Consider the following 56919-nt stretch of genomic DNA (forward strand, 5'->3'; position numbering starts at 1 on the left):
CACCGCCTTGGATGGCATCAGATGATTCCATCCAAGGCGGATTTGCTCTAGCGGGAGTCACGACCGTACCGGCCTGCCCTCGACCGGATAGGCCGGGTCCATGAACTGGTGCACGGCGGTCGTGCCCGCCGGCACGAGCCGCTCGACGACGGCCTCGTCCTCCGACGACCAGTCTATATCGATGGCAGCCAGATAGCTCAGCCACTGTTCCATCGTTCGCGGCCCGGCGATGGCGCCGGTAACGAGCGGATTGGCGAGCACCCAGGCGGTTGCGAAAGCGGCGGGCTCCAGCCCGCGAGCGCGAGCATGGGCTGCGATCTCCGCCGCGGCCGCCACCGCAGCCGGCCGATATTCCGTCTCCATCATGCGCTTGTTGGCGAAGGCGGCGCGGCTGCCCTCCGGCGGCGGCGCATCCGGCTGGTACTTGCCGGTGAGCACGCCGCGTGCCGTCGGGCTGTAGACGACCACGCCGATGCCGAGCTCGGCACAAGCCGGCAGCACCTCGACCTCCACGGAGCGATTGAGCGCGTGATAGAGTGGCTGATCGACCACCGGCCGGTCGATGCCCTCGGCGTCGCAGATCGCGGCAATGCGAGCGATCCGCCAGGCCTTGAAATTGGAGATCCCGAAATAGCGGATGGCGCCGGCGCGCTGCAGGTCGGCAAGCGCCCTCACCGTCTCTTCGAGCGGGGTGAGCCGATCTTCCTTGTGCAGGTAGAGGATGTCGATGAAGTCCGTGCCAAGCCGTTTAAGGCTCGCCTGGACCTCCTGGTGAATCCACTTGCGCGACAGGCCGCGCTCGTTCGGGCCAGGGCCATTGGGGTTGGCGAGCTTGGTCGCCAGCACCCAGCGATGCCGGTCAGCAGCGATGGCGCGGCCGGTTATTTCTTCCGAGGCGCCGTCCGTGTAGGTATCGGCGGTATCGATGAAATTGACGCCGGCATCGGCGGCGGCCGCAACGATGGAGCGTGCCTCCGCTTCCTCCGTTCGTCCGCCGAAGGTCATCGTCCCCAGCACGAGCCGGGATACGGTGAGACCGCTGCGGCCGAGCCGCTTCATGGGCATTGCCGACTTGGTCATGGGAAGCCTCTCATGCTCGCGTCTCGTCGGCAGCAACCATGCTACGCCAGCCCGGCAATCTCAAGAATACTCACCGCACAGCGGGAATGCGCGTATGGAGCGGCTCAATCACTCAGCCGACCCGATAGCTGTAGGGAATAGCGGATCGGTCCCACACGACCGCCTCTTCCTCGCCCGCCTGACCGATGCAGATCACCGGGTCTTGCGAGGGACCGAGGCGGGATTCGACGATCGCAACCGAATAATCCCCGATGAAGGCTTCGCTGAGAATTCCCGCGGTCGGCGCCGCCTCCCTCTGAACTTCCCTGCGCAACGCGGCCGGCGTGAACGCGTCCAGGAGCCTGGAACGATCGGCCGGCGGCAGCCTCGAGAGGTCGACCAGCAGGAGGTCCGTCGCCGGTATCAAGTCGGAGGAACCGAGCTCAACACCGCCCGAAACGCGGAACGCATTGTCTTTCGAGAGCAGCCGCATCGGCTCAGACCACCTGATAGCCGTAATAGGCGCCTGTATGCCCGAAGACGACCTCTTCGTCCTCGCCTTGATCGGCTTGGCCGATGCAGATGATCGGCCCGACCGCATGGTCGCCGCGCAGCACGACGGCGGCGCTGGCATCGGTGTATTGATAGATGAAGACGTCGTTGATCCGGCCGGCGGTCGGCGATGCTTCCCTGGCGAGCTGGTCGCGTATGGATTCGGAGCTGAACTCGTCGAGGAAGAAGGCCTGAAGCCCAGGTGACATCCCCTGGTCCGCCAGCCAGTTCTTCATGATCAAGCTGTCTTCGTGCGCTTCTTCCGCGCTTACGCCTCCCACGACGCGCCTCAAGCTGCTGGATGGTAGCGTGATCATTCGGCAGTCCTCATCGGTGCGGGCGAACTCGATCGGAGTTCTCATCGGGAACGCTATCGACCATAAGGATCTCTATCCGCCAAGCGCAGCCGACGCTTTCAAAACCGCAATGACTGCACGCTATGCGAGTGGCTCGCCGGCCCGATCGAAGAGGCCTGCGGCGACGTCCTGCAGGCGCGGCTCCTCGGCGGCAACGAAAGGCATCGGCCGGCAGACCGCGATGGCCGCGAGCCCGACGCGGGCCGTGAGCAGGCCGTTCAGGACCCCCTCCCCGAGCCTCGCCGAAACGCGGGCGGCAAGCCCGAGGCCCATGACCTGCTGGATCAGCCCGTCGCCCACCGCCATTCCGCCGGTGACGGCGAGATGCGACAGCACGTTGCCGGAAAGGCGCAGGAACCCGAAGAAGCCCGGCCGCCCGCCGTAGATGAAGGCGATGCGCCGCACGAGCCGCATACAGGCATAGAGCACGAAGCCGACATCGACGATGGCCCGCGGGCTGACCGCGGTGACGAGCGACACCTGCTTGGCGGCATTGGCCACGATCCGCCGGGCTTGGCGATCGAGCGGCACGAGAAGTTCACGTTCGGCGACCGCCAGCCGGTCGCTGGCGTCGACAATCTCCTCGGTCATGCCGGCGAGCAGCGTGCGGGCGCGCGCCGTCTCCGGCCGCCCCGCATAGAGCGCGCTCAAGGCGGCGACCACATCCAGCGCGGCGCGATCGTCCTTGGCGAGCATCGCCTTCTCGCTGCGCGCCCGCAGCGCCTCGATGCGCCGCTCGCGCAGGATGCCGGCCGTTTCCCGCAGGATAATGGCGAGGAAGGCGAGCACGGCGAGCAGCGCAAGCGCCGCCGCGAACCAGCCGAGCGCCGGATAGGCAGCGAAAAGATCGCGGATCAGCCGGTCGAGGCCGAGGCCGAGACCGAGCAGGGCGAGCCCGCCGAGCGCCGAGACGAGCCATGCGCCCCACGGCGTGCGGCGGCGCAGCCGTGATCCGGCCGCGACCTCCGGCTCGTCGAAGGGCGCGTCCTCCTCCTCGACGACGATGCGGGCGTCGCGTACCGCGCTGCTCTCCTCGCCGGGCTTTAGGGCGGCGACGGCGGGATCGTCGAGGCGGAAAGCGCGTGGGGATCGGCGTCGCATCTCTGAATTGTCGCCCTGCATGGTCATGTCCTCACGTCAGCCGGTCGCCGAGCAGGAATTCGAGCGCCCGATCGAGACGGATATGCGGCAGCGGTGAAAGCCGGCCGCCGTGGTCCATGGCACGGCGCGGCGGGCGGAAGCGCGGGAAGCGCAGGGCACCGGGAGCGACGCCGCCGGAGAAGACCAGCTCCGGCGCGTCAGGCAATTCGCCGGGAAAGATGGCCGCTTCCGTCTCGCCGTCGAAGATCTGGCCGTCGACCTCTTCGCCCGCGGCCGGCATGCCGACGATCGCGGCGAGCTGCTCGCCGCTCTCGCGAATAGTCGCCTCGCGCGTCGCGCGGATCGCGGCCATGGCAACGGTGCCGACCATGGCGCCCGCCCCTTGGGTGCGCCGGATGGCCCGCTCGACAAGGAGCTTCAGGATCGCTTCGAGCCGTTGGTGGTCGGCACGGTGCAGATGGTCCGCCTTGGTCGCGGCGAAGAGCACCTTGTCGATCCGCGGTGAAAAGAGGCTCGACAGGATGGTGTTGCGGCCGGCGCGGAAAGCGATCAGCACCTGATCGAGCGCCTTTTCCAGTTCCGCCAGCGCCGCAGGCCCCGCATCGAGCGAGGCGAGCACGTCGACGAGCACGATCTGCCGGTCGAGCCGGGCGAAATGCTCGCGGAAGAAGGGGCGGACCACCTGCGCCTTATAGGCCTCGTAGCGGCGCTCCATCTGCCCGGCGAGGCTGCGCGGCGGGCTCGTGAAGCCGGGGGGCAGATCGAGCGGCGCAAAGGTCAGTGCCGGCGATCCCGCGAGATCGCCCGGCATCAGAAAACGCCCCGGGGGCGTGGTCGCAACCGCCTCCGGACCCGCCCGCAATGCGGAGAGATAGCCGGTAAAGGCGGTGGCCAGTTCGGCAATGGCGCTTTCCGGGGCAACGGCTGCCGGATCGAGCGCCTTGAGCGCCGCGTGCCAGGGCGCTGCGATCTCCGCCCGCTCCGGGCGGCGGCTGGCAGTGACCGTCTCGCGCGACCACTCGGCGAAGCTCTTGTCGAGCAGCGCGAGATCGAGCAGCCATTCACCGGGATAGTCGACGATGTCGAGGGCGAGCGTCGCCGGCCCCTTGATCCAGCCGGATGCTCGCTCGTAATCGATGCTGACGCGCAGTTCCGCGATGCGCCTGGTCGATTCCGGCCAGCGCCGCTCCGGCTCGGCCAAGGCCGCCATATGCTCCTCGAAGGGGAAGCGCGGCACCGTATCGTCGGGCTGGTCGTCGAGCCGCGCCTTGCGAATGCGCCCTTCCGCGGAGGCCCGGAACACCGGCATGGCAACGGCTGACAGGAGATGGTGCACAAGGGCCGTCGTAAAGACGGTCTTGCCCGAGCGCGAGAGCCCGGTGACGCCGAGCCTGAGCCGCGGCGACACGGTCGCCGCTGCGAAATGGCCCAGATTCTTGAAGGCGTCGACGGTATCGCCGAAGAGGGATGTTGCGCTCACGTCTCAGAGATAGGGGATGACACAGCTTCAGTCATCCTCTCCGCCAAGGCTTTTCGGCGTGACGAAACGCTCGAGCCGCCCCTTGAAGGGCGCGATATCGGCCCAATCGCTGTCGATCCGGATGACCGACAGGGCGGCTGTCGGGAATTTGCGCTGTACCGCCGCAAGGGACCGGCGATCGCCCGCGCCGGCGAGCAGGAGCGTGAGCTCCGCCATTCCGGGATTGTGCCCGACGACGAGCACCGTATCCACCGCCGCCTCGATCTCCGTCAGCATGGCCATCAGGCCCTCTACGCGCCCCTGATAAATCCGAGGCTCGCTCGTTACCGCGACCTCATGCCCAAGGGCGTCGGCCACGAGTTCCCAGGTCTCGCGCGTCCGCCTGGCGGGCGACACGAGCGCGAGATCGGGAAGGAGTCCTTCGGCCGCCATGTAGCGCGCCATCAGCGGCGCGGCGGCGCGGCCGCGCGGCGCGAGTGGGCGTTCATGGTCGGCCAGGCCTTCCGGCCAGTCGGATTTGGCATGGCGAAGGAGCATCAGACGGCGCATTGAGCAAAGGTAGGACGGAACACCGACGGGCGCAAAGGGGCGCGACCGAATGTTGGTCATCCGGCCACGGCATTTTACCGATGGTGTGTCCCCAATGCCGGCCTTGCGATGCGGGTGCCTGCGAGGCGCCCTACATCAGAGGAGCGGCCACCCTGAAGGGCGGGCTCGGCAGGAACAGCGGAAAGGAGCAGGCCATGAGCGCCTCCGACTATCACAAGGACCGTCTCGGCAATCAGAAGCTTCATCCGGAAACGCTGATGCTCGGCTACGGCTATGACCCGACCCTGTCGGAAGGCGCCGTGAAGCCGCCGGTTTTCCTCACCTCGACCTTCGTCTTCCGCTCGGCCGAGGACGGCCGTGACTTCTTCGACTACACCGCCGGGCGCCGCTCGCCGCCGGAAGGGACCGAGGCCGGCCTCGTCTACTCCCGCTTCAATCATCCCAACAGCGAGATCGTCGAGGATCGCCTGGCGGTCTTCGAGGGCGCCGAGATCGGTGCCATATTTTCCAGCGGCATGGCGGCAATCGCCACCACATTCCTCGCCACCATGCGGCCGGGCGACGTGCTCCTGCACTCCCAGCCGCTCTACGGCGGAACCGAAACACTGATTGCGCGCACGCTGGCCGCCTTCGGCGTCAATGCCGTCGGCTTCATCGACGGCGTCGACGAGGCGGCGGTGATGGCTGCCGCCGAGACTGCAGTGGACAAGGCAGCCGCGAAGGGTGGGCGCGTCAGCGTGATCTTTCTGGAGACGCCGTCGAACCCGCTCATCACCCTCGTCGACTTCGCCCTCATCACCCGTGCGGCGGACGAGATTGCGGCCCGTCAGGGCACGCGGCCGCTCATCGTCTGCGACAACACCCTGCTCGGCCCGCTGTTTCAGAAGCCGCTGCAGCACGGCGCCGATCTCGTGGTCTACTCGCTGACCAAATATATCGGCGGCCATTCCGATCTTGTGGCCGGCGCGGTGCTCGGCAGCCGCGAAAAAGCCGGACCGATCAAGCTTCTGCGCGGCGCGATCGGCAATCAGCTCGATCCCCATTCGGCCTGGATGATCGGCCGCTCGCTGGAAACGGTGTCGTTGCGCATGAAGGCCGCCTGCCACAACGCCGAGGCCGTGACCGCCTTTCTCGTCGCCCATCCCTTCATCGAGCATGTCTACTATCCGGCCTTCCTGCCCGAAGGCAGCCCGGCGCGGGCGGTCTATGATCGCCAGTGCACGGCGGCCGGCACGACCTTCGCGTTCGATATCGCCGGCGGAGAGGCCGAGGCCTTCCGCTTCCTCAATGCACTGCGCATCATCAAGCTCGCGGTCAGTCTCGGCGGCACGGAGTCCCTCGTCTGCCACCCGGCGACCACCGTCCATTCCGGCGTGCCGAAGGAAACGCGCGAGCGCATCGGCATCAGCGATGCCACGATTCGCATGTCGATCGGCATCGAGCACCCGGATGATCTCATCGCCGACTTGACCCAGGCACTCGCTACACTCGGCTGATTTATGGTTAATCGCCTATCGTGCGCTATGTCGAAGTAAACTTGGCTTTTCTGCTGCGCGGATCGGAAAACTGCGTAAGATGCCGCCCCGTCGGCCGAGATTACGGTCGATGGGCAGGCCACGTCGACCTCTCGTCGCCGCGTGCATCGCCCCCGAGGCAACGAACGAGAGAGGTATGTCGTGAAACGAGGATCGATCGCGGCTATGGTCGGAGTGTTGGCCACCACGAGCTTGGCTCTCGGGGGCTGTATGACCGTCGGGCAGAAGGAAGACATGCTCGCGGCGGCAGGCTTCAAGGTAAAACTGGCGGATACGCCGCAGAAGATCGCGTCGCTGAAGGCCTTCCCGCCACACAAGTTCTTCGCGCAGAACCAGAACAACCAGGTCGTCTATTTCTATGCCGACCCGACGGTGTGCCGCTGCCTCTATTACGGCCCCCAGTCGGCCTACCAGAGTTACCGGCAGATGGCCTTCCAGCAGAATCTGGTGAACGAGCAGCAGATGACGGCGGAAATCAATCAGCAGACCGCCTTCGACTTCGGCCCTTGGGGCGGCCCCTTCTGGTATTGAGCCCCACCCGCTCTTTGCGACACCGCATTCCTGTGATGGCCGGGCTCGTCCCGGCCATTGCGTTGATGGCCTGCCGTTCTCGATCAGCCAAGGAGCGCTAGAGCAAGTCCGTCTGTTGCGGACTTGCTCCGCTTAAAATTAGACGAGCAAATTCACCGGCTTGGATGGAAGCAGGTGATTCCATCCAAGCCGGATTTGCTCTAGCCCGCCTCCATGGCGACGCGCCCGGTGCGGCCGCTCGGCAGGCTCGTCTTGCGCAGCCGCAAGGCGGCAACGGCGGCGAGCCCCAAGCCGGCTGCGCAGACCCACCATGCCGGACGGATGGCGACATCGAAGTCGAGGTTGGCGGCGAGCACGAGGCGCCAGGGCGCGCCGGTCGTTGTCGCATACCAGCCGGTCTCGATCAGTGCCGTGGCGAGCCCGCCCACCAAAGCCATCCCGACCATCGGCAAAGGCTTCAACGGAATGCCGAGGCGGTGCATGAGCCGATAGCCGAAGGCGAGCACGAACATCCCCGCCATCAGCACCGCCTCGGTAACGTCGATCTTCGACTGCAGAAAGAAATGCACCAGCATCAGCGGTGTGATGGCGTAGATCAGCCTGTGCAGCGGCTGCCAGCGGCGGCCGAGGCGCTTGACCATCGCATCCGTCGAGGTCGCCGCGAGCACCGCAAGCCCCAGGAGCGCGACGAAGCCGATGGTGAGATAGATGCGCAGCGCGATCTCGCTTGCGACCCGGCCGAGGTCGAACTGCTGGTCGAGGCAATAGAGGGAGAAGTGCAGCGCGATATAGGTGAAGGCTGCAACGCCCAGCATGCGCCGGATCAAGATCAGTTGCGGCCAATTGCCGATGCGCCTCAGCGGCGTGACGGCGAGCGAAGCGAGAATGAGGCGCACGGTCCAGAGGCCCGTCTGGTGGATGGCCTCCGTCACCGGCTTTGGCTGATACCACCCCATCCACCACGAGAAGGCAATCCAGAGGCCGGGGACGAGCACCAGGAGGAAGGTGAGGAGCTTCAGCCAGGACAGGCGTCCCGCCCGGTCGAGCCACGGCAGCTTGAGGCGAGGCGGCCGCGTGCGCGACGGTCGAGGTGAGCGGGTGCGTTGATCCACAGTGCGATCCATCGAATTCATGCGGCAGGAGATTGGGGATAGACATGTGCCAAAAGCAAGGCCGAGATTGCGATGATCGTGCACATCCGCGTGAGCACTGATGGCGCGCCGATCGCAAAGGGAAAGTCGAAATTCTTTTCGAGGCCCTGGACATCCACGAGCATGCTAATAATGGGCGGAAATCACCCCAAACGGATCAACAATATTCTTATCGGTTAACCGATATACTTATTCCTTTAGTGTGTGCGGCATTTTCAAGGCGGCGCCTTACTGAAATTTAATTTGAACGAGACGGCGGCGGATTGCATCCTGCGCTTCCCTTGATGGAGGAATGTCATGAGAAGAACTTTGATTGCAGCGCTCGCCACGATGGCCGCCGCTGGCCCCGCGGTGATCACGACGGCCTATGCGCAGCAGGCTCAGTCGACGCCGCCCGCCACCACTGAACAGGCCGCCCCCGCGCCCGGCAAGCAGGAGCATCGCCAGCGCCCCCGGATGAGCATGGAAGACCGTGCCGCGCTGGTTGACGCCCGGATCGCCGGACTGAAGGCCGGCCTGAAACTCACGGCCGACCAGGAGAAGCAGTGGCCGGCGCTCGAGACCGCGCTGCGCGACCTCGCCAAAGAGCGCGCCGACCGCATGGCCAAGATGCGTGAAACGCGCCGCAGCGGCGATCGTCCCGGCGCGATCGAGCGGCTGCGGATGCGCGCCAATATGATGGACCGGCGCGCCGCCGACCTCAAAAAGATCGCCGATGCGGCCGAGCCCCTCTACAACAGCCTCGACGCATCCCAGAAGCGCCGCTTCACCATGCTCTCGCGCAACGCCTTCGGCGGTGGGGCGATGATGCGGCGCATGGCACGCGAGCACGGCCCCAACCGCGGCTGACGCGCGGCCTCTTCGATCGACGACCTTCGCCCGGATCCCCAAGGTCCGGGCGATCGCTTTTTTGAGGCGGCCCCCACGCCCCCGTCGCCTGCAGGCGATGCCCGCTAGCTGCGCAACACGAGCACCGAGCAGGTGGCATGCCGCACGATGGTGGCGGCATTCGAGCCGAGAAGATAGGTGGACATCGCCGGCTGATGCGATCCGACGATGATCAGGTCGGCCTTCATCTCTGCGGCCTCCTGCAGCACCTCGTTATAGATGGAGCCGAGTCGCACCACGTGGCTCACCTTGATTTCCGGCGCCACCACGTTGCGGGCGAGTTCTGCGAGCCTGGTCTCGGCGCTTTCCTGCTGCTCGGTCTCGAAATCCGGCGGCACGAACTCCATGAATGTCACCGGCAGGATGGCGCGCACATAGACGAGCCGCACGGCACCCGCGGTCGCGCTCGCGAAGGCGACCGCCTTGTCGATCGACTGACGCGAGAACTCCGCATCGGCAAGATCGATGGGAACGAGGATATTCTTGAACATCGCTGATCTTTCCATTGCTGCCGACCGACGCCGCGCGCCGAGCCCCATGCACCATCGGAATCGATCTCTATCAGAAGATTCGCGTGAACTCCCCCACGCTCGATTCTGGCCGGGCAAAGCCGCCGGTCAGAAGAGGCCGTCGCAAAGCGACCGCAGGAAAGGATATAGCGGCCGAGAGCCCCCGCCTATCCCTGCCGCGCGGGGGTATGCACCACCAACCCATCGAGCTCTGGACGCACCTCGATCTGGCAGGACAGTCGCGAATTGGCCCGCACGTCGGAGGCGAAATCGAGCATGTCCTCCTCCATCGGCTGGGTCGGGCCGACGATCTCCCGCCACTCCTCCTCCACATAGACGTGGCAGGTCGCGCAGGCGCATCCCCCCCCGCATTCCGCGTCGATGCCCGGCACGCCGTTTTGCATCGCCGCCTCCATGACGGTGGAACCGGCCTTGGCCTCGACCGTCCGCTCGGTACCGCTGAAATCCACAAAGGTGATGCGTGGCATGGCTTCCTCACGCCACCGGGCGGCTCAGGATCTGCTGCATGATCTCGTCCGCGGCGGCAAGTGCCGCGTCGAGTTCCTCGAAACGGAGGTTCATCGCTACCGCATCCGCATCGAAGGCGACCTCGATCGCCTGGACAATGGCCGCCACCCGCCAGGCACCGATCGCCCGGGCCGAACCTTTGAGCGTGTGAGCGGCGTCCCGCCGCGTTCTGGCGTCGCCCTCGCCGACGATGACCTCATATTGTCGGCGTGCCTGATCCCGAAACAGCACGAGGACCTCATGCGCGAGCGCTCGGTCTCCGCCGGTCTGGCGATCGAGATAGGCTTCATCGAGATCCACCGTCGCACGCGCATAACTCTCGTCCTCGAATCGTGCATCCGTCATCAGCCGCTCCAAGGCCAAGCCATCCATTCCCGGGCTGCACCATGCAATCCCCGGCGATGATCATCAACACCGTTCACGGTCGCACCGCTGGACGACAGCGGCGCAGATAGCCGCTCTGGAATATGGTGAAAAAGCCGTTAACGAAACTCGCAATTGGCTCTTGCCTCGGGTTTCATTTGCGGCTCCGGGAGTTTAAGCTCGTTTGGTAAATAGCGGTATGAGCTGAAGGTCTGCCGATAGCGGCGGCAACGATCAGCTGGATTGGGGGAGAGGCACCCCGGTCGACCGCGCCGAATGGGGCAATGCGAGGCGGCGACATGGCCAAAGAAAACAAACGCGTTGATCCGACCGAAGAGGCGCTGTCGGCGCTCGAGCAGGCATTGACGCTCAACGTGAACGATATGGCCGCAGCCAGCGGCAAGACGACGGAAGAGGATCGACGGCTGCCGGACGTGAAGGACAAGCCACTCTTTACCGAAACGCCCGGACCAGCCGCGTCCGAGCGGCCCCCGGAACCCGCGCGTCCGGAGCCGGCCCGCATCGACCCGCCACGCGCCGCCGCGGTGATTGCCCCCGATCCCTCGCGTGTCGCCAATGACGACCGCCAGGCCGTCGGTACCCTCTTGCAGACCTTGCAGCAGAGGCCCTCGCGCGAGCCGCTGTGGTTTGCGCTGCTCGCATCGGTCTGCTGGGTCATCGCCATGGGGGCCTTCCTCTATGCGCGTTTCCGCATCGGCGCGGAAGGCTTGGACGGTCTTATGGCCGCGCTTTCGCCCACTGACTGGGCGTTGACCGGCGTGACGCTCGCCGGGCCCGTCCTTTTGTTCTTCGTGCTGGCCGTCCTCAGCATGCGCACGCAGGAGATGCGTCAGGTCGCCCGCGCCATGACCAGCGTCGCCGTGCGTCTGGCACAACCGGAAACGCTCGCCTCGGAATCCGTCGTCAGTCTGTCGCAAGCGGTGCGCCGTGAGGTGGCGGCCATCGGCGACGGCGTCGAGCGCACGCTGGCGCGCGCCGGCGAGCTCGAAACCCTCGTGCGCAGCGAGATCGCCACCCTCGAGCGCGCCTACCAGGGCAACGAGATCCGTATCCGCACGCTGATCGACGAGCTCGTTGCGCAGCGTGAGGCGATCATCTCGAACGCCGACCGGGTCCGCGGCTCGATAACCGGCGCCCACGAGAACCTCACCCAGGAACTCGAGATCGCCGGGCGAAACATCGTCGAGGCCGTCACGACGGCTGGCACGCGTGCAGCGGAGTCGCTCGGCACGAAAGGCGACCAGATCGCCCAGACCCTCGATCAGATCAGCGATCGGATGCTCGGCGAAATCCAGAACCGCGGCACCGATCTCATCGAGCGTCTGACGACGACGACGGAGAGCGTCAACGTTCGGCTCGCCACGGCGAGCAACGAGGTCACAGCCCTGCTCGACAACAAGGCGCGTGAGATCTCGACCGCGATCGAGCGCACCGGCCAAGCCCTCAACCAGGGTCTGCAGGACGGGTCCGGGGAAGTAACGCGCAAGATCGCCGCCACCGGGGCCGAGATCGCCGAGGCGATCGCCCAGCGAGCCCTCGAGGTCAACGACACCCTGAAAACGACCGGCGAAGCGCTCGGCCATGCCATCGGCGACCGCGGCGCCGAGGTAAGCCGACGGATCGAGGAGGTCGGCGCCGGCGTTGCCGCGACCATCGCCGCCCGCGGCAACGAGGTCCGCGACACCATCTCCGTGGCCGGCCAGGACGTCGCCAGCACCATTGTGCTGCGCGGGACGGAGGTGACCGACCGCATCGAAGAAGTTGGACGCGGCGTCACCGGCGCTATTGTCGACCGCGGGGGCGAGCTGGCGGATCGGCTCTCCGCAACCGGCGATCGCATTCACCAGACCATCACCGTCAATGGGCTGAACCTCGAGACCTCTCTCTCCGAGACGGGCAACCGCGTCGCCAATCTGATCACCGAGCGGGCGAGCGACGTTCGGTCTGAATTCGAGACGAGCGCCAAGGGCCTCGCCGAGGATTTCACGACCCGCACGACGGAACTGCGCAACGCGATCACCAGCCAGACGGCCGAGGCGCAGTCGCTGCTCGCCAATACCGGTAAGGAGATCGTTGTCGCGGTGGCAACCCAGGGCTCGCGCGTCAACGACACCTTGGCGCGCAATGCCGAAGCCCTCGCCAAGACCATTCACGAGCGCGGCCACGAACTCGACCAGACGCTCTCGGAGCGCCTGACCGTATTCGAAGCGAGCATCGTCAACGGCGGTGGGCAGCTTGCGTCGGCTTTGGACGGCCGGCTGGCCGCCTTCCAGACGAGCCTCCACGGCGGCAGCACCCAGCTCGCAACTCTCCTGGAAGAGCATCTGGCCGCCTTCTCGGACAATATCCAGTCACGCAGCACCGAGCTGACGACGACACTGGAAGGTCGCCTCGCTGCCTTCAATACCGACATCGAAGCCGGCAGCAGCCATCTGGCGACGGCTCTGGACGAGCGGCTCGCGGCCATCAGCCAGACCGTCAATACCGCGACCGGTGAGCTCACCACGACGCTCGAGGGGCATCTCGCCGCCTTCAACGGCAGTGTCGCCGAGGGCGGCGCCCTGCTCGCCACCACGCTGGACGAGCGGCTCTCCCGCTTCACGAGCGGAGTCCAGGCCGGCGCCAATCAGCTCGCAACGACCCTCGAAGGGCGCCTTGCAGCCTTCGACGACACCATCCGCAACGGCGGCGGACATCTGGTCGGCGCGCTCGAAGAGCGCCTGTCGGCCTTCGAAACGACGGTCGACAGCGGCACGGAACGCCTGGCCGGCGCTCTCGACAGTCGTCTGTCGGGCTTCGAGAGCACCGTCGAGAACGGCACGGAACGCCTGACCAGCGCTCTCGACAGCCGCCTTTCAACCTTCGAGACGACCGTGGAGAGCGGCACGGGACGCTTGGCCAACGCGCTCGATAGCCGTCTGTCGGTCTTCGAAACGACCGTCGAGAACGGGACGGGGCGCCTGGCCAACGCGCTCGATAGCCGTCTATCGGTCTTCGAAACGACGGTCGACAGCGGCACGGAACGCCTGGCCAACGCGCTCGATAGCCGTCTGTCGGTCTTCGAAACGACCGTGGAGAATGGCACGGGACGCCTGGCCGACGCGCTCGATGGCCGCCTGTCGGTCTTCGAAACCACCGTGGAGAACGGGACGGGACGCCTGGCGACGACCCTCGAGGACCGCTTGTCAGCTTTCGAGGCGAGCGTCGAAAACGGCGGCGGCCAGCTCGTGTCGACCCTGGACAGCCGCCTGGCCGCCTTCAAGGAAGGCGTCGAAACGGGCGGCAAGCTGATCGAGACGACGCTGGGCGAACGCATCGCCGGCTTCCAAGACTTGGTCGAAACCAGGACCCGGTCGCTCGATTTCGCCCTCGCCTCACGTCTTGCCAGCTTCGAGGGGCTCGTCAACACGGGCGGGCAGGAACTGGTCGCCAATCTCGGCATGCGCATCGAGAACCTGCAGGAGGTCATGGAGCGGCACGGGCAGAAGCTCGACACCACGCTCACCAACCATCTCGGCACGCTGCAGGAAACGGTTGTCGTTCACGGCAATACCCTGGTCGATCGCATTGCGATCGACACCGGGCGGTTCACCGAACTGGTGCAGAGCCAGCTCTCGGCCGTTCAGGAGCTCTTTGACACGCATGGCCACGAGCTCGGCGATTCGCTGGTCGAACGCAGCCGCGCCGCCGCCGAACTGATGGCCCAGCAGATCGCTGCGATCGAGGAGCGTTCAGCCGCCAAGAGCGCGCAGATTGCACATAATCTCGACAATCTCATCACCGGCATCGACGACGGCCTCAGCGCCCGCGCCAATGCCCTGAACGAGGCCTTGATCCGGCACACCAGCGGCATCGCCCGTGTGCTCGCCGATGGCGGACGCGAGGTCACCAACGCTCTTGAAACAAAGGCCGACGAGATCAGCAACCTGGTCTCCGGCAAGAGCGAAGCCATCACCGAGATGCTCTCGAAAAAGGCCGAGGAGATCAACCAGACGCTCGGCGGCAAGGCCTTGGAAATCGCCTCGACCCTGGACCGGCGCGTCGCGCGCTTCGAAGAGCGCGTGGTCGACCGCCTCGACTCCGTCAGCACCACGCTGGACGAGCGCGGCCGACGCCTCAGCGAGGAACTCACCATGCGGGCCGAAGCGATCGACTCGACGCTGGGCAACCGCATCGGCGAACTCTCGACCCTCTTCGGCGATCGCGGCACAGGTCTCGTCACCACCCTCGGCGAACAGGGCGAAGCGATCGCACGCGAACTCGCTTCGGTGGGCGAGGCGGTGGTGCGAACGCTCGAAGCGCGCGGCATGGCGGTCGCGGATGCCGTCCGCGAGCGCAGCGACGAGGCGAGCCAGGTTTTCTCGGCATCGAGCGAGCACCTGCGCCGCGTCATCGACAACAGCACGTCCCAGTCCGTCGACGCGCTCGTTTCGACCAACGAGCGGTTGCAGAACGAGTTCTCCGGCGTCCTTTCGCGCCTGTCCGATGCCAATCAGCTTCTGCAGCAGCTCACGGCCGGCGCGGGCACCAACCTTACGGGCATCGAAGAGGGCCTTTCGAGTCGGATCCGCGAGCTCGAGTCCGTTCTCAACACGGTCACGCACGAGACCCAGCGCGCGACGAGCGAAGTGGCCAGCCAGGTGAACGCCCTGCGTCAGGTGTCCTCGGGCTCGGTGCAGGAGGCGAGCAAACTCGCCGAGCAGCTCGCTGTCCAAGGCCAGACCGTCTCCCGCTCCACCGACGAGCATGTGAAGGGCCTTGCGGAGGCCGCAGGCTTGCTGGAGCGCGTCGAGGCGCGCATCGGCGGCGCGCTCGCCGACCGCCGCGAGACCCTCGATGCCCTTCTCCAGGCCATTGCGTCGCGGACCGAGGACATCGAGCAGATCACGCGCTCCTTCAACGCTCTGCTCACCGATTCCCTCGATGGGGCGGAGAGGAAGGCACGCCAGGTGGGCACGGTGCTGTCCGAGAACGCCGCCGCTGCGACGAGCGCGATCGCGGAACAGTTCGACAAGATCCGCGAAACGACCGGCAGAGAGCGCGAACGCACCGCGGCTGCCTTGCGCCAGGCCTATGAACAAGTTGTCGGCGAAATGGGCCAGGGGCTCACGCAGGCCATCGAGCGCTTCCACGGCATCGCCAATGAGATGCGCTCGGTCACGAGCGAGGTCCAGCACGAGCTTGAGGCCACTCGCCACGAGCTGAAGCGCGGCATAGTGGAGCTGCCGCGCGAAACGCAGGAAAGCGCATCGGCCATGCGCCGGGTCGTCGCTGACCAGATCAAGGCGCTCAACGAGCTCACCGAAATTGTAGCGCGCTCCGGCCGGGCGCTGGATGTGGCCGAGGCCACCCCCGCGCCCGCGCCGACGCGGCCGGAGCCTGCTCCGACGCGCCGCAGTGCTCCCCCGAGCGAACCGCCGCCGCCGCCTCGTGCCGCCGAGCCACCGGCGCCTGCGCCGCGTGGCGGCAGTGCGGCAGCAGCCCCGCAGCCTGCCCCGACGCGCCCGGCGCCAGCCGCCACTTTCCCCGACGCACCGCCTCGGCCGCAGGGCCGCCGGGAAGAGCCGCCGGCGCCGCCACCACCCGCCCGGGAACGCGATACCGGCGGCGCACGTGGCTGGCTCTCGGATCTCCTGGTGCGCGCCTCGCGCGATGAGACCTCCACCACGGAACCGGAGGTCAAGGTTGCCGCTCCCGTGGCGGCAGCTCCTTCGGAGCGTGGCGAACGTTCACCGCGGCAGACCATCGAATTGCTCGATTCCATCTCGGTGGACATCGCGCGGATGATCGACCACGACGCGGCCCTGGAACTCTGGGATCGCTATAAGCGCGGCGAGCGTAACGTCTTCACGCGCCGGCTCTACACGCTGCAAGGGCAACAGACCTTCGAGGAAATCCGGCGCAAATACCGCCGCGATCCGGAATTCCGCGACACGGTCAGCCGTTATATCGAGGAGTTCGAGCGGCTGCTGGCCGAGGTCTCGCGCAAGGACCGCGATTCCGTGATGACCAAGACCTATCTCACCTCGGAGACCGGCAAGGTCTACACAATGCTGGCGCATGCCACCGGGCGCTTCGACTGAAGCACCGGCGACGACGCCGATCTATGAAAGAAGAAAGGGCCCGATCGTTGATCGGGCCCTCTTTCGTTGACGAAACCGCTGAGCCGTCGAAGCTCAGGCCCAACGCACGATCTGTGCGAGCACGTCGCCGAGCGCCTGGTCGAGGGCAACGGCCGCGGCTGGCCCGCTGATCTTCCCGATGGGAACCTGCGCCGAGAAAATGCGCGACGCGACCACCTGGCCCGTCGCCGCATTGATCAAGCGCGCAGCGATCTCCACGACCGCATCGTTGGTGGCACTTCTGACCTGGAAGTGCCGCAACTCCGTCGCGAGCTGAAAAGCGGCGATCGTCCCGTCTCCGGGGCGGCCGACCTGGCCGAGCCGTCCGGCATTCTCGAAGGCCTGGATGAGGCGCGTCTGCACCAGCGCCGGCAACCTGTCGCTCCATTGAGCGCCGGGCAGAGCCGACACGGCGCCTGCGGCATCGCGCACGACGATCTGCTGGCTGTTCAGCGTCTGCACCGCCACGGGTTCGGAAACCGCGAGCTGGCCCCGGCTTTTGGCGACGCGCCCGATGGTCGGCGCGGAGAGGTCGAAGGTGGGCGGCGCGGGCGACGAACAAGCGCCGAGGCCGACGAGCATGGCGGCGAGCGTAAACCCGCCGAAGGGACGTGCGAAGGACACGGAGCGCCGTTCAGACACGCAGTTTCTCCCGACCGGGCTGGGACAACCGAAATGAGATCGAATCATCACCGACCATTGTAGGCTGGCAGGTTTGGTTTTGCGCCGAAGATGAACTGCTGTGGATTACGTTGCACACTTTGCAGCGTGCGGTTGAGGTCGTTGAGCGTCTTGCGGGCATCCCCCGCAAGCGCTTCGTAATTGTTCAGGCCGGGTCCCGTGAACCGCTTGATCCCGGCGGTGATCTCGGCCGTCCGCGTGTCGAGGTTCTGCGCGAGAATGCGAATTGAACGCGCCGCCTCGCTGATTTCGGTGAAGGCGCCCTTGCCCTCTGGCGAGGATAGGAAGCCCTGGGCTGCCTTCAAAACGCCCTCGACCTGATCGGCCGCACGGTCGAGCTTCGCCGTGAGCGAAGCGGCCTCCTTTAGGATGGTCTCGACGTCGCCGCTGGAATTGCCGAGCGCGCCGGTGAAGCGATCGACATTCGCGACGATGCGCGACACCTTGTCCGGGTCGACCGCCTTCACGGCCGTATCGAGGTTCTTCGACAGGCTCGACAGGCTTTCCGCCGCCTGCCCTGCGCTCGATAGGAAGTGGTTGACGTTTTCGGAATTGTCGCCGAGCGCCTGTGAGAATTTTTCGATATTGCGCACGGTATTGGCGACCGGCTGCTGGGCATCGCCGACCACAGCATCGATCTTGTTCAGGATGTCGTCCGTACGGCGGGCGAGGCGCTGCGCGGTTTCCAGAAGGTCCTGGAAATCCGAGCGGTCGGCATAGATGGTCGGGAGCGGCTGGCCTCCGGTCGCCGTCAGCGGTGCGGCATTGGGATCGCCACCGGTGAGCTGGATCGAGGCAACGCCCGTCAGTCCCTGATATTCGAGCCGCGCCTTGGTGTCGACGTTGATGGGCACGGATTTGTCGACGTCGACGACGGCCACGACATGGCGCGGGTCTTCGGGCAAGAGGCTGATATTGCGCACCTCGCCGACCCGCAGGCCGTTGAACAGCACCAGCGAACCGTTGGAGAGCCCGGAGACCGATCCTGTGAACACGATGCGGTAGCCTTGCCGCCCACCGCCGCTGCCGGCAGCTGCAAACCAATAGATGAACAGAAAGGCCCCCGCGACAACAGCCAGCGTGAAGAGACCAATCAGGGCATAGTTTGCGCGGGTTTCCATGGTACTTCGTCGATCATCCCGTCACTGCGCGTGCTCTCTTACCGTGGAAGTAAGCCTTCAGCCACGGATGATCAGATGCCAGCATGGCATCGATGGGCCCCGCGGCGATGATGCGTCCCTCACCCAGCGCCGCAATCCTGTCGCATACGGAATGAAGGCTGTCGAGGTCATGCGTCACCATGAAGACGGTCAAGCCGAGCGTTTTCTGGAGTGTTGCGATCAGGTCGTCGAATTCTCCGGCACCGATCGGATCGAGCCCCGACGTCGGCTCGTCGAGAAAGACGATCTCGGGATCGAGCGCGAGCGCGCGTGCGAGCGCCGCCCGCTTGATCATGCCGCCGGAAAGATCCGAGGGGTATTTGTCTGCCGCGTCTGGGCTCAGCCCCACCATCTCGATCTTGAGCATGGCCAGTTCATCCCGCAGCCGATCGGACATCGTCAGATATTCGCGCATCGGCACCTGGATGTTCTGCTTCACGGTGAGCGATGAAAATAGCGCGCCGTGCTGAAACAGCACGCCCCAGCGCCGCTCGACGGCGCGCCGTGATTCCGGGCTGAGATCATCGAGATCCTCCCCGAAGACCTCGATCATTCCCTGGCGCTTTTGCACGAGGCCGAGAATAGTTCGCGTCAAAACAGACTTTCCGGTCCCGGAAGCGCCGACGAAGCCGAGAATCTCGCCTCGATAAACGTCGAGATCGAGATGTTTCATGATCGTCTTTTCGCCGAATCCTACCTCCAGATCGCGTACGCGGATCAGCACTTCGCGATTGGCCGGCGTTTCGACTTCGGAATTTTCGTCGTGCATGCCCCGTCCTCAGAAGCGGATCGCGGCAAAGAACATCGCGAACAGTCCGTCCACGACGATCACCATGAAGATCGACTTGACCACCGCGGCGGTGACTTGGCGTCCAAGCGACTCGGCCGAGCCCTCGACCGCAAGCCCCTCGAGCGAGGCGATTAGCCCGATGACCGCCGCCATGAAGGGCGCCTTGATCATGCCGACCAGGAAGGTATTGAGGTCGATAGCCGCCTGCAGCCGCGCAAGGAAGATCTCGGGTCCAACGCCACCATAGAGCCAGGCGACGATGCCGCCGCCGAGCAGCGCCGAGAGCGCCGAAATAAAGGTGAGAAGCGGCAGCCCGATGATCAGCGCCAGTACGCGTGGAATGATCAGCACTTCGATGGGATCGAGCCCCATCACGCGCAGGGCATCCACCTCCTCCCGCATCTTCATGGATCCGATCTCGGCCGTGAAGGCACTGCCCGAGCGGCCCGCGACCATGATCGAGGTCAAAAGCACCGCCAGCTCGCGCAAGATGAGGATACCCACGAGATCGACGACGAAGGTGACGGCACCGAAGCGTTGCAGCTGGAAGATGCCCTGTTGGGCGATGATGCAGCCGACGAGAAAGGAAATCAGCACGATGATGGGGACGCCGCGGAAGGCGACCTGCTCGAGCTGATGAATGACGGCCGGGATGCGAAAGCGCCGAGGACTACCGAGAACGCGGATGAAGCCGGCGACCGTCTCGCCGAGAAAGCTCACGCCGCGCACCATGTCCTTGCCCGCGCTGACGACGCCATGGCCGACTTCGACCAGCAGATCGATGCTGCGGGACGGCCGGCGGTGCTCCGGATCGACGCCGCGGCGATAGGCAATCTCGTTGAGAAGGATGCTCTGCTCCGGTCTGGCGCCGACGAAATCGGCCTTCAGCCCCTTCTCGCCAAGTTCCTGGCGCGTCCGGTCGAGCACCCAGGCGCCTAACGTATCGAGCCGCTCCACGCGTGAGATGTCGATGATGACGCGCCCTGCCCCATCGGCCGCTTCGAGCAGGCTTTTGGCCTCATCCTCGACGAGGGCCGCAAATGGCGCGGTCCAGGGCCCGGCGAGCGTCGCCCTGATCTCGTTGCCCACCTCCTCGGTGGCGGCATTCGGTCCAGCGTTCATGCGTCCAGCTTGCAATCGGCCATCCGCCCCGGCGGATGCCCTGCCTCAACCGATAGCGGTCACACCGGTCGATGTCGAGCCAAGCTTGCCGGAACTCAAGAACTGCCCCGTAAGCGGTGTTGCCACAACAATAAATTGAGATCTCGCCGGAAAGTTCGGATTATAATGAAGGCTCCGTCACCGCCCCGGGCTTGCCATGCAGCGCCGCCTCGCCATTGCCGTCGAAACTTACCCCATTGCCGGGCGATTCGTCATTGCACGGGGGGCACGCACCGAAGCCGTCGTCGTGACGGTCACGATCACCACCAGCAGGGCGAGCGGCCGTGGCGAATGCGTGCCTTACGCCCGCTATGGGGAAACGGTCGATAGTGTCGTCGCCGCGATCGAGGCGCTGCGGAACGCCATCGAGGCTGGCGCCGACCGGGAGCGGCTCACCCATCTGATGCCCGCCGGTGCTGCGCGCAACGCGCTCGACTGCGCTCTTTGGGATCTGGATGCCAAGGAAAACGGCGTCCCGGCCCATATCCTTGCCGGCGTCGACCGGCTGCCCGCGGTCACAACGGCCTATACCATCAGTCTCGATGCGCCCGATGCCATGGCAGCCGCGGCGGCGGCGAGCGGGCGTCCCATTCTGAAGATCAAGCTCGGCGGAGCGGACGACCAGGCGCGGATCGCCGCCGTGCGCGCCGCTGTGCCTGACGCAACCCTCATCGTCGACGCCAATGAGGGCTGGAGCGCCGGCAATCTCGCCGAAAATCTCGCCGCCTGCGAAGAAGCGGGCGTGGCGCTGATCGAGCAACCACTCCCTGCCGGGGACGATCATCTCCTGGCCGCGCGCTGGCGGGACGTGCCGATCTGCGCGGACGAGAGCATCCACACGCGCGCCGATCTCGACGGGCTCGCCGAGCTCTACGACGTTATCAACATCAAGCTCGACAAAACGGGCGGATTGACCGAAGCGCTCGCCCTCGCCGATCAGGCGGAAGAGCTCGGGCTCGGCATCATGGTGGGCTGCATGGTCGGCACCTCGCTCGCCATGGCCCCCGCCCTCATGCTCGCGCCGCGCGCCCGCTTCGTCGATCTCGACGGCCCGCTCCTTCTCGCGCGCGATCGCGACGGCGGCCTGATCTACGAAGGCAGCATCGTCCAGCCGCCGGTGCCCGCGCTCTGGGGGTAAACGGGCTTTCTCTGGCGCCGTCCGCGCAGCGTAAAAGAATCCTTTACACCCGCCCGCTAGGATTGCACGCGATCGAAGCCCACGCGCCAGGAAGACGGAGATCCATGCCGACGTCGAACGCTAATCTCCTGCAGGCGTCCGAGACCTTCGAGGCCATTGCGGCGGCGATCTCCGAGACAGCCCGCGGGCGCTGGTTTCTCGCCGAATATGTCCGCCGCCAGCGCAATTCCGAACTCCAGGCCCTGATCGATGCGCTCGGCCGGCTGCAAGGCACGAACGGCAGCGGCCAGGCACCCGCCGCCGATCTCGACCGTCTGCGCTTTCGCCTCGTCCAGATGCAGCGTCTGATCGAGCGCGCCAAGATCGAGATCGCGCTTGCCCCGGGCAGCCGCCCGCTATTCGACCAGCCAGCCAATGAAAATGCGCTCGATTCGCTGATCCACGAACAGGAGAAGACCACGGCCGCGGTGATCGACGCGGCGGAATTCATCCAGGAGATGGTCTGGAGCGAGCGTGGCGAGGCGGCCGGAAAGGCTGTGAGCGAGCGGCTCGCCAGCCTCTATGCCTCAGCTGCGAGCAGCATGGCCTTGACCGAACGCTTCCGCCTCGTGGCTCGTCTCATCGACCAATTGCAGCAGCGCCTCGCCAAGACGGTCGAGGCCTGCGACGCGCCGGGCCACGCCACAGTGCCGCCGGAGGCATCCGAGGCCGAGGCCAATCTGCCGCTCGCGGTTCGCCTCGTAGTGAACAACGGCGGCCTTTCCGCCCAAACCCAAGCTCAAGCCCCCATTGAAGTCCAAGCTCAGGCTCCGTCGGTCGAGGCCACACGCCCTCCCGAGAGCCGAGCGGAAATGCCAGCCGGCACGCGCACGGCATCGAGCCCCGTCACTGCGGAGCCGGACAAGCCGAAACTGTCGGCCAACGATGTTCTGGCGAGGCTCAGCGCCTTGACCACCGCCGAGAAGCTGCGCCGTTTCACCTGACCGCGAAGGCTCTCAGGAGGCGATCGCGAACTCGGCGCCGGCGCGGTGCGCGCGCCGGACATTGTCCAGGAACTGCCGGGCACTCGCCTCCCAGGTGAAGGAGAGGCCGAAGGCGCGGCATTGTTCCCTCGGGATATCGAGCGCCGCAAGCGCCGCGCGGCCCAGATCCTCGTCGAGCACGCCGCAGCCGGATGTGCCGATCACGTCCATCGGGCCGGCGACCGGCAAGGCCGCGATCGGCAGGCCGCTCGCGAGCGCCTCCAGAAGCACGATGCCGAATGTGTCGGTGGCGCTCGGGAAGACGAAGACATCCGCCGCCGCATAGACCTCCGCGAGCGCCTCGCCCGTCAGGCTGCCGAGAAAGCGCGCGGCCGGAAAGGCGGCCTCGAGCCCCGCCCGGGCGGGACCATCGCCGACCACCACCTTGGTGCCTGGCAGGTGGAGCGCCAGAAAGCGGTCGATGCTCTTGTCGACCGCCACACGGCCGACATAGAGAAAGACGGGCCCCGGGAAGGCGGCCGCCCCTCGCGGACGCGGCCGGAAGAGGCTGGGGTCCACACCTCTCGACCAGCGCATCAAGCCGCGAAAGCCCTTCTCGGCGAGTTCCCGTTCGAGCGTCGCCGTGCTCACCATGATGCCGGCTCCAGCATTGTGAAACCGCCGCAGCGCGGCATAGCTCCAGCCGATCGGCACCGGAAGGCGGGCGGCCAGATATTCAGGAAAACGGGTGTGATAGCTCGTCGTGAAGGAGATGCCGTCGGCCAGGCACACCCGGCGCACGGCGAACCCGACTGGGCCCTCCGTGGCGATATGCACGAAATCGGGCGCTACGGCTGCAATCTTGCGTCTGACGGCTGCGCTCGAGGCAAGCGCCAGGCGGATTTCCGGATAGCTCGGCATCGGCAGCGTGCGGAACATGTCCGGCGTGACGAAGACGATCTCGGCTCCGAGCGCCGGCGCCTCCCGCGCCACATTTTCCAACGAGCGCACGACGCCGTTGATCTGCGGATGCCAGGCGTCGGTCGCGACGAGAACACGCATCAAGCGGCTGCCTCTCTGGGGACGGGAAGAGGAACAACCGCATCCGGCGCGAGCGAGCGCCCCCAGCGCACGATCTCGAAACGTCCGTCGTAGTGTTCGACGAGTGCGGTGCAGGATTCGACCCAGTCGCCCGTATTGATGTAGCGCACGCCGTAGTCGTCGTGCATCACGGCGTGGTGGATATGGCCGCAGATGACGCCTTTCACGTCGTGACGCTTGGCTTCCGCCGAAAGCAGCTCCTCGAACCGACCGATATAATTGACGGCGTTCTTGACTTTTAGCTTGGCCCAGGATGACAGCGACCAATAGGTCAGGCCGAGACGGCGGCGGATGACATTGAGATAGGTGTTCACGAAGAGCGCCACGCCATAGGCGCGATCTCCGAGGAAGGCGAGCCAGCGGGCGTGGCGGACGACCAGATCGAACTGATCGCCATGGGTGACGAGATAGCGGCGCCCGTCCACTCCCTCGTGCACCGCAAAATCCATGATGTTGATGCCGCCGAAATTCGACCCCACGTAATCGCGCAGGAACTCGTCATGATTTCCGGGGATGTAAATAAGGTGAGAGCCTTTGCGCACCTTGCGCAATAACTTCTGCACGACGTCATTGTGGGTCTGCGGCCAGTACCACTTCGACTTCAGCCGCCACCCGTCGATCATGTCGCCGACCAGATAGATGGTATCCGCATCATGATAGCGCAGGAAATCCAGCAGGAGATCCGCCTGGCATCCCTTGGTGCCGAGATGCACATCCGAAATGAAGATAGATCTCGTCCGCGTCATATCGTTCTGCAAGGCCGTCGCCTTCCGTCTGCCGGTTGGCCGGTGCGACGATCCGAAACCGCCGCCATCACGCACCAGAAACCGGATTCGGATTGCAGTTTCATGACGAGAGCAGGCGCGTGCCTTCGGGCAGCCGAGCTCGCAAGGCAGCCGTGCCGAGGGCGTGATCTGGGCGGAAGCACGGCAGAACTTTGGCTTTTTACGCCGCGTAAACCACAAGTATTCTTTGCGAGCCGATTCAGAGATCTGAAATTTGCTTAAAAGTAACTACAGATCAGCATGACCTTCGCGCGTAATGCATGGCTGGCCTGCTCCATTCGAGCTTGGCCTCCTCGCGCTTCCGTGATTATTGACTGGGCAACTGCTCAGAACTGGTCCTCCTCCCGTGAACCCCCTCCGCGGCATCGTGCTCAAGGTCATATCGGCGTTGTCATTCACGCTGATGTCGGCCGGAATCAAATTCGTCGGTCAGAACTTTCCAACCGGCGAGATCGTCTTCTTCCGCTCGCTCTTCGCCCTTCTGCCGCTGCTTTTGTGGCTGGGGCTGCGCGGCGAGGTCGGCGAGGCGGTGCGCACGACCAATGTCATGGGCCACGTCAAGCGCAGCCTCATCGGCGGCTGCAGCATGTTCTTCGGCTTTGCGGCGCTGGCCAAGCTGCCGCTGTCGGATGCCATCGCCATCGGCTACGTCTCGCCGCTGCTCGCCGTCCTGCTTGCTGCCGTCCTCCTGAAGGAGACGGTGCAGATCTACCGCTGGCTCGCCATCTGCATGGGCTTCACCGGCGTGCTGGTCATGCTCACGCCGCATCTCGCATCGAGCGTGCTGATGACCGGCGTCAGCTCGGCCTCCGTGACGATCGGTATCCTCTTCGCGCTGGGCGGCGCCCTGTGCGGCGCAACTTCCACGATCGAGGTGCGCAAGCTTATCAATACCGAAAAGACTGGCTCGATCTGCTTCTATTTCGCGGTGCTGATGGCGGTGCTCGGGCTTGCCTCCATCGTGCTCGGTAACTGGGTGATGCCGTCGGTGGGCGAAATGGCCATCCTCGTCGGCATCGGCGTGGCGGGCGGCATCGGCCAGATCCTCTTGACCATGAGCTACCGCCACGCGGACACATCGATTATCGCGCCCTTCGAATATACGACCATGATCTGGGCCTGCCTCATCGGCTGGTTCCTCTTTGCCGAATTGCCCGTGCCGGCGGTGCTCTTCGGCTCGGCGATCATCATCGCATCGGGCGTGTTCCTGATGTGGCGCCAGCACCACCACAGCGACGCGGCGCGCGCCGCGCGCAAGGCCGGACCAACGCCCACGCTCTGATCGCCTCCCATACCTTGCCGAAATGGGCGCGGGCCCATGCCCGTCGCCCATGCCCGTCGCCCTTGCCAGCCGCCCTCCTGCCCATTACGTCCGGGCAAGCCCGACGTGAGCGCGAAGCGCCACCAGCGGGAGGCCGACAGGGGCAGGTGATGCCGAGCGTTGATCTCAGACTTTACGCGATCCTCGACCCGACGCGTGCCAAAGGCCGCGCCCTGCCCGAGCTTGCGCTGGCCGCCATCACCGGCGGCGCGACCCTTGTGCAGTATCGCGACAAGGAGGGCGACACCCGCCAGCTTGTCGAGACGGCGCGCGCCATCCGCGCCAAGATTGCCGGCCGCGGTGTGCCACTCCTCATCAATGATCGTATCGACGTCGCGCTCGCCGCCGAAGCGGAGGGCGTTCATGTCGGCCAGTCCGACATGCCGGCAGCCGATGCGCGCCGCCTTCTGGGGCCGCAGGCCATCATCGGCCTCACCCTGAAGACTGAGGACGACGCCCGTCAGATGGCCCAGGCGCCGGTCGACTACGGCTGCATCGGGGGTGTCTTCGCCACGCTCAGCAAGCTCAATCCCGAGCCGCCGCTCGGACCGGATGGCTTCGCGCGGGTTGCGGCCGCGGCGCGACAGGTGGCGCCCGGCAAGCCGATCGGCGCCATTGCCGGCATCGACGCGACGAATGCCGCCTCGGTCATCCGCGCCGGGGCGGACGGCATCGCAGTGATCTCCGCGCTTTTCATGGAGGAGGACGTCACCGCTGCAACCGCCCGTTTGCGCGCCATCGTCGACGAGGCACGTGCAGCACGACGCGGAGAACTGGCATGACGGCTATCGCGGTGACGATCGCGGGCTCGGACTCCGGCGGCGGCGCCGGCATCCAGGCCGACCTCAAGACCTTCTCGGCCCTCGGCGTTTATGGCGCGAGCGTCATCACCGCGCTCACCGCACAGAATACGCTGGGCGTGCAGGCGATCCACGACGTGCCGCCGGACTTCGTCGCGGCGCAGATGGATTCCGTCTTTACCGATCTCGCGGTCGGCGCGGTCAAGATCGGCATGCTCTCCCAAGCCGCCGTCATCGCGACCGTCGCCGAGGGGCTCGATCGCCACGGTCTCAAGGAGGTGGTGCTCGACCCGGTGATGGTGGCAACCAGCGGCGATCGCCTGCTCGCCCCCGACGCTGTCGAGGCGCTGCGCCGCGACCTCATTCCGCGCGCCCGCATCGTCACGCCCAACCTGCCGGAGGCAGCCGCGCTGACAGAGACGCCGGTCGCCACGAGCGAGGCGGAGGTAAAGGCCCAGGCGGAGGCGATCCGGGCGCTCGGCGCCGAGGCCGTGCTCGTGAAAGGCGGCCATGGCGAGGGGCCGGAGAGCGTCGATCTGCTCCTCACCGCCGAAGGCTTTCATGCCCTGCGTGCGCTGCGGCTGCCGGGGCGCAACACCCACGGCACGGGCTGCACCCTATCGTCGGCCATCGCTGCCGGCCTCGCCAAGGGCCATCAGCTCTTGCAAGCCGTGCAGGACGCCAAGATCTATGTGACGGAGGCGATCGCAGCCGCGGACGCGCTGTCGATCGGCAGCGGACACGGCCCGGTGCATCATTTTCACCGATGGTGGCGGGATTGAACGGCCTGTTGCGCTCTTGATCGACAGGCCGCGCCCGGTCACAGTGGCGTCCGTCATAGCAAACGATCGTCCGCTTTCCGAAACGAGGGAACCCGTCTTCATGGCCGTTGAGGGCAAGGACCGCACGCGAGAAATGGAGACTGGCGCGCAGCTCCTGTCCGGCCAGCTGGGCAAGACCGTCCAGCGGCTGCGCAAGGCCTATAACCTCTCGCTGTCGGAGCTCGCCGAGCAATCCGGCGTCGCCAAATCGATCATCAGCCAGATCGAGCGCAACGAGACCAACCCCACCCTCGCCACCATTTGGCGGCTGAGCCAGGCGCTCGACGTGTCGATCGAACGTGTGCTGGCCTCGGGCGACGACGAGCCTTTCATCGAGAAGTCGTCGCGCGCCGACACTCCGATCCTCGTCTCCGACGACGGGCGCATGCGGCTTGCCATCATCGGCTGGATCAAGACCGTCGAATGGCTGCAGTGGTACGACGTTCAAGCCGAGCCGGGTGCCGTGCTCGAATCCGACCCGCATCAGCGCGGCTCGATCGAATGCCTGTCGGTGCTCGAAGGCGAATTCGCGGTCGAGGTGGCCGGCGTCGTGCAACAGGCGCGCGCCGGCGAGAGCCTGCGCTACCGCTGCGACCGGGCACATACGGTGCGCTGCACAGGCGACGGGCCCGCCCGTGCCGTGATGGTCTGCATCCTCAAAGCCGCCGTGATGGACTGAGGGCGGCGGCCGTATCTATCCGCCCGACTGCCCGGCCGGCGCAGACTGCGCGGGCGGCCGTGTCGCCGGTTTCGGTGCGAGCGACAGAATATAGTCGGCGATCGCCTCGCGGTCGGCCTGCGAGAGCTTGGAGGTGTTCTCGACCACCGAGGCCATATTGCTGCCGACCGAATCGAACTCCGGCGTGAAGCCGGTGGTGAGCAGTTCCACCAGATCGGCCTTCGTCCATTTGCCGATGCCGGTTTCCGGATCGGGCGTGATGTTTGGCACGAAGCCGCGGCCATCGGGATTGGGCCCGCCGGTGAAGCGCCTGTCGGGGATGATGCCGCCGAAGGCATCGCGCGGGCTATGGCATTCGGCGCAATGGGCGGGGCCCTCGACCAAATAGGCGCCGCGGTTCCAGGCCGCGCTCTTGCTCGGATCGGGTTGAAAGACCGCCCCGTCGAGATAGCGCAGCTTCCACAAGCCGAGGCCGCGCCGGATGTTATAGGGGAAGCTCAGCGCGTGCTCGCGCACCCGGCCCTGCACGGCCGGCAATGTCTTCATGAAGGCGAAGAGATCGCGCAGATCCGTCGCCGTCATGCGCTGGAAGGACGTATAGGGAAAGGACGGATAAAGGTGCTGTCCGTCCGGAGCGACGCCCGCATGCATCGCCCGCGCGAATTGCTCGACCGTCCAGCCGCCGATGCCGTCGCGGACATCCGGCGACACGTTCGGAACATAGAAGGTGCCGAAGGCAGAGGTCAGCGCGAGACCGCCGCCGAGCCGCGTCTTGTCCGGCTGGCCGGGCGTCGCATGACAGGAGGTGCAGTCGCCGGCGAAGAACATCGCACGGCCGTTGTCGAGATTGGGCGCCCCCGCCGGAATGGGACCGATATCGCTCTGCCAGCGAGGGCTCGTCAGAATCCAGAACGCAGCTGCGCCGACGACCACGAGAAGCACGAGGCCGCCCAGGAGACGCTTCATGGGTCTACTCCGGCACGTCTCTCCAGTCGGGACGCCGTCAGTTCTTCTTGATGCGGAAGGTCTCGTGGCAGGAGCTGCAGTTGCGACCGACTGCGGCAAAGGCGACCTTGAAAGTCTCCAGGTCCTTGGTGTCGGCAAGGCCCTTGCGGGCGTCGGCGCCGAACTTGGCGACAGCCGCCTCGAAACCGGCCTTGTCTTCCCAGATCTTAGGCGCTGCCGTCGTCTCGTGGCCCGTCTTCGACGTCTCCGGGAACAGCGCGCCGAACTTGTCCGCCGTATTGACGTAGGTCTGCAGGACCTCCTGCGCCTGGGCGAGCTCGAAGGGCGCCTGGCCGCGCACCATGGCCGTAGCCGTCTTGGCTGCCCGGCCATTCGCCTTCATCAGATCCTGGCGCATGGTAATGGGATCCTCGCTCTGGGCGAGAACGACACTGGCGCCGAGGCACAGGCCGGCTGCAACAAGGACGAAGCGAATCATGAGGTTTCCTCGCAGAATGGCGTCAGCTCATGCTTAGCATTGAACTAGAGCCGTTCTAATGACGAGCATGTGAACGGCTCCTTACCAAATGCGACGCTGTCAGGCCGCTTTCGCCTCTTCGGCCGCCGTGAGGGCGGCGAAGATCTTGTCGGGCGTAGCCGGCATGTCGATATGGCGAATGCCGCGCGCGCGATAGAGCGCATCCACGACGGCGTTCATCACCGCCGGGCAGGCGCCGATCGCGCCAGCCTCACCCGCACCCTTCATGCCGAGCGCATTGGTCGTCGAGGCCACGTTGCGTGTCTCGAAGACGAAGGCGGGGATGAGGTCGGCGCGCGGCAGGCCGTAGTCCATCAGCGAGGCTGTGACGAGCTGGCCCTCGGCATCGAAGAAGGTGCGCTCCAGAAGCGCCTGGCCAATGCCCTGGGCCGCCCCGCCATGCACCTGGCCGGCGAGCAGCAGTGGATTCATCGCGCGTCCGAAATCGTCCACCACCGTATAACGCTCGATGATCACGCCGCCGGTGTCCGGATCGATCTCGAGCTCGCAGATATGGCTGCCGTTCGGATAGGTCGCCTCTGGAGGCGTCCAGTCATCGGCAATGGTGACCGCCTCCCGGGTCGCTGCCGGCAAAGCCGCCACATCGGCAAGCGACAGCGATCGATCGGTACCGGCGATCCGGATCGTTCCGCCGTCGATCTCCATGTCGGCTGTCGAGGCTTCGAGCGCATCCGCGGCGAGATCTTTCAGCCTGTCGGCAAGCTGCCGGCTCGCCCCGGCAAGGGCTGCACCACCCACCGGGATGGAGCGTGAGCCGCCAGTGCCTTCGCCGGTCGCGACCAGGGCCGTGTCGCCCTGAATGACCGTCACCTTGTCGAGCGGCACGTCGAAATGCTCGGAGACGATCTGCGCATAGGCCGTCGCATGGCCTTGGCCGTTCGACTGCGTGCCGATCAGCACCTTCAGCGAACCGTCCTTCTCGAGGCTCACGGTCGCAGCCTCCGGGCCGCCACCGGAACAGGCCTCGATATAGGTGGCCAATCCGATGCCGCGCAGCTTGCCGGCACGGCGCGAGACCTTCAGCCGCTCCTTGAAGCCGGCCCAGTCCGCGACTTCCATCGCGCGGCGCATATGCCCCTCGAATTCGCCGGTGTCGTAGAGCCGCCCCGTCTGCGTGCGGTGCGGCATGTCAGAGGGCTTGATGAAGTTGATCGCGCGCAGCTTGTCCGGCTCCATGCCGATCTCGCGCGCGATATGGTCGACGAGCCGCTCGATCATATAGGCGGCTTCGGGGCGACCTGCGCCGCGATAGGCATCGACCGGCACGGTATTGGTATAGACGCCGCGCACCCGCGCAGAGACGGCGGGGATGTCGTAGCAGCCCGGCCCCATGCGCACACCCTCGGTCGGGATATAGGGTGCGAATTGCGAGAGATAGGCGCCCATGTCGGCGCGCAGGTCGATGCGCAGGCCGAGGAAGCGGCCGCGTCGGTCGAGCGCCATCTCCGCACGGGTCGCATTGGCCCGGCCGTGGGTGTCGGCCATGAAATGCTCGCCGCGCTCCGCCACCCAGCGCACCGGCCGCCCGAGGCGCTCAGCCGCAACCGCGCATAACGGATATTCGCGATACATGAAGATCTTGGTGCCGAATCCGCCGCCTACATCCGGCGTGATGACGCGGATGCGCGACGGATCGACCTTGAGAAGATTCTCCGCGAGATTGTCGCGGATGCCATGGGCACCCTGGCTGCCGAGTGTGATCGTCCAGCGGCCGCTCGCCGTATCATATTCGGCGAGGCAGGCGCGGGTCTCGAGATAATTGGCAATGAGCCGATTGTTGATGAGATCGATGCCGACGATTCGATGCGCCTTGGCGAAGGCTTTCGCCGTCTTGTCCTCGTCGCCGACCGCAACGTCGAAGGCGATATTGGTGCCGAGCTCCGGCCGCACGAGCGGCGCGCCCTCGGCGAGCGAGGCGTCGATATCAACGGCCGCCGGCAAGGGCTCCCAGTCGATCATGACCGCCTCGGCCGCCTCGCGCGCTTGCTCGACGGTCTCCGCGACGACAAAGGCGACGGCATCGCCGACGTGGCGCGCCACATCCTTGGCAAGGATCGGATAGGAGGTGCGGTGGAGCGGCGAGCCGTCGCGGTTCTTCACTCCCGACATGCATTTGAGCTCGCCGAGCTCAGCGATGTCGGCATGGGTCAGGATCGCCAGCACGCCCGGCATGGCGCGTGCCGTATCGACATCGGTGATTCGGAACCGGGCATGGGCATGCGGACTGCGAACGACGACGGCATGAGCGGTGCCGGCTGGCAGAACATCGGAGGTGTAAGTGCCCGCGCCGGTGAGGAAACGCAGATCTTCGACCCGCCGCGCGGGCTGCCCAATGCCGAACTTTCGTGCCGTCATCGCCCGAAAACTCCTGGTTTATGAAAATCCATCAAGGTGTCGGCTGGTCGGCCACCGCCCTCCGCTCCGGGCGCATCCAGAGCGTAAGCATACGCAACACCACATAAAAGACCGGTGTGAGGAAGAGGCCGAAGAACGTCACGCCGATCATACCGAAAAACACGGCCGTGCCGAGAGCCTGGCGCATCTCCGCGCCGGGCCCCTGGGCGATGACGAGCGGCAGAACGCCGAGGATGAAGGCGAAGGCCGTCATCAGAATGGGCCGCAGCCTGAGGCGGCAGGCCTCGACCACCGCGGCGACCGGGCCGTTGCCATGTTCTTCCGCCTGCCGGGCGAACTCCACGATAAGGATGGCGTTCTTCGCGGCAAGGCCCACGAGCACGACAAGACCGATCTGCGTCAGGATGTTGTTGTCCATGCCGCGGATCATCACGCCGATCATGGCCGACAGCACGCTCATCGGCACGATGAGCACGATGGCGAGCGGCAGCGCCCAGCTTTCGTATTGGGCCGCGAGCACCAGGAAGACGAAGAGCACGGCGAGCGCGAAGATGAAGGCCGCCGTATTGCCGGCCTGCTGTTCCTGGAAGGCGATATCGGTCCACTCGAAGCTGATGCCCTGCGGCAGAAGTTCGTGGGCGATACGCTCCATGGAAGAGAGTCCCACACCCGAGGAGACGTTGGGCGCCGTATCGCCCTGGATCGGCACGCTCGTATACATATTGTAGCGCTGGATCAGATTCGGCCCAGCAACGTCGCGAATCTCGATGAGCGAGCCGAGTGGCACGAGGTCACCGGTCGTATTGCGCACCTTGAAACGTTCGATCTGCTCGCGATCCATGCGGAAGCGCGCATCGGCCTGCGCCCGCACCTGATAGACGCGGCCGAAGGCGTTGAAATCATTAACATAGGCCGAGCCCAAATTGACCTGCAGCGCCTCGAAGATATTGCCGATCGGCACATTGAGCATACGCGCCTTGGTGCGATCGATGTCGAGATAGATCTGCGGCGTATTGGCGCCGAAAGTGGTGAACACGCGCACCAGGTTCGGGTCCTGATTGGCGCGGGCAATGATGTCGCCTGCCGCCGCGAGCACCTGCCTGACGCCGACGCCATTGCGGTCCTCGAGCTGCATCTTGAAGCCGCCGGCATTGCCGAGGCCCTGGACCGGTGGCGGCGGAACGGCGATGGTGAAAGCCTCCTGGATCGCCTGGAGACTGCCGATCAACTGGCCGGCGATGCCATTGGCGGTCTGGCCCTTCGGCAGTCGTTCCTCGAAGGGATCGAGCGTCGTGAAGATCACGGCCGCATTGGGCGCGATGGTGAAGGTCGAGCCATCGAGGCCGGGCAGCGCCACCACATGCGAAATGCCGGGTGTGTCCAGCGCGATCTTGGTCGCCTTCTGCACAGCAGCGTCCGTGCGTTCGAGCGAGGCACCGTCGGGCAGCTGGACGACGACGATCAGATAGCCCTGGTCCTGCGCCGGGATGAAGCCGGTCGGCACGATGCGCGTCGTATAGACGGTCGCGCCCACAAGCCCGGCATAAACCGCAAGGCCGATGAGCAGGACGAGCTTATGGGCGACGAGCCCCCGCACCGCTCGGGAGTAGCCGTGCGCCGTCTTGTCGAAGCCACGGTTGAATCCGCCGCCGAGGAACCGCCCGAAGCGCACGAGCGGATTGCGCGACCGGTGCCCGGGATCATGGGCCTTCAGGAGCAAGGCGCAGAGCGCCGGCGACAGCGTGAGTGAATTGAAGGCGGAGATGATCGTCGAAGCAGCGATCGTGACCGCGAACTGCTGATAGAACCGGCCCGAAATGCCGGGAATGAAGGCGGTTGGAATGAACACCGCCGATAGCACGAGCGCGATGGCGACGACCGCGCTGCCGACCTCGTCCATGGTGCGGTGGGCTGCATCCCGCGGTGAGAGCCCGAGCGATATGTTGCGTTCGACATTCTCCACCACGACGATCGCGTCGTCGACCACGATGCCGATGGCGAGCACCAGGCCGAAAAGAGTCAATGTATTGAGGGAGAATCCGAAGGCTGCCAGCACCGCAAAGGTGCCGATCAGCGACACGGGGATGGCGATGATCGGGATAAGCGCCGTGCGCCACGACTGCAGGAAGACGATCACCACGATCACGACGAGGATGACAGCCTCGAACAGGGTCTTGTAGACCTCGTCAACGCTCGCCTGGATGTAGCTCGTCGGGTTGTAGACGATGGTGTAGTCGATGCCCTGGGGGAAGTCGCGCTTCAACTCCTCCATCTTGGCGATCACGTCGCGCGCGGCCTGCAGCGCGTTCGTGCCCGGCCGCTGGAAGACACCGATGGCGATCGCTTCCTTGCCGTCCAGATAAGAATTCGTGCTGTAGTCCTGTGCTGCGAGTTCGACCCGAGCGACGTCTGAGAGTCGGACCAGCTGGCCGGCATCGCCGGTCTTCACGATGATATTGCGGAACTGCCCGACCTCGCTGAACCGCCCCTGCGTCTGCACGGTCAGCTGGAACGCCGGATCGGTACCGCCGAACGGCGGGGCGCCGAGGGAGCCGCCGGAGACCTGGATGTTCTGCTCCTGCAGAGCGCTGACAACGTCGCCCGCAGTAAGGCCATAGGAGGAAAGCCTGTTCGGATTGAGCCAGGCACGCAACGAATATTGCCGTGCCCCGAACACCTGGATGTCACCGACGCCCTCGAGGCGCAGCAGCGCATCGCGAACGCGGATGAGGGCATAATTGGAGAGATAAAGCAGGTCGTAGCTGTCATCTGGCGACAGGATATGCACGACCATGAGGAAGTCGGACGAGGCCTTGCGGGTCACGATGCCGAGCTGGCGCACCTCCTGCGGCAGGCGCGGCTCCGCCACCGCAACGCGGTTCTGCACAAGCACGTTGGCCTGATCGAGGTCGGTGCCGATCTTGAAGGTGATCGTCAGCGTCATCGTGCCGTCGGAGGCCGAGTAGGAGGACATGTAGAGCATGTCCTCCACACCGTTGATCTCCTGTTCGATCGGGGTTGCGACCGTGGCCGCCACCGTCTCGGCATTGGCACCCGGATAGGTCGCGCGCACGGTGATCGTCGGCGGCGCGATTTCCGGATATTGCGCCACCGGCAAGGCGATATAGGAGATGTAGCCGACGAGGACGAGGACGATCGACAGGACCGAAGCGAAGATGGGCCGGTCGACGAAGAAATGGGTGAACTTCATCGGATGTCGTCCTTCGCTCCACAAGCCGTCTGCCGACCGGACATTTCGTCGATCGTGATTGCCTCACCCCAGTCCGGGATCGAGGTCTCTTCTGTCGCCGCCACTATCTCTGCGGCGGCAGCGTCGTCATTTGCGGGGTGACTTTGGCGCCCGGGCGCACGCGCTGCAGGCCGACGACGACGACCGTCTCGTCGCCCTTCAACCCGTCGCGGATGACCCGGTAGCCGCTCGATTTCGGGCCGAGCCGCACGACCCGCGGCGACACCGTGCCGTCTTCGGCGACCACCCAGACGATGCGCCGGTCCTGGTCGGTCCCGATCGCCTCATCCGGCAGGAGAACCGCCTTGTAGAGCGGCGAGCCCGGGAACAGCACGCGTCCGAACAGGCCGGGCGTGATCTTGAATTCGGGATTCTTGACGACGACCCGCACACGCATGGTGCCGGTGGCCTGGTCCATGCGGTTGTCGACGAAGTCGAGCGTGCCGGTGAAACTCGGTTCGCGCTCGTCGCTGAGTGCGATCTTCACCTCGACCGGCTTCACCTTGCTCATGCTGTCGGCAACGAGGTTGAACACCTTGTTGTAGGCGAGGAACGACCGCTCATCGAGATCGAAATAGAAATAGATCGGATCGCGCGAGACGATCGTCGTGAGCAGCGTGTCGTTGGCATTCACCAGATTGCCGACGCTCACCAGCTTGCGGCTGATGCGGCCGGAAATCGGCGCCTTGATTTCCGTGAACTCGTAATTCAGCTGTGCCTCGCGCACGGCTGCCTGCGCCCCATCGATATCGGCCTGAGCCGTCAGGAACGTCTGCTGCCGCTGATCGAGCAACTGTTCGGAGATATTGCCGGTGCGCGACAGTGACTGCGCGCGCTCGAGATCCGTCTGCGCAAATTTCAGCTTCGCCTGGGCAGAGACGAGCGTCGCCTGTGCCTGATCGAGCGTCGCCTTATAGGGCCGCCGGTCGATGACGAAGAGTAGGTCGCCCTTGTTCACATAGGCGCCGTCCACGAAAGCCACCGTATCGAGATAGCCGCTGACGCGCGATCGCACCTCGACTGCGTCGATTGCCGCGAAACGACCGGTGAACTCGTCATAATCGACGATGTCCTTGACGACGGGCTTGGCCACCGTGACCGGCGGCGGAGGCCCTCCCGGCATTTGGGCCGAGGCAAGCGTGGGCGCTGCCACAAGGGCCGCGAGCACGGCAAGACAGCGGGCGAATGTCCTGGTTTGCATAACCTTACTCACGTCGGCTTCGGTGGCGCGGCGTCTCGTGACGAGCACCTTACCGCAATTGCGCCTTATAGGTGCCCAGCCAAAGTCCGATTACAAGTGCGCTAACGCACATAGACCGGCTTTGGCATTGCAGTGCACAATGCCATTCCCGGTCCCCCGACCATCTGTCAAGTGCGCGCTCTGTTGCAACGCGCAATAACTGAACCTTGGCCGGACGTTGTGGCCATGGTGTGACTCTCGCCGAGGCACACGCTTGCGTTGCAGGCCTGCACCGATTCAGCAGATACTGGCATTCTGGCGCTCTTCAGAGGTCGAGAGAGACATCTCGCCAGTCATTCCGAGGCCAAAATTAACTATACCGGACGGCAAAGATGGACGATTTCACAATAATCTCTAGTCGAATCCGCTGCCAAGGCCGTTACAATAGGCTACGCTTGGCTGCATTCGGCGACGGGAGGCACGCGTGATGCATGATCCACGGCAGGCAGGCCTGCGAACGTTTCTCGGCACGACCCTTTTGGCACTGTTGGTGTCGATCGGATTGTGCGCCGCAGCGACGGCCGAGGTGGTCTATCGCCGTGGCAATGCAGGCGAGCCCAAGACGCTCGATCAGCAACTCACGACCTTCGACGTCGAGGCCAACATTCTGCGCGACCTCTACGACGGCCTCGTCGCCTATGACGCCAAAGGCAAGGTGGCGCCGGCTGCCGCCGAAAGCTGGTCGCTCTCCAAGGACGGCACGGTCTACACCTTTACGCTGCGTGAAAATGGCAAATGGTCCAACGGCGAACCGGTCAAGGCGTCGGACTTCGTCTTTTCCTTCCGCCGCATGCTCGATCCACAGACCGCCGCCCGATATGCGAGCCTCTATTACCCGCTGAAGAATGCCGAGAAGGTCAACAAGGGCAGCTTGAAGCCTGACGAGCTCGGCGTGCGTGCCGTCGACGACCGCAGGCTGGAGATCACGCTCGAGCGCCAGACTCCGTATTTTCTGGAGCTTCTGACGCATCAGACGGCCTTGCCGCTCTACCCGCCGAATGTCGAGAAATTCGGCAAGGACTTCATGCGTCCCGGCAATCTCGTGTCGAACGGCGCCTTCATGCTCGCCGAATATGTGCCGGGCGACCGCATCAAGCTCGTCAAGAATCCCTATTATTATGACGCCAAGGACGTGAAGCTCGACAGCGTCATCTTTTACCCGACGGAAGACAGCGCCGCCGCGGTGCGCCGCTTCATGGCCGGTGAGCTCGACACCAACTACCAGTTCCCCGTCGACCAGCTCGCCTTCCTGCGTGAGAAGCTCGATGGCCAGGTGCGTACGGCGCCTTATCTCGCCATCGAATACTACGCACTCAATTCGCAGAAGCCGCCCTTCAACGACCCGCGCGTGCGGCACGCCCTGTCGCTCGCCATCGACCGCGATTTCCTCGCGAACCAGATCTGGGGCGGTGCCGCCGTACCGGCCTATCGCCTGACGCCGCCGGGGCTCTCGAATTATACCCCGCCGAAGATCGCCGATGCCGAGCTTTCCCAACTCGATCGCGAGGACAAGGCCAAGGAGCTTCTCAGGCAAGCCGGTTACGGCCCGGGCCTGAAGCCGCTCAAGATCGAGATCCGCTACAATACGAGCGACACCAACCAGAAGACTGCGACCGCCGTCGCCGACATGTGGAAATCCGTGCTCGGCGCCGACGTCACGCTCCTGAACAGCGACATCAAGAGCCATTACGCCTATCTACAGAATAAGGGCGATTTCGACGTGGCGCGCGCGGGCTGGGTCGGCGACTATGCCGATCCGCAGAATTTCCTTTTCCTCGGATTATCCAGCAACGCGGTGAGCAACTACTCGCGCTACAAAAACCCCGCTTATGATGCGACGATGAAGAAATCGGACGAGACGCTCGACCCGGCCGCTCGCATGCAGCTCCTGCAGCAGGCGGAGGGCACGATCATGCAGGACGAACCGGTCGTGCCGCTGCTTTACCGCGCCTCGCTCCACCTCGTTTCGCCGAAGGTGAAGGGCTACGAGGACAATGTGCAGAACGTGCATCGCAGCCGCTACATCAGCATAGTACCCTGAGGAGGCCGACAGCCCCCCTTTGGGCCAGAGAATCGGGGCCAGAGAATTGCGGCAGGAGTAGCCTGGGCGAGGAGAAGCCCGGTCGGGGGAGTGATCGATGCTCTTCTATATGCTGAAACGGCTTGCCAGCACGATCCCGACGCTCTTCATCATCGTCACCATCGCCTTCTTCCTCGTGCGCTTCGCGCCGGGTGGCCCTTTCGACCAGGAACAGCCGCTCGCCCCGCAGGTTCTCGAAAACCTGAAGCGCGCCTATAGTCTCGATCGGCCGCTCGGCCAACAATATCTCGATTATCTCGGCAAGCTCCTCCACGGGGATCTCGGCCCGAGCTATTCGGCGATCGACTTCACGGTGGGCGAGATGCTGGCCCGCGGCCTGCCCTATTCGCTCTCGCTCGGCTTCGGTGCGCTCTTCATTGCTGTTCTCGGCGGTATCCTCGCCGGATGCGCAGCCGCGCTGCGCCAGAACACGACGAGCGACTATTCGGTGATGGCGGTTGCGACCGTCGGCGTCACGGTGCCGAACTTCGTCGTCGCCCCCGTTCTGCAGCTCGTCTTCGGCCTGGGGCTCGGCCTTCTCCCACTCGGCGGCTGGGGCAACGGCAGCCTTGCCTACCGCATCCTGCCGACGATCGCGCTCGCCCTACCGCAGACCGCCGTCATCGCGCGGCTCACGCGCGGCGCGATGATCGAGGCCCTGCGCGCCGATCATATCCGCACGCTGCGGGCGAGCGGCCTGCCCGGCCGCGTCATCGTCGCGCATGCCCTCAGGGGTGCGATCCTGCCCGTCATCTCCTATCTCGGGCCGGCCGCGGCGGCGCTCGTCACCGGCTCGGTGGTGATCGAGAAGATCTTCGCGATCCCGGGCGTGGGCGCCTATTTCGTCGACGGCGCGCTCAACCGCGATTACACGCTGGTCATGGGAACGGTCGTGATGCTCGCCGGCTTCGTCGTCATCTTCAATCTTCTCGTCGACCTCCTCTATGCGGCGCTTGATCCAAGGGTGCGCTATGAGTGAAAGTCGCTCGCCCCGGCGCTCGCCATGAGCGACACGCTGCTCACTCCCGCGCCTGTTGCGGCACCGGCCGGCCGCAGCCTGACCGCGCTGGCGCTCCTCAGGCTCCGCCGCAACCGCGCCGCCGTGACGAGCGTTGTCGTGCTCGTCACCATCGCCCTCTTCTGCATCGTCGGGCCGTGGCTGTCGCCGCATCCTTACGACTATGTCTATCGGTCCTATGTCGGGGTCCCGCCGAGCCTCGAACCGCATCCGCCGATGGCCGAGCTCGAAGGGGCGATGAAGGAGGCCGTTGCGCGCGCCCGTCTCGGCATGCGCGATTTCGCCGTCACCGGCTCCACCTTCGCCGTGACGCTGACCTCGCCCAACCCGATCGACCCGCGCAACACGCGTTATATCGACCGCGTCGACCAGTTCCGCGACACCCATGTCATCGGGACGGCCGACGAGGGCCGCAGCCTTACCGTGGCCGGCACCGTGCAGCGCGTGCGCTTTCTCATGGGCACCGATTTGAGCGGTCGCGATCTCATGACGCGAATCATGATCGGCGGGCGGGTGTCGCTCCTGGTCGGGCTGCTCGCCACCTTCGTGAGCCTCGTGATCGGCGTGACCTACGGCGCGACGGCAGGCTTTCTCGGCGGGCGTATCGATGCGCTCATGATGCGCTTCGTCGATATCCTCTATTCCCTGCCCTTCGTGTTTTTCGTCATCCTGCTCGTCGTCTATTTCGGGCGGAATTTCGTGCTCATCTTCGTCGCTATCGGCGCGGTCGAATGGCTCGACATGGCGCGCATCACCCGCGGCCAGACTTTGGCCCTGAAGCGGCGAGAATTCGTGGAGGCGGCGCATGCGCTCGGCGTCCCCTCTTCCGCCATTCTGCGCCGGCACATCATCCCCAATCTGCTGGGGCCGGTCGTCGTCTTCATGACGCTGATGGTGCCGAAGATCATTCTATTGGAAAGCTTCCTCTCCTTCCTCGGCCTCGGCGTGCAGGCGCCCCTGACGAGCTGGGGCGTGCTCATTGCCGAAGGCGCCAACAACATCCAGAACGCGCCCTATCTCATCATCTTTCCGTCCATCTTCTTCGTCGCGACACTCTTCGCGCTGAATTTCATCGGCGACGGCCTGCGGGACGCGCTCGATCCGCGGGATCGCTGATGCCGGCGCGCGCCCCCGATGCCTTCCGCCGGCCGGAAGCCGTTCTGTCGATCCGTGGCCTCACCGTGGGCTTTGCCACGCCCGACGGCCCCGTCGAGGCGGTGAAAGGCGTCGATCTCGACATCGCCGCCGGCGAAACCGTCGCCATCGTCGGCGAATCCGGGTCCGGCAAGAGCCAGACCATGATGGCCGCGATGGGGCTTCTCGCCGCCAATGGCCGTGCCGAGGGCTCGGTGCGCTATCGCGGCGATGAGTTGCTCGATCTCTCCCAACAGGCGCTGAACCGCTACCGCGGCAAGAAGATCACCATGATCTTCCAGGAGCCGATGACCTCGCTCGACCCGCTCTACCGCATCGGCCATCAGCTCTGCGAACTGCTGATGATCCATGGCGGCTTGAGCCGTCGCGAGGCGCGCAAACGTGCGGTCGCGCTGCTTGACCGCGTCCACATTCCGAACCCTGAAGAGCGGATCGACGCCTATCCGCATGAATTGTCGGGGGGCCAGCGCCAGCGCGTGATGATCGCCATGGCGCTCGCCAACGGCCCGGATCTCCTGATCGCCGATGAGCCGACGACCGCCCTCGACGTCACGGTCCAGGCCCGCGTCCTCGATCTCCTCGTCGAGCTGCAGCGCGAATTCGGCATGGCGATCGTTTTCATCACCCACGATCTCGGGATTGTCCGGCGTTTTGCCCGCCGCACCTATGTCATGCGCCAGGGCGTGGTGGTCGAAGACGGCCCGACCGACGAGATTTTCGCCAAGCCGCGCGATCCCTATACGCGCATGCTGATCGATGCCGAGCCGACCGGCCGCAAGAGCCCGCCGCCCGCCGAGAGCCCGACGGTTCTGATGGCGGAGGGGGTGAGCGTCACCTTCCGGTCGCAGGGCGGCTTGTTCACACGCCGGCGGCAAGCCATCGCCGCCGTGAAGGGCGTCGATCTCGTCATCCGTCAAGGCGAGACGGTGGGCGTGGTCGGCGAGTCCGGGTCGGGCAAGTCGACGCTCGGCCGGGCTGTGCTCCGCCTTGTGCCGGCATCGGGTCTCGTGCGCTACGAGGACCGCCTCGTCGCGCCACAAGACCGGCGCGCCATGCGTCCCTTGCGGCGCCATCTGCAGCTCGTCTTCCAGGATCCTTATGGGTCGCTGTCACCGCGCCTGACGGCAGGCGAGATAGTGACCGAAGGACTGCTGGTGCATGAACCTGGCTTGAGCCGCGGCGAACGCGACCGGCGCGCGGCCGAGGCCTTTGCGGAGGTCTGGCTCGACCCCGCGACCCGCCATCGCTTTCCGCATGAGTTTTCCGGCGGCCAGCGCCAGCGCATCGCCATTGCGCGGAGCATGATCCTGAAGCCGAAACTGGTGGTGCTCGACGAGCCGACCTCGGCTCTCGATCGCTCCGTGCAGAAATCGATCGTCGAGCTCCTGCGCCGCCTCCAGGAAAAATACGGCCTCGCCTATCTCTTCATCAGCCATGATCTCGCGGTCGTGCGCGCGCTCTCCGACGAGATCCTGGTCATGAAGGCGGGCGAGGTGGTCGAGCGCGGCTCGGTCGACGCAATCTTCACGGAGGCGCACGAACCCTACACGCGCGAACTCATCGCCGCCGCCTTTCTCGACAATCCGGACGGGCGGACGTTTCGGTAATCGAAGAGGCGTTTATCGCGTCATCCCCGACCATCTCCCGGACGCGCCAAAGGCGCTGTCCGGGATGACAGAATGAACCGCCCTTTACGACAGCGGCGGAATGCGCAGCACCTGGCCGGGATAGATCTTGTCCGGATGCGTGAGCATCGGCTTGTTCGCCTCGAAGATCCCGTTGTATTTGGCACCGTTGCCCTTGCCATAGCTCTCTTCGGCGATCTTCCAGAGGGTGTCGCCCTTCTTCACCGTATACATGGTGGCCGCGGGCGCCTCCTTCTCGACGATGAGGCCGCTGTCAACGCTGGCGACGCCGATCGTGTTGCCGAGGGCGAGGATGATCTTTTCGGCCTCTTCGGTCGAAACCGCCTTGCCCTTCACGGCAACCTTGTCGCCCTCGACCGAGATGTCCAGCCCGTCAGCCTTGAGGCCGTGCTTCTCCACCTCCTGCTTGAGCGCGTCGGATGTCGCCGCCTTTGCCTCACTGGCGCCGAAGAGCTTCTCGCCGGCTTCCTTGATGAAGCTGAACAATCCCATGAATTCTCTCCATTGATGCCGACCCGGCCTGCAGGTCTCATCCCATCATAACGGCCCAACCGCCCGCTGTCCTGCTCAAGCTCAGCCGTTGGGCATCGGCTAATGCACAAAACGGTTCTGGTATTTAGTCTTTGGCCGCGGCGATCATGGACAATAGGGCCCCGCTATCTTATCTCGACGAAGGCACCGAATTCTGGATGAGGGTCTCGCCATGCCGACTGCACCAAGCGTGATCGACGTCATCGGCAATACGCCGCTGATCCGCCTCAAGCGCGCCTCGGAGGCAACCGGCTGCACCATCCTGGGCAAGGCCGAATTCATGAATCCCGGCCAGTCGGTGAAGGACCGGGCGGCGCTCTTCTTGATCAAGGATGCGGTCGCGCGCGGCGCGCTGAAGCCAGGCGGCACCATCGTCGAAGGCACGGCCGGCAATACCGGCATCGGCCTCGCCGTGGTGGCCAACGCGCTCGGCTTTCGCACCGTGATCGTCATTCCCGAGACGCAGTCGCAGGAGAAGAAGGACGCCCTGCGCCTTCTCGGCGCCGAGCTCGTCGAAGTGCCGGCGGTGCCTTACGCCAATCCCAACAATTACGTAAAGGTGGCCGGCCGCCTTGCGGATGAGCTCGCGGCCAAGCCCGAGGGTGCGATCTGGGCCAACCAGTTCGACAATGTCGCCAACCGTCAGGCGCATCTCGAGACGACCGGCCCGGAAATCTGGGATCAGACCGGCGGCATGATCGACGGCTTCATCTGCGCCGTCGGCACGGGCGGCACGCTCGCCGGCACCGGCTTGGCCTTGAAGGCGCGCAACCCGAAGGTCATGATTGGGCTTGCCGACCCCATGGGCGCGGCGCTGCATCACTACTACACCGAGGGAACGCTGAAGTCGGAAGGCTCCTCGATCACCGAGGGCATCGGCCAGGGGCGGATCACCGCCAATCTCGAAGGCGCGCCCATCGACGTCTCCTTCCAGATCCCCGACAGCGAGGCCCTGCCGATTATTTTCGACCTCCTCGAATACGAAGGCCTCTGCCTCGGCGGGTCGAGCGGCATCAATGTGGCGGGGGCCATTCGCCTGGCGCGCCATCTCGGGCCGGGTCACACCATCGTCACCATTCTCGCCGACTACGGCACGCGCTATCAGTCGAAGCTGTTCAATCCGGATTTCCTGCGCTCCAAGAATCTCCCCGTGCCGGCCTGGCTGGAGCGCGGCGCAACCGTCAGGGCACCCTTTCTCTGAGACAGCGTTTGACTTCTCGGTCCGGCGGCGGTGATCTGCCGGCCATTGCGCCGGAATCACCCGGCCAGACCGCGTGAAGGACCATGTCGGACGCCCTCTTCCTCGGCATCGACGGCGGCGGCACCCAGTGCCGAGCACGGATCCGCGACGTTGCCGGCCGCCTTCTCGGCGAAGGGAGGGGCGGCCCTGCCAATATCCGCTTGGGCGCGGCGACCGCCATGCAGTCCATCCTGATGGCTGCCCGCGAGGCTCTTGCCGGCGCGGGGCTCGGCGAAGCCGATCTCGCACGCCTCAACGCGGGACTTGGGCTTGCCGGCGCGGCGCAGACGAGCGCGCGTGAACGCATGGCAGCCGAGCCGCATCCCTTCGCAAGCGTTGCGATCGATACGGATGCCTATGCCGCCTGGCTCGGTGCAACCCAGGGGGCGGACGGCGCGATCCTCATCGTCGGCACCGGCTCCTGCGGCTTTGCCGTGGTCGGTGGCGAGCGTAATTCCGTCGGCGGCTGGGGCGCCGTCGTCTCCGACGGTGGCAGCGGCGCCGTGATCGGGCGGGAAGGCATCCGCCGCGCGGTGCTCGCCTTCGACGGGCTCGGCGAGGCGAGCGCACTGACCGATGCGCTGCTTGCGGAATTCGGCGGCCATCCCGAGCCGATCGTCGATTGGGCGGATCAAGCAAAGCCCGCCGATTTCGGCCGCTTCACGCCGCTCATCCTGGAGCATGCCGAGCGGCGCGACGCCGTGGCCCGCGCCATCATCCGGGAGGCGGCGGCGGCGATCGAGGCGATCGCCTGCCGGCTTCTCGCGTTGGGGGCTCCGACCATCGCGCTCATCGGCGGCCTGGCGGATCCGCTCCGTCCCTGGCTGTCGGCCGCCGTCCAGGCACGCCTCGTCGCACCGGCGGCGGATGCGCTCGACGGCGCCATTCTGATGGCCCGCGGGAACGCGGGAGGGGCCAAGGCCGTATTGACCACATGAAGGAGTTCACGATGGCCGCACAGGCTGCAAGCGAGACGGCGATGCTGCGCGAGGCCCGCGAGGCGCCGGCGGCCGTGGCTCGGCTCATCGCCGCCAATGCCGAGCTCGCCGCCGCGCTCGGTGCCCGCCTGCGCGCCGCCCCGCCCCGCTTTGCCGTCACCTGCGCCCGCGGCAGTTCCGACAATGCGGCCACCTTCGCCAAATATCTCTTCGAGATCCGGCTCGGTGTCGTCACCGCCTCGGTCGGGCCATCCATCAGCTCGGTCTATCAGGCGCGGCTCAGGGTCGCCGACGCGCTTTTCCTGTCGATCTCCCAGTCCGGCCGCAGCCCGGATCTTCTCAAGCTCGCGGAAGCGGCGAGAGCCGAAGGCGCCACTACGGTCGCGCTGGTCAATGATGCGGCCTCGCCGCTGGCCGGCCTGTCGGAGGTCGTGCTGCCGCTCCATGCCGGGCCCGAGCGGAGCGTCGCGGCCACCAAGTCCTTCATCGCTTCACTGGCGGGCGTCCTGCAGATCGCCGCCGCGTGGAGCGCCGACCAGGCACTGCATGCTGCCGTCGAGCGTCTGCCGGAAATGCTCGAAGAGGCCTTGACGAGCGACTGGAGCGCGGCCGTCCCTGCCCTCGTTCAGGCGCGCGATCTCTATGTGGTCGGCCGCGGTACGGGCTATGCGGTGGCGCAGGAGGCGGCGTTGAAGCTGAAGGAGACCGCCGGCCTTCATGCCGAGGCGGTGAGCGCAGCCGAGGTGATGCATGGGCCGCAGGCGCTCGCCGGTGCCGATTTCCCGGTGATGATCCTGAGCCAGCCCGACGAAACGCTCGCCGGCATGCGCGACCTCGTCAAGAAGCTGCGCGATCGCGGCGTGCCGGTCATCGTCGCCGGGCCTGCCGCCGAAACTGCCGAGGAGGCCGGCATCGTCGCCCTGCCGCTCGCGAGCGCCGATCCGCTCGCCGCACCGATCGCCCTCATCCAGAGCTTCTATCCGCTGGCCGATGCGGTTGCCCGCGCGCGCGGTTTCGATCCCGACCGGCCGCCGCATCTCAACAAAGTCACCGAGACCGTCTGAGCGGCCGTTGCTCGGCGCGGCGGCGGCCCGCCTTCCGCTGACGATCACAGCTGGCGAATAAACTGATAAAGCCGCTCGCTCGCGTCCCGCCGGTCGAGCCGGCGCTCAGCGATCAGCGCGCGCGCATTCTCTCCCAGCCGCTGCCGTTCGGCGGGATTGCCCAACAGCTCCGCAGCAGTGGTGGCGAGCCCTTGGGGATCGAAAAAGTCCACGAGCCGCGCCGTCTCGCCATCGGTCATGAACTCCCGGACCGGCGGCGTATTGGACGCGACCATGGCGCGCCCCATCGCCATCGCCTCGATCGCCGACCAGGACAGCACGAAGGGATAGGTCAGATAGACATGCAGGTTCGAGAGCCGCGAGACCGCGACATAGTCGCGGTAGGTGAGCTTTCCGAGAAAATGGATGCGCGTCTGGTCGAGGGCGCCCCCGACCTCCTCGAGCAGGACATCCTTCCAGCTGCGGTCAATGCCGGGCGACCGGCCGTAGCCGCCCTTCTCCGACCCGACGACGACGACATGCGCTTCGGGCAGCCGCTCCTGAAGCGACGGCAGGGATCGCATGAAGGTATGGAAGCCGCGGTAGGGTTCGAGATAGCGCGCGACATAGCTGACGACCGGCGTCGCCGGACCGATACCAAGGGTCTCCCGCCAGGCCCCTTCCGCCGTTTGCGGCACATCCGCGATGGCGTCGAGATCGACGCCCTCGTGCTGCACGGTGATCTTGCCGTGGAATTCCTGCGGATAGGTGTAGCGCTGCCATTCGGTCGGCGAAATGCCGGCGACGGCCTCCTCGAGCGACGCGAGCTCGAAGGCATTGCGCATTCTCAAGCGATGCAGAACGTCGAGCGAGGAGACCGGAAATTCCGGATCGAAGCCGACATCCGCGCCTCTGCGGCGATAATAGAACTCGCAGTAGCAGACGAGCTTGGCGCGCGGAAAAATGTCCTTGAGATAGAGCGCCTCGCCCCAGCCGCTATGCACCAGCATCACATCGGGCTCAAAGCCGTCGCGCTTCAGAAGCCGCGCCTGCGCCGCGACCGTTGCCGCGCGGCGCAACCGGGCGCTCGCCTCATTGACGATCATGTCCCGCGACGGCTGCACGGCGGGCGGCGCATAGCGCAGGTAGCGGATATGGGCGCCCTGGAATGGGGTGGTGCCCATGCCCACGACCGTCGCCTTAGCGTCGGTCAGATGCCGCAACAAACCTCTGAATTGTCCGGGAAAATTCTGGTGAACGACTAGGATCTTCAAGGCTATCCCCCCGGCTCGCCTTGCCTGTTCGGCCCTCCCCTTATAGCCGAGTTTCGCGTGTCCCTCAGCTGGATAATCCGGCCTATGGGGTCATGCACCGCTGGCCGGCACGCCGACGCCCACATAATCGAAGCCGTGCCGCTTGAGCTCGTCCGGCCGGTAGAGATTGCGCAGGTCGACGAACACCGGTTTCTTGAGCAGCGTTTTCAGCCGCTCGAGGTCGAGCGCCCGGAAAGCGTCCCACTCGGTGACGATGACGAGCACATCGGCACCCTCGGCGCATTCATAGGGCCCGCTCGTATAGACGAGGCCCTCCGGCATCACCTTCCTGGCCTCGTCCATGCCTTCGGGATCGTAGACGCGCAGCCGCGCGCCCTTGTCGAGCAGCGAATGGACGATGGCGATCGAGGGCGCCTCGCGCATGTCGTCGGTGTTCGGCTTGAAGGTGAGACCCAGCATGGCGACCGTCTTGCCGCGCACATCCCCGCCGGCGGCCGCTACGACCTTGCGCGCCATATGCGCCTTGCGCGCATCATTGACGCCGACGACCGTCTCAACGATGCGCAAGGGGGTGCCGAATTCGGTCGCGGTGCGCACCAGGGCGAGCGTATCCTTGGGAAAGCACGAGCCCCCATAGCCGGGGCCGGGATGCAGAAATTTCGGGCCGATGCGGTTGTCGAGGCCGATGCCGCGCGCGACGTCCTGCACATTGCCGCCGACCTGCTCGCAGAGATCGGCCATCTCGTTGATGAAAGTGATCTTCATGGCGAGGAAGGCATTCGCGGCATATTTGATGAGTTCCGACGAGCGCCTGTTCGTGAAGAGGATCGGAGCGGCATTGAGATAGAGCGGGCGGTAGATCTCGGCCATCACCTCGCGGGCGCGCGGGTCCTCCGTGCCGATGACGATGCGGTCCGGTCGCTTGAAGTCGGAGATCGCGGCGCCTTCGCGCAGGAATTCCGGGTTGGACACGACGGCGAAATCGGCATCGGGCCGTATCTCGCGCAAAATGCGCTCGACCTCGTCGCCGGTTCCGACCGGCACCGTCGATTTGGTGACGATGATCTTGTAGCCGTCCAGGCAAGCGGCGATTTCTCGCGTCGCCGCATAGATATAGGAGAGATCGGCATGGCCGTCGCCGCGGCGCGAGGGCGTGCCGACCGCGATGAAGACCGCCTGCGCCTCGCGCACGGCCGTCTCGGTCTCGGTGACGAAGGAGAGCCGCCCGGCCTTGACGTTCGATGCGACCAGCACGTCGAGCCCGGGTTCGAAGATCGGGATTTCGCCGCGTTGAAGGGCCTCGATCTTGGCCTCGTCCTTGTCCACACAAACGACGTGATGCCCGAAATCGGCCAGGCAGGCGCCAGAGACGAGCCCCACGTAACCCGTGCCGATCATCGAAATCCGCATGCGAAATCTCCCTTCACCGGCGGAGTAGAGAGCCGCCGCTCTCCGGTCAAGGCGCCCCCGAGCCGCAGCGCGGGCAACCGGTCTCGTCGCGCCAGCAATGGTGCACTGAGCTCATTATAGGTCGCGATCGGCTGCCGCCCAGTTCTCGCTTTACGCTATGGGGTTGCGCTACGCCCGTCAGGAACCAGGTCGCCGGGTCATCGAGCCTGAGCGGCAATCTGCCGGAGATACTGCCCGTAGCCGGATTGGCCCATCGTGGCGGCCAGGGCGGCGAGCTGAGCCTCGTCGATGAAGCCCTGCCGAAAGGCGATCTCTTCCGGCGACGCGATATGCAGATCCTGCCGCTTCTGCAGGATATGCACGAACTGGCCTGCCTCCATCAGCGATTCGTGCGTTCCCGTATCGAGCCAGGCGAAGCCGCGGCCCATGAGCTCCACGTGGAGCGCGCCTTGGGCGAGATAGGCATTGTTGACGTCCGTGATCTCGATTTCGCCGCGCGCCGACGGCTGCACATTGGCCGCGATATCAAGCACGCGGTTGTCATAGAAGTAGAGCCCGGTGACCGCCCAATTGGAGCGTGGATTCTGCGGCTTTTCCTCGATGGTGAGGGCCCGGCCGTCGCCGGCGAGCTCGATGACGCCATAGCGTTCGGGATCGCGCACGGCATAGCCGAAGACGGTAGCGCCGCTCTTGCGCGCCACCGCCTTGCGCAGCAGCTCCGGCAGCCCGTGGCCGAAGAAGAGATTATCCCCCAGCACCAAGGCTACATTGTCGCTGCCGACAAACTCCCGCCCGAGGATGAAGGCATCGGCGAGGCCGCGCGGCTCGTCCTGCACGGCATAGCCGATCGTGAGGCCGAACTGGCTGCCGTCCTTCAGGAGTTCGCGAAAGAGGGGAGCATCCCGCGGCGTAGTGATCACGAGAATGTCGCGGATCCCCGCGAGCATCAGCGTGCTCAGCGGGTAATAGATCATCGGCTTGTCGTAGATCGGCAGCAGCTGCTTGGAGACGGCGAGCGTCAGCGGATAAAGCCGCGTGCCCGAGCCGCCGGCGAGAATGATGCCCTTCATGCCGCAAAAATCCTCATGGCTCTCTCCCCCTCATGAGCCCGGAAACGCAGTCCTCGACCCGCTGCTGCCACGGTGCTGCCCGGAAGCCGAAGGCCTCGGCAAAGCGGCTGCTGTCGAGCTCCGAATTTGCAGGCCGACGCGCCGGCGTCGGATAATCCGCCGTGGTGATGGCCTTGACCGTCGGGCTGCGGCCGGTGAAGGGCTGCGCCGCCGCGACGATCGCCGTGGCGAAGCCGTGCCAGGTCGTCGCCCCCTGCCCCGCCAAATGGTAGGTGCCCCAGTTCGCCCCTCCCTGCGCCACCTGCTGAGCGGCGATGAAGATCGCCCCGGCGAGATCGCGCGTGGCCGTCGGGCAGCCGCGCTGGTCGGCGACGATGGTGAGCGCGTCGCGCTCGTTCGCCAGCCGCAGGATCGTCTTCAGGAAATTGCGGCCGTAGAAACCATAGACCCAGGACGTGCGAAGGATGAGATGCTCCGCGAGCCGCGCGCGCACCGCCTCCTCGCCGGCGAGCTTGCTCTCGCCATAGGCGCCGAGCGGCGCGACGGGATCCGTCTCCACATAGGCGCCGGTCTTCGTGCCGTCGAAGACATAGTCGGTCGAAAAATGAACGAGCGGAATGCCGGTTGACGCGCAGGCCGCGGCCATGAAGCCCGGCGCGCGGCCGTTCACCGCCTCGGCCAGGTCGCGCTCCTTCTCCGCCTGATCGACAGCGGTATAGGCGGACGCGTTGACGACGAGGCTCGGCCCCTCCGCCTCGATCGCCCGCGCCACGGCAGTCGCATCGGTGATGTCGACGTCGCGGCGCGTCAGGCCCACGATCGCGATGCCTTGCTCGCCGGACGAGGCCAGGATTTCGCTGCCGAGCTGCCCTGCCGCACCGAAGAGGAGGATGCGCATCAGACCGAAGCTCCCAGCCGGCCGCCGCCATAGACCCGCTTGCGGATGGGCTCCCACCAGTCGCGGTTGTCGAGATACCAGCGCACCGTCTTGCGCAGTCCGCTTTCGAAGCTCTCCCGCGGCTGCCAGCCGAGCTCGCGCCGGATCTTGCCGGCATCGATGGCATAGCGGAGGTCATGGCCCGGCCGGTCCGTGACGAAGCGGATAAGCTTTTCGCGCGCACCGATGCCCGGGGCCGGCGCCATCTCGTCGACCAGCGCGCAGATCTGCCGCACGACCTCGATGTTCCGCTGCTCGGCGCCGCCGCCGACATTGTAGCTCTCACCGGCACGACCTCGTTCAGCGATCAGGAGCAGCGCCTCGGCATGGTCTTCCACATAGAGCCAGTCGCGCACGTTCTCGCCGGCGCCGTAGACAGGCAAGGGCTTGCCTTCGAGCGCATTGAGAATGGTGAGGGGAATGAGCTTTTCCGGGAAATGGTAGGGCCCGTAATTGTTCGAGCAGTTCGAGACCACGACCGGTAGGCCATAGGTGTGGTGCCAGGCGCGCACAAAATGGTCGGATGCCGCCTTGCTGGCGGAATAGGGAGAATTCGGCTTGTAGGCGCTCTCCTCATGGAAGAGGCCGTCCTCCCCCAGGCTGCCGAAGACCTCGTCGGTTGAGATATGGTGGAAGCGGAAGGCCCCGCGGCCCGCCTCATCGAGCCCGCGCCAATAGGCGAGCACCACTTGCAGCAGCGTGACCGTGCCGACCACATTGGTGCGCAGAAAGGCGCCCGGCCCGTCGATGGAGCGATCCACATGGCTTTCGGCGGCGAGATGCATGACGATATCCGGCCGAAAGCGCGCGAGCTCTGCCGCCATGGCGTCGGCCTCGCAGATATCGGCGTGGACGAATTCATAGCGCGCATCGCCGGCGACACTCGCGAGCGAGGCGAGACTGCCGGCATAGGTCAGGGCATCGACCACGAGCACCCGGTGCGGCGTTTCCGTGATGATACGGCGCACCACGGCCGAGCCGATAAAGCCCGCCCCGCCCGTCACCAGGATGCGCTTGGTCATGCCCCGCACTCCCCTGCATAGATGAAGGGCGGGACATAGTCCTTCAGACGCGGCAACAGCTTGTCCTTGTCGGACAGCACCGGCTCGCCGTCGAGCGGCCAGGCGACGGCGATGTCAGGATCGTTCCAGATCACGCCCCCCTCCGCCGCCTTGGCATAGTAGTCGTCGACCTTGTAGGCGACGCGCGTATCCGGCGCCAAGGTGCAGAAGCCGTGGGCAAAGCCTTGCGGTATATAGAGCTGCTCGCCGCGCTCGGCCGTCAGGGTCGCGCCCACCCAGCGGCCGAAGCTCGGCGAGCCTTGCCGGATGTCGACGGCGACGTCGAAGATAGCGCCGGCAAGCACGCGCACGAGCTTCGCCTGGGCGCGCGGCGGCACCTGGAAATGAAGCCCGCGCAGGGTGCCCTTTTGCGGCGACAGAGACTCGTTGTCCTGCACGAAATCCGCTGTGATTCCCTGCGCCGCGAAGCGCTCCTTCACATAGGTTTCCGTGAAATAGCCGCGATGGTCGCCGAACCTGTCGGGAACGGCGAGAATGACGTCCGGAATGGCCAAGCGCTCGAAAGTGGTCATCCTGCCCTGCGCGTCCATCAGCGTCGCATCTCGACGGCTCGCTCCTTTGCCTAGGGGTGATGCAGGCGCGCTGTCAAATCAAGCTGGGCTCGATCAGGCGCTCCGCCGCGGGTCGGCCGAAAGCTCTGGAACATGCTGCCAAAAGCCGATAGTCACCGAAGACTCGCCTGCGCCCCCGGATCGATCCTCGCTGGAAACCACGAGTGCGTGATGGACATATCCTGGTCTAACGACAAGATCGTCGGGATCATCGGCCTCGGCTATGTGGGCCTGCCGCTTGCGCTCGCCGCGACCGCGGCGGGCTACCGCGTCGTCGGCTTCGACATCGATCCGGCCAAGGTCGCCCGCATCAATGCGGGGACAAGCTATATCAAGCACATCACAGACGAGGAACTCGGCACGGCCGTCACGGCCCAGCAGCTCGACGCCACCACGGATTTCTCCCGGCTGCGTGATGCGGACGCCATTATCGTCTGCGTGCCGACACCGCTGACGGCCCATCGCGAACCGGACCTCACCTATATCGTGCGGACAGCCGAGGCAATCGCGCCGCATCTGCGTCGCGGTCATCTCGTCGTGCTCGAATCGACCACCTGGCCGGGCACGACCGAAGAGGTGATGAAGCCCATTCTGGAGCGCTCGGGCCTGAAAAGCGGGGAGGATTTCTTCCTCGCCTATTCCCCGGAGCGGGAGGACCCCGGCAACCCGCTGTTTTCCACCCGCCTCATTCCAAAGGTCGTCGGCGGCGACGGCCCGATCGCCTTGAGCCTAGCCGACGCGCTCTACAGCTCGATCGTCCAGGGAACGGTCCAGGTCTCGTCGACCAAGACCGCCGAGGCCGTGAAGCTGACGGAAAACATCTTCCGCGCGGTCAACATCGCCCTCGTCAACGAGTTGAAGATCGTCTTCGAACGCATGGGGGTCGATGTCTGGGAGGTGATCGAGGCGGCCAAGACGAAGCCCTTCGGCTTCATGCCCTTCTATCCCGGCCCCGGCCTCGGCGGCCACTGCATCCCGATCGACCCCTTCTATCTCACCTGGAAGGCGCGCGAATTCGACATATCGACACGCTTCATCGAACTCGCTGGCGAGATCAACACGGCGATGCCGCATTACGTCGTGGACCGGCTCGCCCACGCCCTCGACGAGACCACGGGGCGCGGCATGCGCGGCGCCAAGATACTGCTGCTCGGTCTCGCCTATAAGAAGAATGTGGACGACGTGCGCGAAAGCCCCGCCTTCAAGCTGATCGAGCTCATCGAGCGGCGCGGAGCGAGCGCCGCCTTCTACGATCCGCATGTCGAACGGATTCCGACGACGCGCGAATATCCGGCCTATGAGGGCCGGCGGCGGATCGAATGGAGCGCCGGCGCTATCGCGGCCTTCGACGCGGTCGTCATCGCCACCGACCATGACGCGGTGGACTACCGCTTCGTGGCCAACCATGCGCGGTTGGTCATCGATACGCGCAACGCCTGCGCCCGTGCGGGAGCGAGCGCACCGCACATCGTCAAGGCGTGACGCGGGCATCGGAGGAGAGGCCAGCCATGCGATACCTCGTGACCGGAACAGCCGGCTTCATCGGATTCCATGTCGCCAGGCTCCTGCTCGCCGCCGGCCACGAGGTCCTCGGCATCGACGGCATGACGCCCTATTACGACGTCGCCCTGAAGCGCCGCCGGCACGCCATCCTGCTCCAATCGCCGACCTTCGCGGCCAGCGAGATCATGCTCGAGGACGAGACGGCGCTGCGCTCCATCTATGAGGAGTTCCGGCCGGATATCGTCATCCATCTCGCGGCCCAAGCGGGCGTCCGCTACAGCCTGGACAACCCCCGCGCCTATGTGGACGCCAATCTGAGCGGCACTTTCAACCTGATGGAGCTCGTGCGCGAGCATGCGCCGAAGCACTTCCTGCTCGCCTCGACCAGTTCCGTCTACGGCGCCAATACCAAGATGCCATTCGTCGAAAGCGACCGCACGGACTACCCGCTGACGCTCTATGCCGCCACCAAGAAGGCGACGGAGGCGATGGCGCATTCCTATGCGCATCTCTGGAAGACACCGACCACCGCCTTCCGCTTCTTCACGGTCTACGGCCCTTGGGGGCGGCCGGATATGGCGCTGTTCAAATTCACCAAGGGCATCATCGCCGGCGAGCCGATCGACATCTACAACAACGGCGAGATGGACCGGGACTTCACCTATATCGACGATCTCGCCAAGGCGATCGTCCTCCTCGCCGAGGCCGTGCCCGAGGATCCACGCGAACGGGAAGTCGATGCGGAGCTGGGCTTGAGCCCGGTCGCCCCCTTCCGCGTGGTCAATATCGGCAACGGCCAGCCCGTGAAGCTTCTTGCCTTCGTCGAAGCGATCGAGAAGGCCGTCGGCAGGAAGGCGATCCGCAACTATCTGCCCATGCAAGCCGGCGACGTGCCCAGCACCTTCGCCGATACGGGTCTGCTCGAACGCCTCACCGGCTTCCGCCCGGCAACGCCAGTCGAGGTGGGCGTTGCCCGCTTCGTCACCTGGTACCGGGACTATTTCGGCGTTTAAAACCTGGAAGACCGGCGGCAGTGCCTATCACCTCTGCTCCGAAGAGAGGCAAATTTAAGCCACGCCGATCCTGAGAAGATCGTGGATATGGATGACGCCCACGGGGCGGCGTCCCTCCAGCACGAAAATGACCGTGATGCTGGCGGCATTCATGCGCGCCAGCACTTCCTGGACGAGGGTGTCCCCCGGCACGGTGATCGGCGTCTTGGTCATCACCGCTGAAACCGGGCCGTCGGCAAAGCCGTTCTCGAAGGCGCGCCTGAGATCCCCGTCCGTGACGAGGCCGACGAGATCTCCCGCCCCGTTGACCACGCCGGTGACACCGAGGCGCTTCGACGACATGACGAGGATGGCCCGCGACAGGAGGGCTTCTTCGCCGACGAGCGGGATGGCTTCGCCACGTACCATGACGTCGCTCGCCCGCTTCAGCCGCGCTCCAAGCTTGCCGCCGGGGTGGTAGCGATGGAAATCGGTTGCGGAAAAGCCTTTGCGGGACAGGAGACAGGTGGCGAGCACGTCACCCAGCGCAAGCTGCATGAGGGTGGAGGTCGTCGGCGCCTGGCCGTTCGGGCAGGCTTCGGGCATCGCCGGCAGCACGAGCGAGATGGTCGCCGCGCGCCCCAGATTGCTCGTCTCGCGCGAGGTGATCGCGATCAGCGGCACACGGAAGCGATGCGTATAGTCGATCACGTCTGACAATTCGGCCGTCTCACCCGACCAGGAGAGGGCGAGCACGACATCGCTGTCGTGGATCATGCCGAGATCGCCGTGGCTCGCCTCGGCGGAATGGACGAAATAGGCGGCAGTGCCCGTGGAGGCCAGCGTTGCCGCGATCTTGCGGCCGATATGGCCGGACTTGCCGATGCCCGTGACGATGACACGCCCGCCGCAATCGTGGATCAGGTCGACCGCCGCGCGCAGTTGCACGCCGAGATCCCCGTCGAGCGCCTTGGCGACCGCCGCGAGGCCGTCCATTTCGAGCGTGAGCGTCCGCCGGGCGACCGCCGTCACATCGGTCGCAGCGTCCGTCTCCGGCGATTTGGCGTCAAGCAACGGCCGTGCCATCACGTCTCCTCATGTCCGCCGCGCGAAGAGGCTCCGCGCCCGTTCGAGATCGTCGGGCGTATCGACGCCGAGCGGCACGGCGTCGACCTCGACCGCATCGATGCGCATGCCGTCCTCGATCGCCCTGAGCTGCTCCAGCCGCTCGCGTTGTTCGAGCGGCGAAGGCGGCAGGCCGACGAAACGCGCCAAGGCCTGCCGGCGCCAGACGTAAAGACCCACATGGTGGTAGAGCGGCCCCTCGCCCCAGGGCGCGGTCGCCCGCGTAAAATAGAGCGCGCGAAACCGCCGTGGCGCAAGCGGCGCGCCCACCATCTTGACGACGCTCGGCGCAGTCTTCTCTTCGTCGCGGGTGATGGCGACGACCGGCGTGCCGATCGCCACCTCGGCGTCGGCAAGCGGCATCATGGCGTCGCGGATGGTGGCGCGCGTCACGGTCGGCAGGTCGCCCTGGATATTGACGATCACGTCGTGGTGGCTGTCCGGATCGAGCAGCGACATTGCCTCGAAGACCCGGTCGGAGCCGGAGGGGTGATCATCCCGTGTCATCACCGCCTCGCCGCCGACGGCGCGCACGGCCTCCATGATCTCGGCGTCATCGGTCGCCACGAGCACGCGGCCGACATCGGCCTCCATGGCACGACGCCAGACATGCACGATCATCGGCTCGCCGGCGATATCGGCGAGCGGCTTGCCCGGCAGCCGCGAAGCCGCCCGGCGCGCCGGGATGACGACGATCGGGTTCACGTTTCCAGTCCCTTTGCGAGCTGGTCGAAGGCGATCAACGCCTTCAACAAAGCCTCGAAGTTCCTGAGTGGAACCATATTTGGGCCATCCGATGGCGCATTGTCCGGATCGGGATGCGTCTCGATG

At 65.5% G+C, this 56919-nt stretch carries 50 protein-coding genes (1 of these 50 only partly in view); 19 read left to right on the forward strand and 31 right to left on the reverse strand.

All coding sequences use genetic code 11. From position 1 onward, the window contains the following. Window positions 1-57 precede the first annotated feature (57 nt). The 6 genes from ACFQU1_RS05465 to ACFQU1_RS05490 form a co-directional block, all read right to left on the reverse strand. Window positions 58-1065 carry an aldo/keto reductase gene (locus tag ACFQU1_RS05465; RefSeq protein WP_378131577.1) on the reverse strand — a complete coding sequence of 336 codons (1008 nt, stop codon included), beginning with the start codon at window positions 1063-1065 and terminating at the stop codon, window positions 58-60. Window positions 1066-1192: 127 nt separating this feature from the next. Then, entirely contained in the window at window positions 1193-1552 is a 360-nt protein-coding gene (locus tag ACFQU1_RS05470; protein ID WP_378130117.1) for a hypothetical protein, read from the reverse strand. A 4-nt stretch (window positions 1553-1556) separates the two neighbouring features. Then, window positions 1557-1928, reverse strand: a complete 372-nt coding sequence (locus ACFQU1_RS05475) for a hypothetical protein (RefSeq protein WP_378130119.1) — start codon at window positions 1926-1928, stop codon at window positions 1557-1559. Window positions 1929-2048: 120 nt separating this feature from the next. Beyond that, window positions 2049-3089 carry a YcjF family protein gene (locus tag ACFQU1_RS05480; RefSeq protein ID WP_378130121.1) on the reverse strand — a complete coding sequence of 347 codons (1041 nt, stop codon included), beginning with the start codon at window positions 3087-3089 and terminating at the stop codon, window positions 2049-2051. A gap of 10 nt (window positions 3090-3099) precedes the next feature. Continuing rightward, the gene (locus ACFQU1_RS05485) at window positions 3100-4548 is read right to left on the reverse strand and encodes a YcjX family protein (RefSeq protein WP_378130123.1); all 1449 of its coding nucleotides are present in this window, start codon (window positions 4546-4548) and stop codon (window positions 3100-3102) included. Window positions 4549-4575: 27 nt separating this feature from the next. Next, the gene (locus tag ACFQU1_RS05490; RefSeq protein WP_378130125.1) at window positions 4576-5085 is read right to left on the reverse strand and encodes a SixA phosphatase family protein; all 510 of its coding nucleotides are present in this window, start codon (window positions 5083-5085) and stop codon (window positions 4576-4578) included. A gap of 206 nt (window positions 5086-5291) precedes the next feature. On the opposite strand from ACFQU1_RS05490, the gene ACFQU1_RS05495 reads away from it, so the two are divergent. Continuing rightward, window positions 5292-6593 (forward strand): cystathionine gamma-synthase family protein, encoded by a 1302-nt coding sequence (locus tag ACFQU1_RS05495; RefSeq protein WP_378130127.1) that lies wholly within the window; start codon window positions 5292-5294, stop codon window positions 6591-6593. A 204-nt stretch (window positions 6594-6797) separates the two neighbouring features. Beyond that, window positions 6798-7163 carry a hypothetical protein gene (locus tag ACFQU1_RS05500; RefSeq protein WP_378130129.1) on the forward strand — a complete coding sequence of 122 codons (366 nt, stop codon included), beginning with the start codon at window positions 6798-6800 and terminating at the stop codon, window positions 7161-7163. A gap of 200 nt (window positions 7164-7363) precedes the next feature. Here the strand turns inward: ACFQU1_RS05500 and ACFQU1_RS05505 are convergent, their stop codons facing one another. Beyond that, window positions 7364-8275, reverse strand: coding sequence for a sulfite oxidase heme-binding subunit YedZ (locus ACFQU1_RS05505; protein ID WP_378130131.1), 912 nt, complete (start codon window positions 8273-8275; stop codon window positions 7364-7366). 348 nt (window positions 8276-8623) lie between these two features. On the opposite strand from ACFQU1_RS05505, the gene ACFQU1_RS05510 reads away from it, so the two are divergent. Then, window positions 8624-9163, forward strand: coding sequence for a Spy/CpxP family protein refolding chaperone (locus ACFQU1_RS05510; RefSeq protein WP_378130133.1), 540 nt, complete (start codon window positions 8624-8626; stop codon window positions 9161-9163). Between the two features lie 104 nt (window positions 9164-9267). Here the strand turns inward: ACFQU1_RS05510 and ACFQU1_RS05515 are convergent, their stop codons facing one another. The 3 genes from ACFQU1_RS05515 to ACFQU1_RS05525 form a co-directional block, all read right to left on the reverse strand. Continuing rightward, window positions 9268-9693: a universal stress protein gene (locus tag ACFQU1_RS05515; protein WP_378130135.1), complete on the reverse strand. Its 426-nt coding sequence runs from the start codon at window positions 9691-9693 to the stop codon at window positions 9268-9270. A 185-nt stretch (window positions 9694-9878) separates the two neighbouring features. Continuing rightward, window positions 9879-10199, reverse strand: a complete 321-nt coding sequence (locus tag ACFQU1_RS05520; protein WP_378130137.1) for a 2Fe-2S iron-sulfur cluster-binding protein — start codon at window positions 10197-10199, stop codon at window positions 9879-9881. A 7-nt stretch (window positions 10200-10206) separates the two neighbouring features. Continuing rightward, window positions 10207-10584: an Hpt domain-containing protein gene (locus tag ACFQU1_RS05525; RefSeq protein WP_378130139.1), complete on the reverse strand. Its 378-nt coding sequence runs from the start codon at window positions 10582-10584 to the stop codon at window positions 10207-10209. 317 nt (window positions 10585-10901) lie between these two features. Here ACFQU1_RS05525 and ACFQU1_RS05530 point away from each other — a divergent pair, with 317 nt between their 5' ends. Continuing rightward, the gene (locus ACFQU1_RS05530) at window positions 10902-16706 is read left to right on the forward strand and encodes a hypothetical protein (RefSeq protein WP_378130141.1); all 5805 of its coding nucleotides are present in this window, start codon (window positions 10902-10904) and stop codon (window positions 16704-16706) included. Window positions 16707-16799: 93 nt separating this feature from the next. Here ACFQU1_RS05530 and ACFQU1_RS05535 read toward each other — a convergent pair whose 3' ends face one another. The 4 genes from ACFQU1_RS05535 to ACFQU1_RS05550 are packed head-to-tail and all read right to left on the reverse strand — an operon-like array spanning window position 16800 to window position 20498. Then, window positions 16800-17387, reverse strand: coding sequence for an ABC-type transport auxiliary lipoprotein family protein (locus tag ACFQU1_RS05535; protein WP_378130143.1), 588 nt, complete (start codon window positions 17385-17387; stop codon window positions 16800-16802). Window positions 17388-17434: 47 nt separating this feature from the next. Beyond that, a complete protein-coding gene (locus ACFQU1_RS05540) occupies window positions 17435-18547 on the reverse strand; it encodes an MlaD family protein (RefSeq protein WP_378130145.1) in 1113 nt (370 codons plus the stop codon). Between the two features lie 13 nt (window positions 18548-18560). Further along, window positions 18561-19355: an ABC transporter ATP-binding protein gene (locus ACFQU1_RS05545; RefSeq protein WP_378130147.1), complete on the reverse strand. Its 795-nt coding sequence runs from the start codon at window positions 19353-19355 to the stop codon at window positions 18561-18563. 9 nt (window positions 19356-19364) lie between these two features. Then, entirely contained in the window at window positions 19365-20498 is a 1134-nt protein-coding gene (locus tag ACFQU1_RS05550) for an ABC transporter permease (RefSeq protein WP_378130149.1), read from the reverse strand. 196 nt (window positions 20499-20694) lie between these two features. On the opposite strand from ACFQU1_RS05550, the gene dgcA reads away from it, so the two are divergent. Beyond that, window positions 20695-21675 carry an N-acetyl-D-Glu racemase DgcA gene (gene dgcA / locus ACFQU1_RS05555; RefSeq protein WP_378130151.1) on the forward strand — a complete coding sequence of 327 codons (981 nt, stop codon included), beginning with the start codon at window positions 20695-20697 and terminating at the stop codon, window positions 21673-21675. Window positions 21676-21779: 104 nt separating this feature from the next. Next, on the forward strand, window positions 21780-22658 hold the full coding sequence (locus ACFQU1_RS05560; protein WP_378130153.1) for a hypothetical protein: 879 nt from the start codon (window positions 21780-21782) through the stop codon (window positions 22656-22658). Window positions 22659-22670: 12 nt separating this feature from the next. Here ACFQU1_RS05560 and ACFQU1_RS05565 read toward each other — a convergent pair whose 3' ends face one another. Together ACFQU1_RS05565 and ACFQU1_RS05570 are read right to left on the reverse strand one after the other, a co-directional pair. Beyond that, the gene (locus tag ACFQU1_RS05565; RefSeq protein ID WP_378130155.1) at window positions 22671-23699 is read right to left on the reverse strand and encodes a glycosyltransferase family 4 protein; all 1029 of its coding nucleotides are present in this window, start codon (window positions 23697-23699) and stop codon (window positions 22671-22673) included. Continuing rightward, entirely contained in the window at window positions 23699-24484 is a 786-nt protein-coding gene (locus ACFQU1_RS05570; protein WP_378130157.1) for a UDP-2,3-diacylglucosamine diphosphatase, read from the reverse strand. The genes ACFQU1_RS05565 and ACFQU1_RS05570 overlap by 1 nt, the downstream gene beginning before the upstream one ends. A gap of 385 nt (window positions 24485-24869) precedes the next feature. On the opposite strand from ACFQU1_RS05570, the gene ACFQU1_RS05575 reads away from it, so the two are divergent. From ACFQU1_RS05575 to ACFQU1_RS05590, 4 genes are all read left to right on the forward strand, one after another. Then, window positions 24870-25805, forward strand: a complete 936-nt coding sequence (locus ACFQU1_RS05575) for a DMT family transporter (RefSeq protein ID WP_378130159.1) — start codon at window positions 24870-24872, stop codon at window positions 25803-25805. A 149-nt stretch (window positions 25806-25954) separates the two neighbouring features. Further along, window positions 25955-26626: a thiamine phosphate synthase gene (gene thiE / locus ACFQU1_RS05580; RefSeq protein WP_378130161.1), complete on the forward strand. Its 672-nt coding sequence runs from the start codon at window positions 25955-25957 to the stop codon at window positions 26624-26626. Further along, window positions 26623-27426, forward strand: coding sequence for a bifunctional hydroxymethylpyrimidine kinase/phosphomethylpyrimidine kinase (gene thiD / locus ACFQU1_RS05585; RefSeq protein WP_378130163.1), 804 nt, complete (start codon window positions 26623-26625; stop codon window positions 27424-27426). The genes thiE and thiD overlap by 4 nt, the downstream gene beginning before the upstream one ends. Before the next feature lie 100 nt (window positions 27427-27526). After that, window positions 27527-28144 (forward strand): helix-turn-helix domain-containing protein, encoded by a 618-nt coding sequence (locus tag ACFQU1_RS05590; protein WP_378130165.1) that lies wholly within the window; start codon window positions 27527-27529, stop codon window positions 28142-28144. Window positions 28145-28159: 15 nt separating this feature from the next. On the opposite strand, the gene ACFQU1_RS05595 is transcribed toward ACFQU1_RS05590, so the two are convergent. The 5 genes from ACFQU1_RS05595 to ACFQU1_RS05615 form a co-directional block, all read right to left on the reverse strand. Then, entirely contained in the window at window positions 28160-29110 is a 951-nt protein-coding gene (locus ACFQU1_RS05595; protein ID WP_378130167.1) for a c-type cytochrome, read from the reverse strand. A gap of 37 nt (window positions 29111-29147) precedes the next feature. Next, window positions 29148-29588: a c-type cytochrome gene (locus ACFQU1_RS05600; RefSeq protein ID WP_378130169.1), complete on the reverse strand. Its 441-nt coding sequence runs from the start codon at window positions 29586-29588 to the stop codon at window positions 29148-29150. A 99-nt stretch (window positions 29589-29687) separates the two neighbouring features. Further along, window positions 29688-32003 carry a xanthine dehydrogenase family protein molybdopterin-binding subunit gene (locus ACFQU1_RS05605; RefSeq protein WP_378130171.1) on the reverse strand — a complete coding sequence of 772 codons (2316 nt, stop codon included), beginning with the start codon at window positions 32001-32003 and terminating at the stop codon, window positions 29688-29690. Between the two features lie 31 nt (window positions 32004-32034). Beyond that, window positions 32035-35214 (reverse strand): efflux RND transporter permease subunit, encoded by a 3180-nt coding sequence (locus ACFQU1_RS05610; RefSeq protein WP_378130173.1) that lies wholly within the window; start codon window positions 35212-35214, stop codon window positions 32035-32037. Window positions 35215-35317: 103 nt separating this feature from the next. Beyond that, window positions 35318-36454, reverse strand: a complete 1137-nt coding sequence (locus ACFQU1_RS05615) for an efflux RND transporter periplasmic adaptor subunit (protein WP_378130175.1) — start codon at window positions 36452-36454, stop codon at window positions 35318-35320. 466 nt (window positions 36455-36920) lie between these two features. Here ACFQU1_RS05615 and ACFQU1_RS05620 point away from each other — a divergent pair, with 466 nt between their 5' ends. From ACFQU1_RS05620 to ACFQU1_RS05635, 4 genes are all read left to right on the forward strand, one after another. Next, on the forward strand, window positions 36921-38534 hold the full coding sequence (locus tag ACFQU1_RS05620) for a peptide ABC transporter substrate-binding protein (RefSeq protein WP_378131579.1): 1614 nt from the start codon (window positions 36921-36923) through the stop codon (window positions 38532-38534). A gap of 97 nt (window positions 38535-38631) precedes the next feature. After that, a complete protein-coding gene (locus ACFQU1_RS05625; protein ID WP_378130177.1) occupies window positions 38632-39552 on the forward strand; it encodes an ABC transporter permease in 921 nt (306 codons plus the stop codon). A gap of 24 nt (window positions 39553-39576) precedes the next feature. Then, window positions 39577-40707 (forward strand): ABC transporter permease subunit, encoded by a 1131-nt coding sequence (locus tag ACFQU1_RS05630; RefSeq protein WP_378130179.1) that lies wholly within the window; start codon window positions 39577-39579, stop codon window positions 40705-40707. Next, complete coding sequence (locus ACFQU1_RS05635) at window positions 40707-42353, forward strand: ABC transporter ATP-binding protein (RefSeq protein ID WP_378130181.1); 1647 nt, start codon at window positions 40707-40709, stop codon at window positions 42351-42353. The genes ACFQU1_RS05630 and ACFQU1_RS05635 overlap by 1 nt, the downstream gene beginning before the upstream one ends. Window positions 42354-42437: 84 nt before the next feature. Here ACFQU1_RS05635 and lysM read toward each other — a convergent pair whose 3' ends face one another. Then, window positions 42438-42884, reverse strand: a complete 447-nt coding sequence (gene lysM, locus ACFQU1_RS05640) for a peptidoglycan-binding protein LysM (RefSeq protein ID WP_378130183.1) — start codon at window positions 42882-42884, stop codon at window positions 42438-42440. Between the two features lie 211 nt (window positions 42885-43095). Between lysM and ACFQU1_RS05645 the strand changes: the two genes are divergently transcribed. From ACFQU1_RS05645 to ACFQU1_RS05655, 3 genes are all read left to right on the forward strand, one after another. After that, window positions 43096-44124, forward strand: coding sequence for a cysteine synthase A (locus ACFQU1_RS05645; protein ID WP_378130185.1), 1029 nt, complete (start codon window positions 43096-43098; stop codon window positions 44122-44124). Window positions 44125-44207: 83 nt separating this feature from the next. After that, entirely contained in the window at window positions 44208-45101 is an 894-nt protein-coding gene (locus tag ACFQU1_RS05650) for a BadF/BadG/BcrA/BcrD ATPase family protein (protein WP_378130187.1), read from the forward strand. An 11-nt stretch (window positions 45102-45112) separates the two neighbouring features. Continuing rightward, window positions 45113-46165 carry an SIS domain-containing protein gene (locus ACFQU1_RS05655; protein ID WP_378130189.1) on the forward strand — a complete coding sequence of 351 codons (1053 nt, stop codon included), beginning with the start codon at window positions 45113-45115 and terminating at the stop codon, window positions 46163-46165. A gap of 44 nt (window positions 46166-46209) precedes the next feature. Here the strand turns inward: ACFQU1_RS05655 and ACFQU1_RS05660 are convergent, their stop codons facing one another. The 6 genes from ACFQU1_RS05660 to rfbC form a co-directional block, all read right to left on the reverse strand. Next, a complete protein-coding gene (locus tag ACFQU1_RS05660) occupies window positions 46210-47328 on the reverse strand; it encodes a glycosyltransferase (protein WP_378130191.1) in 1119 nt (372 codons plus the stop codon). 180 nt (window positions 47329-47508) lie between these two features. Next, window positions 47509-48828, reverse strand: coding sequence for a UDP-glucose dehydrogenase family protein (locus tag ACFQU1_RS05665; protein WP_378130193.1), 1320 nt, complete (start codon window positions 48826-48828; stop codon window positions 47509-47511). 197 nt (window positions 48829-49025) lie between these two features. Next, a complete protein-coding gene (rfbA, locus tag ACFQU1_RS05670; protein WP_378130195.1) occupies window positions 49026-49898 on the reverse strand; it encodes a glucose-1-phosphate thymidylyltransferase RfbA in 873 nt (290 codons plus the stop codon). Between the two features lie 13 nt (window positions 49899-49911). Then, window positions 49912-50796 carry a dTDP-4-dehydrorhamnose reductase gene (rfbD, locus tag ACFQU1_RS05675; protein WP_378130197.1) on the reverse strand — a complete coding sequence of 295 codons (885 nt, stop codon included), beginning with the start codon at window positions 50794-50796 and terminating at the stop codon, window positions 49912-49914. After that, window positions 50796-51857 carry a dTDP-glucose 4,6-dehydratase gene (rfbB, locus tag ACFQU1_RS05680; RefSeq protein ID WP_378130199.1) on the reverse strand — a complete coding sequence of 354 codons (1062 nt, stop codon included), beginning with the start codon at window positions 51855-51857 and terminating at the stop codon, window positions 50796-50798. The genes rfbD and rfbB overlap by 1 nt, the downstream gene beginning before the upstream one ends. Then, window positions 51854-52429 (reverse strand): dTDP-4-dehydrorhamnose 3,5-epimerase, encoded by a 576-nt coding sequence (gene rfbC / locus ACFQU1_RS05685; RefSeq protein WP_378130201.1) that lies wholly within the window; start codon window positions 52427-52429, stop codon window positions 51854-51856. The genes rfbB and rfbC overlap by 4 nt, the downstream gene beginning before the upstream one ends. A 210-nt stretch (window positions 52430-52639) precedes the next feature. Between rfbC and ACFQU1_RS05690 the strand changes: the two genes are divergently transcribed. Both ACFQU1_RS05690 and ACFQU1_RS05695 read left to right on the forward strand, forming a co-directional pair. Next, on the forward strand, window positions 52640-53950 hold the full coding sequence (locus tag ACFQU1_RS05690; RefSeq protein ID WP_378130203.1) for a nucleotide sugar dehydrogenase: 1311 nt from the start codon (window positions 52640-52642) through the stop codon (window positions 53948-53950). A 26-nt stretch (window positions 53951-53976) separates the two neighbouring features. Then, complete coding sequence (locus ACFQU1_RS05695) at window positions 53977-54984, forward strand: NAD-dependent epimerase/dehydratase family protein (protein ID WP_378130205.1); 1008 nt, start codon at window positions 53977-53979, stop codon at window positions 54982-54984. Between the two features lie 54 nt (window positions 54985-55038). On the opposite strand, the gene ACFQU1_RS05700 is transcribed toward ACFQU1_RS05695, so the two are convergent. The 3 genes in view from ACFQU1_RS05700 to kdsA are tightly spaced (at most 9 nt apart) and all read right to left on the reverse strand, a layout consistent with a single transcriptional unit that may run on beyond the window. Continuing rightward, complete coding sequence (locus ACFQU1_RS05700) at window positions 55039-56049, reverse strand: SIS domain-containing protein (RefSeq protein ID WP_378130207.1); 1011 nt, start codon at window positions 56047-56049, stop codon at window positions 55039-55041. 9 nt (window positions 56050-56058) lie between these two features. Further along, window positions 56059-56793 (reverse strand): 3-deoxy-manno-octulosonate cytidylyltransferase, encoded by a 735-nt coding sequence (locus ACFQU1_RS05705; protein ID WP_378130209.1) that lies wholly within the window; start codon window positions 56791-56793, stop codon window positions 56059-56061. Further along, window positions 56790-56919, reverse strand: partial view of a 3-deoxy-8-phosphooctulonate synthase gene (kdsA, locus tag ACFQU1_RS05710; protein WP_378130211.1) — the 3' end only. Its footprint extends 713 nt past the window's final position; only the last 130 of its 843 coding nucleotides appear in the window; its start codon lies beyond the right edge, outside the window; it ends in the stop codon at window positions 56790-56792. Before kdsA ends, ACFQU1_RS05705 begins: the two co-directional genes overlap by 4 nt.

Source organism: Chelatococcus sp. GCM10030263, from assembly GCF_042666455.1.
Taxonomy (GTDB): Bacteria; Pseudomonadota; Alphaproteobacteria; order Rhizobiales; family Beijerinckiaceae; genus Chelatococcus.

Coding starts and splice junctions, on each gene's coding strand:
- ACFQU1_RS05465 (WP_378131577.1), bottom strand. CDS start 1,065: ATGCCCATGAAGCGGCTCGGCCGCAGCGGTCTCACCGTATCCCGGCTC.
- ACFQU1_RS05470 (WP_378130117.1), bottom strand. CDS start 1,552: ATGCGGCTGCTCTCGAAAGACAATGCGTTCCGCGTTTCGGGCGGTGTT.
- ACFQU1_RS05475 (WP_378130119.1), bottom strand. CDS start 1,928: ATGATCACGCTACCATCCAGCAGCTTGAGGCGCGTCGTGGGAGGCGTA.
- ACFQU1_RS05480 (WP_378130121.1), bottom strand. CDS start 3,089: ATGCAGGGCGACAATTCAGAGATGCGACGCCGATCCCCACGCGCTTTC.
- ACFQU1_RS05490 (WP_378130125.1), bottom strand. CDS start 5,085: ATGCTCCTTCGCCATGCCAAATCCGACTGGCCGGAAGGCCTGGCCGAC.
- ACFQU1_RS05495 (WP_378130127.1), top strand. CDS start 5,292: ATGAGCGCCTCCGACTATCACAAGGACCGTCTCGGCAATCAGAAGCTT.
- ACFQU1_RS05500 (WP_378130129.1), top strand. CDS start 6,798: ATGGTCGGAGTGTTGGCCACCACGAGCTTGGCTCTCGGGGGCTGTATG.
- ACFQU1_RS05515 (WP_378130135.1), bottom strand. CDS start 9,693: ATGTTCAAGAATATCCTCGTTCCCATCGATCTTGCCGATGCGGAGTTC.
- ACFQU1_RS05520 (WP_378130137.1), bottom strand. CDS start 10,199: ATGCCACGCATCACCTTTGTGGATTTCAGCGGTACCGAGCGGACGGTC.
- ACFQU1_RS05525 (WP_378130139.1), bottom strand. CDS start 10,584: ATGACGGATGCACGATTCGAGGACGAGAGTTATGCGCGTGCGACGGTG.
- ACFQU1_RS05530 (WP_378130141.1), top strand. CDS start 10,902: ATGGCCAAAGAAAACAAACGCGTTGATCCGACCGAAGAGGCGCTGTCG.
- ACFQU1_RS05540 (WP_378130145.1), bottom strand. CDS start 18,547: ATGGAAACCCGCGCAAACTATGCCCTGATTGGTCTCTTCACGCTGGCT.
- ACFQU1_RS05545 (WP_378130147.1), bottom strand. CDS start 19,355: ATGCACGACGAAAATTCCGAAGTCGAAACGCCGGCCAATCGCGAAGTG.
- ACFQU1_RS05550 (WP_378130149.1), bottom strand. CDS start 20,498: ATGAACGCTGGACCGAATGCCGCCACCGAGGAGGTGGGCAACGAGATC.
- dgcA (WP_378130151.1), top strand. CDS start 20,695: ATGCAGCGCCGCCTCGCCATTGCCGTCGAAACTTACCCCATTGCCGGG.
- ACFQU1_RS05560 (WP_378130153.1), top strand. CDS start 21,780: ATGCCGACGTCGAACGCTAATCTCCTGCAGGCGTCCGAGACCTTCGAG.
- ACFQU1_RS05565 (WP_378130155.1), bottom strand. CDS start 23,699: ATGCGTGTTCTCGTCGCGACCGACGCCTGGCATCCGCAGATCAACGGC.
- ACFQU1_RS05570 (WP_378130157.1), bottom strand. CDS start 24,484: ATGACGCGGACGAGATCTATCTTCATTTCGGATGTGCATCTCGGCACC.
- thiE (WP_378130161.1), top strand. CDS start 25,955: ATGCCGAGCGTTGATCTCAGACTTTACGCGATCCTCGACCCGACGCGT.
- thiD (WP_378130163.1), top strand. CDS start 26,623: ATGACGGCTATCGCGGTGACGATCGCGGGCTCGGACTCCGGCGGCGGC.
- ACFQU1_RS05590 (WP_378130165.1), top strand. CDS start 27,527: ATGGCCGTTGAGGGCAAGGACCGCACGCGAGAAATGGAGACTGGCGCG.
- ACFQU1_RS05595 (WP_378130167.1), bottom strand. CDS start 29,110: ATGAAGCGTCTCCTGGGCGGCCTCGTGCTTCTCGTGGTCGTCGGCGCA.
- ACFQU1_RS05600 (WP_378130169.1), bottom strand. CDS start 29,588: ATGATTCGCTTCGTCCTTGTTGCAGCCGGCCTGTGCCTCGGCGCCAGT.
- ACFQU1_RS05605 (WP_378130171.1), bottom strand. CDS start 32,003: ATGACGGCACGAAAGTTCGGCATTGGGCAGCCCGCGCGGCGGGTCGAA.
- ACFQU1_RS05610 (WP_378130173.1), bottom strand. CDS start 35,214: ATGAAGTTCACCCATTTCTTCGTCGACCGGCCCATCTTCGCTTCGGTC.
- ACFQU1_RS05615 (WP_378130175.1), bottom strand. CDS start 36,454: ATGCAAACCAGGACATTCGCCCGCTGTCTTGCCGTGCTCGCGGCCCTT.
- ACFQU1_RS05620 (WP_378131579.1), top strand. CDS start 36,921: ATGCATGATCCACGGCAGGCAGGCCTGCGAACGTTTCTCGGCACGACC.
- ACFQU1_RS05625 (WP_378130177.1), top strand. CDS start 38,632: ATGCTCTTCTATATGCTGAAACGGCTTGCCAGCACGATCCCGACGCTC.
- ACFQU1_RS05630 (WP_378130179.1), top strand. CDS start 39,577: ATGAGCGACACGCTGCTCACTCCCGCGCCTGTTGCGGCACCGGCCGGC.
- ACFQU1_RS05635 (WP_378130181.1), top strand. CDS start 40,707: ATGCCGGCGCGCGCCCCCGATGCCTTCCGCCGGCCGGAAGCCGTTCTG.
- lysM (WP_378130183.1), bottom strand. CDS start 42,884: ATGGGATTGTTCAGCTTCATCAAGGAAGCCGGCGAGAAGCTCTTCGGC.
- ACFQU1_RS05645 (WP_378130185.1), top strand. CDS start 43,096: ATGCCGACTGCACCAAGCGTGATCGACGTCATCGGCAATACGCCGCTG.
- ACFQU1_RS05650 (WP_378130187.1), top strand. CDS start 44,208: ATGTCGGACGCCCTCTTCCTCGGCATCGACGGCGGCGGCACCCAGTGC.
- ACFQU1_RS05655 (WP_378130189.1), top strand. CDS start 45,113: ATGGCCGCACAGGCTGCAAGCGAGACGGCGATGCTGCGCGAGGCCCGC.
- ACFQU1_RS05660 (WP_378130191.1), bottom strand. CDS start 47,328: ATGGGCACCACCCCATTCCAGGGCGCCCATATCCGCTACCTGCGCTAT.
- ACFQU1_RS05665 (WP_378130193.1), bottom strand. CDS start 48,828: ATGCGGATTTCGATGATCGGCACGGGTTACGTGGGGCTCGTCTCTGGC.
- rfbA (WP_378130195.1), bottom strand. CDS start 49,898: ATGAAGGGCATCATTCTCGCCGGCGGCTCGGGCACGCGGCTTTATCCG.
- rfbD (WP_378130197.1), bottom strand. CDS start 50,796: ATGCGCATCCTCCTCTTCGGTGCGGCAGGGCAGCTCGGCAGCGAAATC.
- rfbB (WP_378130199.1), bottom strand. CDS start 51,857: ATGACCAAGCGCATCCTGGTGACGGGCGGGGCGGGCTTTATCGGCTCG.
- rfbC (WP_378130201.1), bottom strand. CDS start 52,429: ATGACCACTTTCGAGCGCTTGGCCATTCCGGACGTCATTCTCGCCGTT.
- ACFQU1_RS05690 (WP_378130203.1), top strand. CDS start 52,640: ATGGACATATCCTGGTCTAACGACAAGATCGTCGGGATCATCGGCCTC.
- ACFQU1_RS05695 (WP_378130205.1), top strand. CDS start 53,977: ATGCGATACCTCGTGACCGGAACAGCCGGCTTCATCGGATTCCATGTC.
- ACFQU1_RS05700 (WP_378130207.1), bottom strand. CDS start 56,049: ATGGCACGGCCGTTGCTTGACGCCAAATCGCCGGAGACGGACGCTGCG.